Consider the following 42,796-nt stretch of genomic DNA (forward strand, 5'->3'; position numbering starts at 1 on the left):
CGGTGACCGCCGGCCGCCGCCGGTTCGGCGAGCAGAACCCATGTCTCGATCAATGAGTCAGGGCCGTTGAGCCGCGCCGCGGCGGCGCTCATGATGACCGCTGCGCGCGCTCAACCACTCCTGCGGCATGTATCGAGGTGGATACTGTGCTCGGACACAACCGGACCGGCAGTGTGGCCCCCGGATCGTCACCGGTGTCCCCGGTGGACGGGAACGCCGTGCTGCGCAAGGTCACGCGGCACTTCCTCCCGCTGATCGGTCTGTGCTACATCGTGCTGTACCTGGACCGGCTCAACATCGGCGTCGCCGCGCTGACGATGAACAGCGAGCTCGGCATTTCCGCGACCGCGTACGGGTTCGCGGCCGGGGTCTACTTCTGGAGCTACACGCTCCTGGAACCGCCCAGCAACTGGGTGCTGTCCAAGGTGGGCGCTCGCAAGTGGATCTCCCGCATCATGGTCACCTGGGGACTGGTCACCATCGGCACCGGGTTCGTGCAGGGCGAGACCAGCCTGACGATCATGCGCGTGCTGCTCGGCGTCGCCGAGGCGGGCTTCTCCCCGGGCATGCTGTACTTCGTCTCCCGCTGGTACCCCAACGCCCGTCGCGGTGCGGCGATGTCGTGGATCGTCACGTTCATCTGCATCTCCGGACTGGGCACCCCGCTGATGACCCACCTGCTGGGCCTGCACGGCTTCCTCGGCCTGTCCGGCTGGCGGTGGATCTTCATCCTGACCGGGATCCCCGCCGTGGCACTGGCGTTCGTGTGCCTGAAGCGGCTGCGGGACACCCCCGCCGAGGCCGGGTTCCTGTCCGCCCCGGAGCGCGACTGGCTGACGAAGGTGCTCGCGGACGAGGCGAAGGGCGCGGTCGGGCACGGGCCGGGCGCGTTCCGCCGTGGCCTCGCCGAGCCGCGCGTGCTGTTGCTGGTGGTGGTGTTCGTGTGCGTGACGTTCAGCCTCAACGGCTACCAGCTGTGGATCGCGCAGATGCTCAAGAGCTTCGGCCTCGGCACGCACGCCGTGGGCTGGGTCGCCGCGCTGCCGCCGCTGCTGGCGATCGGCCCGATGCTGTGGTGGATGCGGCACTCCGACCGGACGCGGGACCGGGGACTGCACTTCTGCGCCGCCGCGCTCGTGGCCGCCGCCGGGTTCACCATCGCCGCGCTGTCGCTCGGCACGCCCGCCGTCGCCATCGCCGGGTTCTGCGTCGCCGGCATCGGCCTCTACACGGCGATGGGCGTCTTCATCACCATCCCGGCGAGCTTCCTCACCGGCGCCGCGCTCGCGGCCGGCTTCGGCGTGATCAACGGCCTCGGCAACCTCGGCGGTTACTTCGGACCGCAGGTCGCCGGGCTGCTCAAGGACGCCACCGGCGGCTACGGCCTCGCGATCGGCTCGTTCGGCGCGGCGATGGCGGTGGCCGCGCTGGTCATCCTCGGCCTCAAGCGGCTGAACAACCGGGCGGTTTCCCGGTGAGCGGCGCGTTCGGCCCGATCCGCCAGAACGGCTACGTCGTGCGGGACCTGCGGCGGGCGGTGCGGCACTGGACCGAGGTGATCGGCGTCGGCCCGTTCTTCGTCATCGACGACCAGCCGCTCAACGGGTTCCGCTTCCGCGGCGAGCCCAGCGAAGCCCGGATCCGCGTCGCGCTCGCCCAGAGCGGCGGCATCCAGATCGAGCTGATCGAGCCGCTGAACGACGCGCCGTCGGCCTTCGGCGAGTTCCTGTGCGCGGGACGGGAAGGCTTGCAGCACGTCGCGTTCTGGACCGACGAGTTCGATGCGGCGATGCGGGAGGCGGCCGGTCGTGGCCTCACCGTCCTGCAGGAGGGCTGTTCCGGCAGCGGGGCGCCGGACGAGCGGTTCGTGTACTTCACCGCCGAGCATCACCCGGGCACGATGATCGAGCTGTCCGAGACCCGCGGCGCCAAGGGCCGGTTGTTCCGCGCGATCGCGGCGGCGGCCGAGGGCTGGGACGGCGCCGAACCGGTGCGCGACATGCGCTCGCTGCTGGACGGGGCGTCGTGAGCCGGTCCGCTGTGGTCACCGGCGGAGCCTCGGGCATCGGCCTGGCGACGGTTCACCGGCTGCACCGCGACGGCTGGCACGTCGTGGCCGCCGACCGCGATGCCGAGGCGCTCGCGGAACTGCCCGCGGACGACCGGATCGTGCCGGTCACCGCGGACGTCACCGACGAGGAGCAGGCCGGCCGGGTCGTCGCCGTCGCCGACGAACTCGGTGACGGTCTCGGCGCCGTCGTCACCTGCGCCGGTGTCGTCCGCAACGCCGCCGCGACCGAGACGTCCGTGGCCGATTTCCGGCTGTCGCTGGAGGTCAACCTGACCGGCACGTTCCTCGTCTGCCGCGCCGCGGCCCGGCGGATGCTGCGCCGCGGCGACGGCGGTTCCCTGGTCACCATCTCCTCGGTGTCGGGCCTGCGCGGCGGCGAACAGCGAGCCGCCTACGCCGCGTCGAAGGCCGGGGTGACCGCGCTGACCCAGGTGCTGGCCGCCGAACTCGGCCCCGCAGGCATCCGCGTGAACTGCGTGGCGCCGGGCGCGACTGACACCCCGCTGGTGAAGGTGGCGCAACCCCCGGCCGTCCGCGACGCGGTGCTGGCCGCGATCCCGCTCGGCCGCTACGCGCGGGCCGAGGAGATCGCGGCGGTGATCGCGTTCCTCGCCGGCGGCGAATCGGCGTTCGTCACCGGCCAGACCTGGTGCGTGGACGGCGGGCAGACGGCCGGCCCCGGTTGGCGAACGAGAGAGGATTCATGACACCGCTGGTGATCGGGGTCAACCCGAACGAGAACATGATGCGGGAGGACAACCCGCACGTCCCGTGGACACCCGGGGAGATCGCTCGTGACGTCGCGGCCTGCGCCTCGGCCGGGGCGACGGTCGTGCACTACCACGCGCGGACCGGCGACGGGGCGCCCGACCACAGCGCTGGGCGCTACGCCGAGACGAACCGGCTGATCCGTCAGCGGTGCGACATCCTGCTCGCCCCGTCGCTGGCCAACGGCCCGGGTTTCCCGCTGGAGAGCAGGCTGGCGCCGGTCACGGCCGTGGACCCGTTGGCGCGCCCGGACTTCCTGACCATGGACATGGGCTGCGCGATCATGGACCTGTGGGACCCGGCGCACGTCCGGTTCCGCACCGAGGACAAGGTCTTCGTCAACGACACCGCGACCCACCGCGCATTGTTCGCCTGCGCCCGCCGGTACGGCCTGACGCCGTGGCTGGCATCGTTCACCGTCGGCTGGACCCGGACAATCGCCGCGCACCTGGCCGCCGGCGAAGTGCCCGGGCCCGCGGTGGTGCAGTTCGTGCTCGGCGGGCCGGAGTTCCTCCCCGCGCACCCCGCGACTCTCGCCGGCCTGCGCGCGCACCTGGAGTTCCTGCCGCGGCACGACGACCTGGCCTGGATCGTGTCCGCGCACCGTGCCGACGTCCTCGAACTGGCCGAGGAGATCGTGCGGCTCGGCGGGCACATCGCGGTTGGCGTCGGGGACCACCCGCACACCGCCCGCGGCTGTCCGACCAACGCCGAGCTCGTCGAACACGTCGCCGCCGTCGCCCGCAAGGCCGGACGCGCGATCGCGACTCCCGACAACGCCCGGCGGATCCTCGGCGTCCGAACCCCGGAAAGGAGCTGGTTCCATGCGCGTGGTCGATGACCACAGTGGACTGGTGAGCACTGTCCTGCGGCACGGCGGGCTGTCGGTGGCGGTGATGGACTCCATCGCCTTCGCCACCGGCGAGCATGCCGGGCAGGCCATCGTTACCGGATCCCACGGCGGCGCCAGCGCGGGCGAGTACGCGCGCCGGTGCGGCGTGGCCGCCGTGGCCTGCAACGACGCCGGGATCGGCAAGGACCAGGCCGGGGTGGCGGGCCTGGCGGCGCTGGACGGCGTCGTCGGCGTCGCCGTCGGCCACGACACCGCCCGGATCGGGGACGGGCACGACACCTGGGCCAACGGGATCATCAGCTACGTCAACGAGTCCGCGCGCGAGGCGGGCATCCGGGTCGGGGAACCGCTGTCCGCGGCGTTCACCAGGCTGGCGGCGGGGGGTGTGCCGTGCTGAGGACGACGGTGGCCGAGCGCGGGGACCGCCGCGTGGTCCTGCTCGACAGCATGTCCCAGGCCGAGCACGCCGACCGCGGCCAGATCATCGTGGCGGCGTCCAACGGCGGGGCCGAGTCGGGGCGGATCGCCGTGCTGAGCGGGTGCGCGTGCGCGGTGTTCAACGACGCCGGGCGCGGCAAGGACGACGCCGGCATCGCGGGTCTCGCGGTCATGGACGAGGCGGGCGTGCCGGGCGCGGCGGTCGGCCACCTGACCGCGCGCATCAGCGACGGCAAGGACATGTGGGACAACGGGGTGCTGACGCACGTCAACGAAGCCGGGCGCCGGGCGGGTCTCCGCGTCGGCGAGCCGGTGCGGACCGCGATCACCCGCCTGCTCGAGGAGGTGGCGGCGTGCCCGGACGTCCGGTGATCGTCACCGTCGCCCCGACGGGCGGGATGCTGACGCCCGCGCAGCACCCGCACGTGCCGACCCAGCCCGGGCAGATCGCCGAGGACGTGGCGCGGTGTGCCGCGGCAGGTGCGAGCGTGGCGGCGCTGCACGCGCGCCGCCCCGACCACGCGGCCACCTGCGACCCCGCCGTCTATCGGGAGATCAACGAGCTGGTGCGGCGCCGCTGCGACGTCGTCGTCAACAACTCGACCGGCGGCGGGCTCAACGGCGACATGGTGCGCGACACCGGCTACGGCCCCGTCGTCGACCACGCGCAGCGGCTCGCCGGTGCCGGCGCCGGGGCGGACACGTGCACGCTCGACACCATCACCGCGTACGTGAGCGGCCCGGACGGCGAGACCCTGATGAGCACGCCGCGCTGGTTCGCCCGCCGGCTGGCGGCGGCGTTCCGGGAGGCCGGGGCCAAACCCGAGTGGGAGGTGTTCAACCCCGCGCACCTGCTGGTGGACATGCCCGAGCTGATCGAGTTCGACCGGCCACCGTACGTGGTGAACTTCGTGCTCAACCAGCACGGGACGTTCCAGAACGCGCTGCCGTACACGCCCGCGGTCCTGCGTGGCCTTGTCGACCTGCTGCCGGCGGGCGCGGTGTTCACCGCGACCGTGTGCGGGCCGGATCCGCTGCCCGGCCTGGTGCAGGCGCTCGAACTCGGCGGGCACGTGCGCGTCGGCATCGAGGACAGCCCGTTCGACGCCGACGGCAGGCCGATGACCAACCTGGAGCAGGTGGAGCGCGTGGTCGAGGTCATCCGGGACCACGGGTGCGAGCCCGCCACGCCGGAGCAGGCCCGCGCGCTCCTCGGGCTGAAGGAGGCGGCATGAGTGCGCCGGTCGCGGTGGTCACGGGGGCGGGCAGCGGCCTGGGGCGGGTGATCGCCAGGGCGCTGATCGCCGACGGTTACCGGGTCGCGCTGGCCGGACGGCGGGCTCGCGCGCTGGCGGAAACCGCCCCGGAGGGTCTCGCCGTGCCCACCGACGTGTCCGACCCGGACTCCGTCGCGGAGTTGTTCGACCGGGTCACGGCCGCGTGGGGGAGGGTCGACCTGCTGGTCAACAACGCGGGCGTGTTCGGCCCGGCGGGCGCGCCCGACGAGATCCCCGTCGGCGAGTGGCGTTCGTGCGTGGACACCAACCTCACCGGCGCGTTCCTCTGCGCCAGGGCGGCCTTCGGCGTCATGCGCCGCCAGGAGCCGCGCGGCGGCCGGATCATCAACAACGGTTCGGTCTCCGCGCACAGCCCCCGTCCCGGCAGCATCGCCTACACGGCGACGAAGCACGCCATGACGGGGCTGACGAAGTCGCTGTCGCTGGACGGCAGGCCGTACCGGATCGCGTGCGGACAGATCGACATCGGCAACGCGGCGACCGAGATGACCGCGGGCATCGCGGCCGGCACCTGCCAGGCGGACGGAACGCTGCGCCCGGAACCGACGTTCGACGCCGCCCACGTCGCTGACGCCGTCCGCTACATGGCCGGGCTCCCGCTCGAGGCGAACGTCCAGTTCCTCACACTGACGGCGACGACGATGCCCTTCCTCGGCCGCGGTTAGCTGGGGAGGTCGTTGCCGGTGCGCGCTGGGTTCGTCAAGGCGAGCCTCCGTCAATGGCGACCCTCGCGGCCGTGGTCAGCGGCGCGGAGCCAGCACGGGGCGCACCACCGATTCGGCCATCTCGAGTTCTCATGTGATGGCCAGCGCGGTGGTGCGCACCGCGGCGTCCATGCGGGAGAGGTTGATTCGCCCGGCGAGCGCGGAGGTCGACCGTGCGGGTTGTGGTCAGTGGCGCGGGGCCAGCACGGGCGCACCACGGACTCGGCCATCTCGAGTTCTCGTGTGATGGCCAGTGGGTGGTGCGCACGGCGGCGTCCACGCGGGAGGGTTGGTGCGTCCGGCCATCCCGGAGATCGACAGCGCGGCCAGCACCGTGCAGTCAGGGCCGTGGTCAGCGGCGTTGCGCCAGCACGGGAGAGGTTGACCCGCCCGGCGAGCGCGGAGATCGACCGCGCGGCGAGTGGCGGTGCCGTGTGGGCCGCGGTTAGCGGCGTGGCGCCAGCACGGGGCGCACCACCGATTCGGCCATCTCGAGCTCCCGCGTGACGGCCAGCGCGGTGGTGCGCACCGCGGCGTCCACGCGGGACAGGTTGATCCGCCCGGCCATCCCGGAGATCGACAGCGCGGCCAGCACCGTGCCGTCCGGGCCGAACACCGGCGACGCCACGCCCGTCACGTCGCGGAAGGACTCCTGCCGGTCGAAGGCCACCCGCGCGCGGCGGACCCGCTCCAGCTCTGCGCGTAGGGCGTCCGGGTCGGTGATCGTTCGCGGGGTCAGCCGTTTCAGTGGCTTGGCCAGCGTGCGATCGACGTGGGCGGACGGCCCGAACGCGAGCATCACCTTGCCCGAACAGCTCGCGTGCGCGGGCCAGCGGCCGCCCGTGCGCAGCGGGAGCCGGGGCGCGCGTTCGCCCCGCAGGATCTCCACGTGCACGACCTCGCCGTCCTGCTCGACCGCCAGGCCGACGTTGTGTCCGGTCGCTTCGTGCAGGACGGCCATGTGCTTGCGCGCCGCCTCGTGCAGGCTGCGCGGCTGCGGCACCAGTTGCCCCAGCTCGAACAGCAGCAGCCCCGGACGGAAGGCCGTGCCCACCCGCTCCAGCAGCCCGACCCGCACCAGCTCGCGCAGCATCCGGTGCGCCGTGGCCCTGGGCAACCCGGTCGACCGCGCGACCGCCGCCGCGCTCACCGGCAGCTCCGCGCCACGGAACTGCTTGAGGATCAGCGAGGCCCGCCCGAGAGCGGTGATCTCGCCGTCGTCCCGATGCGCCGGACACATGGGGTCATGGTGCCCCATCGGTGGCGCCACCCGGGAGCACCTGTCCCGTTGACCGAGACACGGCGATCAGCCGGGCAGGCGGCCGCCGCACTCGCGGACCAGCGTCGCCATGATCTCGCGGTCCGCGGGGGAGACGTGGTCGGCGTAGTAGGCGTACAGGGTCTCCCGCGCGAGGCGGGACGCCAGCAGGCCGTCGCGGTCGGAAATGGCCGCGAACACCGCCCGGTGGTGGCGGATGGACTGCAGCATGAGCGCCGTCTGGTCGTCGGCGTCCAGGATCGACTGCTGGATCAGCTTGAGGATCGCCTCGCGGGTCACATCGCCGTAGACCTGCACCAGCCGGTTGCCGCCGGCTTCGGCGATGAGCTCGTGGAACTCCAGGTCGGCCTGGCTGAACTCGGCGTAACCACGGCTCATGCAGGCCCGCATCCGCGCCATGTTCCGCTCCAGCGCGAGCAGTTGCTCGTCGGTGCGGCGGGCGGCCGCGAGCAGGTTCGCGGAGGCGTCGGCGATCATCCGGAACTGGACGAGCTCGGCGAGCCCCAGCGCGCCGCCCGAGGTGAGCATCGCGATCGACCGGCGCACCGGTTCGACCGACAGCGGCAGGATCAACGGCCCGCGCGGATCCCGCGGCTGGGACTTGACCAGGTCCATGTTCTCCAGCACGCGCAGCGCTTCCCGCACCGAGGCGCGGCCGATCCCGAACTGCTCGACCAGCTCCCGCTCGCTCGGCAGGCGATCACCCGGCTTGAGCTCGCCGGAGGCGATCGCGTTCTGCACGTAGTCGACGACGCGCTGGAAGAGCCGCCCGTTGGTCGCGCTGGTCTGGCTGGTCACCCTCACCCCTCCCGGCCGGTGCGCTGCGGATTCCCCGAGGATACCGGCCGGGAGGTGGGACCGTGCCCGGTCAGCGGGGCAGCAGGCCGGCCGTCACCGGGGGGCGAGCCGGGCCAGGCCGGTCATCAGGGAGCGCTCCGGGTCGCCGATCTTCGCCGGGTCCACGTCGGTGACCCGGTCGGCGATGCGGCGCCCGATCTTGGCGGTGTCGCCGCCCATGCCGGGCCCGGCCAGCGCGGGCAGTTCGGCCAGCACGGACGCCGCGGCGGCCTCCAGCGCCAGCGCGCCGTCGCGCTCGCCGAGACCGGCCAGGCACAGCGCCGCCGACAACGCGGCCGCGGCCGGGTTGGCCCAGCCCTTGCCCGCGATGTCCGGCGCCGAGCCGTGCACCGGCTCGTACATGCTCGGCGCGGTGCCACGCGGGTTGTGGTTGGCGCTGGCGGCGAGCCCGAGCCCGCCCTGGACGGTGGCGCCGAGGTCGCTGAGGATGTCGCCGAACAGGTTGTCGGTGACCACGACGTCGAACCGGCCGGGATCCAGCGGCAGGTGCAGGCACATCGCGTCGGCGTGGACGTAGTCGTGCTCGACGTCCGGGTACCGGGTGGCGACCTCGTCGACGACGTCCTGCCACAGTTGCCCGGCGTGCACCAGGATGTTCTTCTTGTGGCACAACGTCAGCCGCTTGCGCCGCGCGGAGGCGAGCCGGAACGCGAACTCCACCGTCTCGGTCGTGGCCGGGACCGTGGTGATCGAGTTCTGGATCGCCACCGCGTTCGGCGTCCCCGGGTGGGAGATCGAGCCGCCGCCGGTGTAGAGGCCCTCGGTGTTCTCCCGGATGATCACCAGATCGCAGTTGTCCGGCGAGACACCGGCGACCGGGCTCTCGACGCCCGGGTAGAGGCGCACCGGCCGGATGTTGACCGACTGGGCGAACGCGACCCGCAACCCGACGATCAGTCCGCGTTCGAGGACGCCCGGTGTGACGCGGGGGTCGCCGACCGCGCCGAGCAGGACGGCGTCGTGGCGGCGCAGCGCCTCGATCGACGCCTCGTCGAGCGCGACGCCGGAGCGCAGGTAGGCCTCGGCGCCGAGGTCGAACTCGGTGGTCTCGATCGCGAAGCCGTACCGGTCGGCGGCGGCCCGGACACCGGCGAGCGCGGCCGCGGTCACGTCGGGGCCGATGCCGTCGCCGCCGATGACGGCCAGGTGGTGGGTGCGCATGTGCTGCGGTTTCTCCTTGACTTGGGGGATCAGTCGTGCAGGGCGAAGTCGCGCCAGGTCTTGCCGCCGGCCGGCTCCACGTCCACCCACAGCGCCGTCACGCAGTGCGGGCAGACGTAGGCGACGGCGGCGAGGTCGCCGTGGACCTCGACCCGGGCGCCCAGGTCGTCGGCGCCGAGCCCGACCCGGCCCGCGATGGACTCCCAGCCGCCGGTGAGGTCGCCGAGCACCTGTCCGCAGTGGCGGCACGACCCGATGAGCCCGTCGACGGTCCGGTGCGTCACGAGCGCCGCGCCCCAGATCCCGGTCGGCTCGCCCGGTTCGGCCACCGGTTCGGTGCGCGGTGCGGCCATCCGGCTGCGACGGGATTCCCGGATGCGGTCCCGCAGCGCGTCGGTGGCCGCCTGGTCGACCTGGCCGTCCCGCAGCTCCACCCCGTAGAGGCGGGCGGCGGATTCGAGGGTCACCGCGCCGGATTCCACGTCGGCCGCCACCTTGGCCGGGTCGCGCAGCAACGGATCGCCGTAGCCGCCGCCGTTCTGCACGGTGCACTCGAAGACGTCGCCGAACGCGATCCGGGCGGCCGGCGCGACCCCGGGCAGCACCTGGTGGTCGCCGTCGAGGTCGGTCAGCGCCACCACCGGCGCACCGGTGCCGAGGCGGTCCAGCGCGCCCGCGCCGGTCACCCGCTCGAAGCGCGCGCAGGACCCGGGCAGCCCGCCGAAGAGGCCGGTCCGGTTCGGCAGCGCGACGCCGTGCGTGCCGAGCACGCCGGTGACCTCCTGCGTGTCGATCGGGGTCAGCGCGAACTGGATCCCGTTGCCGCCGCGGAAGGTCCCGGCGCCACCGGAGTCGGGCACCATGCGGCGCCACAGGTACAGCAGCGGGTGGCGCATCTCCTGCTGCTCCACGTCGGTGGCGCCGCCGGAGAGGATGACCATCGCGCCACCGGCGTCCACCCCGTCGCGGAACGAGAACGCCGGGCCGCCCCACAGCAGCGAGTCCATGTACATCGAGGCGAACGGCTCGCCGTGCTGGTCGACGCCGCCGAACTGGTTGAGCTGCCACGACCCGTCGGACGGGCCGAACGCGTAGCCCTCGTACTTGTCCGAGAACGACAGCATCTTCGCGATCGCGCCACCGGCGGAGCAGGTCGCGGTCCAGTTCGCGCCCGCCGCGCCGCCGGAGACCGGCATCGGTTCGACCGCGGTGACGCACAACCCGTCCGGCGCGGTGACCTCGACCGGCCGCATCAGGCCGTGGTTCCACGGGATGTCGGACCCGAAGGTGATCAGCATCAGGGTCGCGACCGCGCCGAGCAGGCCGCCCCGGGTCGTCATGCCGTAGGCGGGCGACTGCGGGCTCGCGGCGGAGAAGTCGAACACCAGCCGGTCGCCGGTCTTCTCCAGGCGGCACGGCACCTGCAGCAACTCGATGCCGTCGTCGCCGTCTGGCCGGTCCAAATAGGACGTATGCTCGTACACGCCGTCCGGCAGCTCACGGAGCAGGGCCCGCAGGTCGGCTTCGGAGTTGTCGAGGGTCTTCTCCATGGTCGCGCGGACGGCGTCCGCGCCGTAGCGGTCGCACAGCTCGTGAAAGCGCTGCTCGGCCACGCGCAACCCGGCCAGGAAGGCGCGGAAGTCGTTGGCGACGGTGTCGTGCATGCGGGAGTTGAGGACGATGGTGTCCCACAGCTCCTGGTTCAGCACGTCCTTGCGCACGATCCGGCCCGGCGGAATGCGGATGCCCTCCTGGAACACGTCGGTGGCGGTGGTGCACCAGCTGCCGGGGTCCATGCCGCCGAGGTCGACCTGGTGGGCCATGCAGCCCAGCCACGCCACGATCTCGCCGTCGCGGAACACCGGCTTGCAGAACTGCACGTCGTTCTGGTGCATCGCGGCCAGGTAGGGGTCGTTGATGATGAAGACGTCCCCGGGCTCGATGTCGTCGTAGCGGTCCAGGAACACCTCGATCGCCATCGCCCCGGTGTAGATGGGGGTGAGCAGGTAGGTGCCGATGATCGCCATCTCACCCGCGGCGGTGTAGATGCCGAAGTTGTAGTCGGTGGCGTGCACGACGGGGGAGCCGGACACGTGCTCGACGGTGGTCCCGCCCTCGGAGTTGATGGACCAGAGCTTGTGCCGGATGACCTCGTAGGTGACCGGGTCGACGGTGGTGGTCATGCGTTGTTCTCCTTCCCGGTCAGCGGTTCTGGATGATGATGTCGCCGAAGCGGTCGACCTCGGCGTCCTGCCCTGGCCCGATCACCACGGTGGTGTCGCGGAGTTCGACGATGGAGAGGCCCTCGATCCGCAGCCCGTCGCGCAGGTGCTCGGCGCGGTAGACCGCGGCCTCGCGCCACTGGCCACCGGAGAACACGCGGCGCGTCCCCGGTTCGGTGCTCGCCGCCTTGCCGAGGGCACCGGTGTCGAACTCGGCGCGCGGGACGGGACTGGTGGCGACCACCCGGAACGTGGTGATCTCCACCCCGCCTTCCAGGAACGCGGCGCCCTTGCCGAAGCGGCCCTCGTAGATCTCGACGAACCGCTCCACCATCGCGTTGACGTCGGACGGGGTGATCCGGTCGGCCTCGACCGGCACGGTGAGCACGTGGATCTGCGCGCGGAATCGGATCTCCACGAACTTCGCGAACGTGATCGAGTCGTCGGCCGCGCCCGCGGCGACCAGGTCGCGCCGGGCGCGGGCGGCCAGCTCGTCGAACGTGGCGTTGAGCTCGTCCGGCGCCAGCGCGGTGGCGTGGTCGGTGGTGCCCGGCGGGGTCTGCAGCGGCTTGGACAGCTCCTCGACCATGGTCAGGTCGGAGCAGCCGATGCCGAAGGCGGAGTGCACGGACGCGGTGAGGGGCACGACGATCTGCGGGCAGCCGAGCTCGGCGCCGTAGGAGAAGGCGTGCAGGGGACCGGCGCCGCCGTAGGCGAAGACGGCGAAGTCGGCCGGGTCGTAACCCTGCTCGACGGTGACCTGGCGGACCAGGTCGGCCATCCGGGCGTCCACAATGGTCTTGATGCCCTCCGCGGCCTGCTCGATGGTCAGTCCCGCCGGCTTGGCCACGTGCTCGTCGATCGCGGCGCGGGCCTTGTCCACGTCCAGGGTGAGCCGCCCGCCGAGGAAGTTGTCCGGGTTCAGGTAGCCCAGCACGAGGTCGGCGTCGGCCACCGTGGGGCGGGTGCCGCCCCGGCCGTAACACGCCGGGCCAGGGCGGGCGCCTGCCGACTCGGGGCCGACCTGCAGGACGCCGTTGCGGACCGAGGCGATCGAGCCCGCCCCTGCGCCGATCGCGCGGACAGCAACCGACGGGAGGGCGAGTTCGTCGCGGCCGATGAGCGTCGTGTTCGACATGACCGGCCGCCCGTCGAGGACCAGCCCGACGTCGAAGCTCGTGCCGCCCATGTCGGTGGTGACGATGTTGCGGTACCCGTTGCGCGCGCCCGCGAACTGCGACGCGACGACCCCGCCGACCGGGCCGGACATGACCGTGGCCGCGGCCCGCTTCTCGACCTCGGCGAAGGTCGCCAGCCCGCCGTTGGACTGCATGAGCAGCGGCCCCGTCTTCAGGCCCGCCTTGGCCAGGGTGTGCTCGAACGAGTCCAGCGAGGTCTTCAGCACCGGGCGCAGGCTCGCGTTGACAGCGGTGGTCAGCGTGCGCTCGTACTCGCCGATGCGGGGCAGGAACTCCGAGGACAGCGTGACCGACGCGCCCGGCGCCACCTCGGCGATGATCTCCGCGACGCGCTTCTCGTGCACGTCGTTGGCGAACGACCACAGCAGCGACACTGCGAAGACCTCGGCGCCCGCCTCCTGGAGGCGCCGCACCGCGCGGCGGACATCGTCCTCGTCCAGCGGGCAGACGACGCGGCCCGCGTAGTCGATGCGCTCGGTGACCTCGGCGATGAGGCGGTGCGGCACCGCGGCAGGCTGCTTGACCAGCGTGCGGAAGCGCTTGATGTCGTCTTCCTCCAGGCCGGTGGCCTTGAAGCCGCGCATGATGGTCAGCGTGTCGCCGAACCCGCGGGTCTGGATGAGCCCGACCCTGCGGCTGCGGCCCTCCAGCATGGCGTTGGTGGCGACCGTGGTGCCGTGGGCGAACACCTCGACGTCGGCCAGCAGCCGTTCCAGCGGGACACCGCGCTCGTCGGCCGCGAGCACGAGGGTGTCGAGCACGCCCTGCGCCGGGTTGTCGGGCACCGTCGAGGACTTGTAGCGGCCCACGGCGCCGGACGAGTCGATCACGACGGTGTCGGTGAAGGTGCCTCCGATGTCGGAGGCCACGTAGTAGCTGGGCATCCCGGCGTTTCACTCCTTTGTGCGCTGACGGGGACCGTCGGGGTCAGGACGCGTCCTCGGCCGCCGATGTCTTCTTCTGCTTGAGTTCGCTGATCGTGGCTTCGATGTGGGCCCGCGCGAGCCGCTCGGCCGCCTGGCCGTCGCCTGCCTCGATGGCGTCGGCGATGGCGGTGTGCTCGGCGATCGCGCGGATCGCGCTCTCCGGCCGCACCAGCGCGACCGGCGCGAACACCTGTGCGGTCATCCGCAGGATCGGCAGCTGCCCGATCACGAAGTCGTTGCCGGACAGGTGGATGACGTGCTCGTGAAAGTCCACATTGGAGTCGGTGTAGTCGCGCGGCGTCCACGGGTCCACGGCCGCCCGCTGTACCTCGATGGCCCGGCGGAGCTGGCGGATCAGGCCACCGCCCCGGTTGTTCTCCGCGGCCAGCCGGGCGGCGAGACCGTCCACCACCGCGCGCAGCTGGTAGGCGTCCAGCAGCGTGTCCAGATCGCCGGTGATGACCTGGGCGCCTTGCCCGGCGGTGACCTTGACCAGGCCCTCCTGCTCCAGGACCCGCAGCGCCTCGCGCAGCGGGGTGCGGCTGACACCCAGTTCGGCGGACAGGTGTTCCTGCCGCAGCCACGACCCGGTCGGGTAGCGGTGGGTGTAGATCCGCTCCCGGATGATCGCGGCCGTTTCGTCCACGAGCGGGATGCGCGACGGCGCTCCCGCCCGGTCCTCTCGTCTGGCCAACGCTCGCCGACCTTCCTTGCTCGACGGCTGGATACAGCGTCGCCAGACTGGCCCACGCACACCGGCTCGTCAACCCCGAGTCCCGCACATTCACCCGATCCACCTGAAAGGCAGCAGCTCAGAGCCCCTTTTTCCGCAGCAACTTGACTCGCCGACCGGCGCTGGTTCATGCTCGTTGGCATCACGAGCTGGTCCGACCAGCAGTCGATCGCCGGTGTTGCCGACCTGGCTGGCAAGACCTGGGACGACGACGTCCAGAGGAGAATTTCCGATGAGTTCGCATGCGGGCTTCGCGCTGCCCGAGTTCCCGTCCGGACTGCCGGTCGGCCCCGGGTGGGTCACCGGCGCCGGATCCGCGCCGGTGGTGTTCCCCTACGACGGATCGGTGGTCGCGCACGCGCCGGTCGGATCGGTCGGCGACGCGCGCGCCGCCCTCGACGCGGGGGCGGCCGTGGTGAAACCGGCCGGCAGGCTCACCTCGGCGGTCCGCCGCGCGATCCTGCTCGACGTGGAGGCCGCGCTCCGGGCGCGCGAGGCGGAGCTCGTCGACCTGCTCATCGCCGAGACCGGCAAGACCCGCGGCGACTGCGAGGTGGAGTTCGCCCGCACGGTGTTCACCTGGTCGGCCGCGGCCGAAGAAGTCGCCCGCATCCACGGCGAAACCGTGCCGCTGGACCTGCAGCCCTCCGGCGCGGGGATGATCGGGTTCTGGACCCGCCGCCCGATCGGGCTCGTCGTCGGGATCGCCGGGTTCAACGGCCCGCTCCTGCTGGCCAGCCACAAGATCGCGCCGGCCATCGCCGCGGGCTGCCCGGTGATCTGCAAGCCCGCCCCCGCCACACCGCTGACCGCGCTGTGGCTGGCGGACCAGGTCCGGCAGGCCGCCGCCCGGCACGGCGCGCCACCGGAGATCGTGCAGGTCATCACCGGCGACGCCGAAGTCGGGCACACACTGGTGACCGACCCGCGCGTGGCGGCGGTGTCGTTCACCGGTTCCGCCGCCGTCGGGCACCGGATCGCACGCGACGCCGCGCCGCGGAAGGTCCTGCTGGAACTGGGCTCCAACGCGGCACTGGTCGTCGACACCGACGCCGACCTGGACAAGGCCGCCGACGCCGTGCTGCGCGGCGGCTACTACTTCAACGGCCAGGCCTGCATCGCCGTGCAACGCGTGATCGTGTGCGAACCGGTGCGCGAGGAGTTCGTCGGCAAGCTCACCGCCCGCATGGGCGAGCTGACGGTCGGCGACCCGCGCGACCCGCGGACCCGGGTGGCGCCGTTGATCAACGAAGCGGCGACGCGGCGCACCCTCGACTGGATCGAGCAGGCCGAGCAGGCCGGGGCGAAGATCCTGCACGGCGGCCGGGTGATCGACCGCGCCATCGAGCCGACCCTCCTGCTCGACGTGCCGGAAACCGCCGACGCCTGGTGCGAGGAGATCTTTGCCCCCGTCGTGGCGATCCGGTCCGTGCCCGACCTCGCGGCGGCGCTGGACCTGGTCAACCGGTCCCGCTACGGCCTGCACGCCAGCGTGTTCACCCGTTCGCTCGCCACCGCGTTCGCCGCCGTCGAGGAACTCGAGGTCGGGGGAGTGGTGATCAACGAGGTGCCCGGGTTCCGGAGCGACATCATGCCCTACGGCGGTGTGAAGGACTCCGGCATCGGCCGGGAGGGACCACGCTTCGCGATCGAAGAACTGACCGTCACCCGCATGGCCGTGATCCGGCCGGAATGAGCGAGACCATGACCGACTACACCACGCTGTTCCGGCTCGACGGCAAGCGCGCGCTGCTGATCGGCGCCGGCGGGATCGGCCGCGAGGCGGCGCTCGCGCTCGCCGCGCACGGCGCCGAGGTGATCTGCGCCGACAAGGACCCGCTCACCGCGAAGGCGACCGCGGCCGACACCGGCGGCGAAGCCCTCGAACTCGACATCACCGACGCGGCGGCCGTGCACCGCGCCGCCCGCGAACTCGGGGCCCTCGACGTCGTGGTCCTCACCGCGGCGACGAACGTGCGCAAGCGCATCCTCGACTACGCGCCCGAGGAGTTCGACCGCGTGGTCGCGCTCAACCTGAAAGCGACCTTCACCGTGCTGCAGGCGTTCGGCCGCGGGATGGTGGAGCGCGGCACCGGCAGCATCGTGGTCTTCTCCTCGGTGCGCGGGTTCGTCGTCGAACCCGGCCAGTCGGTTTACGCCGCCACCAAGGCCGGCGCGATCCAGCTCGTCAAGACGGCGGCCGCCGAGTTCGGCGAAGCCGGCGTCCGCGTCAACGCGATCGCCCCCGGCGTGGTGGAAACCCCGCTGACCGACCAGATCAAGAACGACCCCGGCTGGTACCGGGCCTACGCCACCAAAAGTGCGCTGGGCCGCTGGTCGAAGCCCACCGAACTGGCCGGAGCCGTCGTGTTCCTGGCCTCCGACGCGGCAGGCTACGTCACCGGATCGACCGTCATGGTCGACGGTGGCTGGACGGCCGTCGACGGACGTTTCACCCCACCGGCCTGATCCCCAACCCCCCCGGGAGAACCCATGTCCGGCAACACCGGCGTTGCCGACCACGACGAGCTCGCGCGGACCACCCTGCGCAAGGTCACGTGGCGGCTCGGCGTTCTGCTGTTCTTCGTCTACGTCCTCAACTACCTCGACCGCACCAACATCTCCATCGCGAAGCTGAAGATGCAGCCGGACATCGCCTTGAGCGAAACAGCTTTCGGCCTCGGTGCGGGGTTGTTCTTCGTCGGCTACGTGCTGTTCGAAGTGCCCAGCAACATGATCCTCTACCGCGTCGGCGCCCGGTACTGGATCGCGCGCATCATGTTCACCTGGGGCCTGGTGTCGATGGCGATGTTCCTGGTCCGCGACGAGTGGAGCTTCTACGCGCTGCGGTTCCTCCTCGGCGTCGCCGAAGCCGGCCTGGTGCCGGGCGTGATCCTCTACCTCAGCCAGTGGGTGCCCGCGGTGCGGCGGGCGCGGCTGATCAGCGTCTTCTACATCGCCGTGCCGGTGTCGACGGTCATCGGCGCCCCGCTGTCCAGCTGGCTCATGGGGTTCACGCCGTGGGGCCTGACCGGCTGGCAGTTCATGTTCCTGGTCGAAGGTTTCCCGTGCCTGGTCATGGCGTTCGTGGTGGTGCGCTTCCTGACGGACAAGCCCGCGCAGGCGACGTGGCTCAGCGAGCGGCAGCGCGCGTGGCTGATCGCCCAGCTGGACCGGGAGGAGGAGGCCAACTCCGCGGGCGGGCACCGCGCCGGCTCGCTGCGCGCCGCGGTGCGCGACCGGGGCGTGCTCGGCATGTCGTTCGCGTTCTTCGCGATGATCATCCCGCTGTACGCGATGGCGTTCTTCCTTCCGACCATAGTCCGGCAGATGGGATCGTTCAGCACCGCGCAGATCGGCTGGCTCACGGCGATCCCGTACGTGTTCGCCGCGCTCGCGATGTGGCTGCTGGCGCGCAATTCCGACCGCACCGGGGAACGCACCCGCCACTACGTGGTGCCCGCGCTGGCCGGTGTCGCCGGGCTCGTGCTCGGCGCGCTGAGCCTCACCGGGTCCCCGCTGCTGGCGCTGACCGGGTTCACGCTCGCCGCGGTCGGCTGCATCTCCACCCTGCCAGTGTTCTGGGCGCACGCGCCGTACCTGCTCAGCGGCCCGGCGACGGCCACCGGCATCGCGTTCATCACCGCGGTCGGCAACCTCGCGGGGTTCGTCTCGCCGTACATGGTGGCCCTGATCAAGGGTGACGGACCGGGGCAGGGCAACAGCAGCGCGGCGGTGCTGGTGACGGCGGTGTTCCTGACCGGCGCCGCTGTGACGATGGCCGGTGTCGGGCGCCGGATCCGCAGGCGTTCCCGTGCGGCCGCGGGCACCCCCGCCCAAACCCGACCCTGATCCTCGCCACCCCGACCGGTTGACGGAGAGCCCAGTGACCACCCAGACCACCACCGTGTCCCTCGACGACAAGTACACCGCCGACCGCGGGCGGGTCCTGCTGTCCGGGATCCAGGCCCTGGTGCGCCTGACGCTCGAACAGCGCCGCCTGGACAGCTCCCGCGGGCTGCCCACCCGCGTGTTCGTCTCCGGCTACCAGGGCTCGCCGCTGGGCGGGGTGGACCTGGAGATGAGCCGGGCCGCGCGGTTCCTCGACCCGGCGGGGGTGGTGTTCCGGCCGGGCGTCAACGAAGAGCTCGCCGCGACCGCCGTCGCCGGCACGCAGCTGCTCGACCAGCTGCCCGGGCGGCGGCACGAGGGCGTCACCGGGTTCTGGTACGGCAAGAACCCCGGCCTGGACCGGGCCGCGGACGCGATCCGGCACGGCAACATCTCGGGCACCGCGCCGCTCGGCGGGGCGGTCGCCTGGATCGGCGACGACCCGGCGAGCAAGTCCTCGACGGTGCCGAGTTCGTGCGAGCCGATGATGCAGAGCCTGTCGATGCCGCTGCTGGCACCCGGCTCGGTCGCCGAGATCGTCGAGTTCGGGCTGCACGCGGTCGCGTTGTCTCGCGCGAGCGGGCTGTGGACCGGGCTGAAGATCGTGGCCGACATCGCCGACGCCTCCGCGACCGTGGACGTGGGCGACCTGCGGGCCGGCATCCCCGAACCGGCCCGCCGCGAGCGCGGCCCGCTGCCGACGCTCCTCGGCCCGGCGGCGCTGGACGCCGAATTCGACCTGCTCACGCGACGCCTGGACCTCGCCCGCGCCTATGCCCGCGACGCCCGGCTCAACCGGGTGGTGTTCTCCGCCGCTTCCGCCCGCCTGGGCATTCTCGCCTCCGGCACCGGGTTCGCCGTCCTGCAGCGCGCCCTCGACGACCTCGGCCTCGACGAAACGGCGATGGACGCGCTCGGGCTCCGGCTGATCCGGCTCGCCATGCCCTTCCCCCTCGACGACCAGGAGCTGGTCCGGCTGACCGACGGGCTGGATGAGGTGCTCGTCGTGGAGGACAAGGTGCCTTTCCTGGAAGGCCACCTGAAGGAGGCGCTGTACCGGCGGCCGGGCGCGCCGAACGTCGTGGGCCGGCGCGACGAGACCGGGCGGCCGTTGCTGACCGCGCGGGGACAGCTCGGCGCGGAGGACGTCGCCCAGGCCGTGGCCGCCCGCATCACCGCGGTGATCGGCCCGGACCGCCTGCCGCCCGCCGCGGTCGCCCACCTCGCCGCGATCGCGCCCCGGCGGCCCGCGCGCATCGGCGTGCCACTGGCCGCCGGCAAACGCACGCCGTACTTCTGCTCGGGCTGCCCGCACAACACCTCCACCCGCGCCGCCGACGACACGCTCGTGGGCGCGGGCATCGGGTGCCACGTCATGATCGCCCTCGACGGCGCGGGCCGCGGCAGGCAGATCGGCCTGACCCAGATGGGCGGGGAGGGCGCCCAGTGGATCGGGCTCGCGCCGTTCACCGGCGACCGGCACTTCGTGCAGAACCTGGGCGACGGCACCTTCCACCACTCGGGTTCGCTGGCGATCCGCGCCGCGGTCGCCGGTGAGGTCACCATGACCTACAAGCTGCTCTACAACGACGCCGTCGCGATGACCGGCGGCCAGCAGGTGATCGGGCGGCTGTCGGTTCCCGAGATCACCCGGCTGCTGGCCACCGAGGGCGTGCGGCGCATCGTGATCACCACCGACGATCCCGGCAAGTACCGGGGCGTGGCGCTGGACCCGATCGCGTCCGTCCGCCACCGGGACGACTTCGCCGAGGCCGAAGCCGAACTGGCCGCGGTCGACGGCGTCACCGTGCTGATCCACGACGACCAGTGCGCGGCCGAAGAGCGGCGGCTGCGCAAGCGCGGCCAACTGCCCACCCCCGCCGAAAAAGTCGTGATCAACGAGCGGGTGTGCGAGGGCTGCGGTGACTGCGGCGACGTGTCCACCTGCCTGTCGGTGCAACCCGTCGACACCGAGTTCGGCCGCAAGACCCGCATCCACCAGGCCTCCTGCAACTCCGACTTCTCCTGCCTGAAGGGCGACTGCCCGTCCTTCCTGCTCGTCGAACCGGGCGCCCAGCGCGAACCGCTCCCGGGACAACCGCCCGTCGCGCTCGTCGAGCCGGAGCCGAAGGTCACCGGCACCGAGACACTGCTGCGGATGCCCGGCATCGGCGGCACCGGCGTGGTGACCGTGTCGCAGATCCTGCAGATGGCCGCGCACCTGGACGGCAGGTTCGCCGCCGGTCTCGAACAGACCGGGTTGGCGCAGAAGGGCGGGCCGGTCACCTCGGACGTCCGGATCGGCAAGCAACCGGTACGCGGCTCGCTGCGCGCGTCGCGTTCCACAGTGGACGTCCTGATCGGCTTCGACCTGCTCGGCGCGGCCGAGGAGTCCACGTTGGCCACGGCCCGCGGCGGCCGCACCATCGCGGTCCTGAACACCTCCGTGGTGCCGACCGCGGCGATGGTGACCAACCGCGTCGCCGTGCCGGGGAGCGTCGACGACCTGCTCGCGCGCGTCGCCGAGGCCACCACGCCGGAGGCGAACCTGCACCTGGACGCGCAGCGCCTGTCCGAATCGCTGTTCGCCGACCACATGCCCGCCAACATGCTGCTCGTCGGCGCCGCCTACCAGCACGGCTGCATCCCCGTCGCGGCGGCGGCGATCGAGCAGGCCATCCGGCTCAACGGCGCGGCGGTGGAGAAGACGCTGGCCGCGTTCCGCTGGGGACGCGCGGCGGTCATCGACCCGGAGGCGGTGTTCGCCGCGGCGGGCGCCGGCCCGGAGCCGGCGGAGGCCGGGTTCGAAGCGGCGCTCGCCACCCGGATCGCCGACCTCACCGGCTACCAGAACGAGGCGTTCGCCCGCGCCTACGCCGAGGAGGTGCACCGCGTCGTGGGCATCGTGGAAGCCCGCGCCGGCGACGTCGCCGCGGAGCGAGTCGGGCTCGCCTACGCCCGTGGCCTGCACAAGCTCCTGGCGTACAAGGACGAGTACGAGGTCGCCCGCCTCCACCTCGACCCGGTGGAGAAAGCGCGGCGGGAGGCCGAGTTCGGGCCGGATGCCAAGGTGTCGGTGATGCTGCATCCGCCGGTGCTGCGGGCGCTGGGGATGAAGCGGAAGATCCGCCTGCGCGGGCGCACCGCCGAGGTGGCCTTCCGTGGCCTCCGCGCGGCCAGGAAGCTGCGGCACACGCCGTTCGACGTGTTCGGCTACGCCGCGGTGCGCAGGACCGAACGGCAGCTCGTCGGCGAGTACCAGGCCCTGGTGCGGGACGCGCTGACCCACCTGACCCCGGCGACGCTGGACGCGGTCTGTGAGATCGTCGCGCTGCCCGACCTGGTGCGCGGCTACGAGGACATCAAGCTCGCCAACGTGGCGAAGTTCCGGGCCCGCGCGCGTGACCTCCTGGCCGGCCTGTCGGAGGGAGCGGTGTGCCACCAGTAGCCCCGTGCTCGGCGGTGCTGCGGCTCGACGTCATCGAGACGCCCTACGCGATCGCCCGTGTCACCTCGATCCTGACCGCCCGGCGGTTCGACGTGCTCACCCTGGACGTCGGCGCCCCGGCCGGCGGCCGCCGCCGCATGACGGTCGAGCTGGCCGCCGGGGACGACCTCGAGGTGCGCCGGGCGGTCAAGTACCTGCACCGCTCGCCGGACGTCCTCAAGGTCGTCCATCTGCCCGACGAGGAGTCGCACGCCCGGCGCGCCGCGTTCGTGGTGATCGACGCGCCTGCCCACCGGCTGCCCGAGGTCGTCACCGTCGCCCAGGCGATGTCGGCCGAGATCGTCGAGGTGGGCCACGGCCGCTGCACGCTGTTCCTGGCCGCCGAGCCGCACCGGGTCGCCGAACTCGTGACCGCCCTCGGCGACTTTCCCGTCCGCGACGTCGTGCTCTCGGCGCCCGTGCGCACCCGGACGCTGCGCCGCGCGGGGGAGCACCGGCACGCCGGTCAGGGCACGATGCTGAACGCCCGGATCTTGCGGTAGATCGTCGCCCGGGACATGCCCAGGTCCGCGGCCGCGCGTTCCTTGTTGCCGTCGTTGGCCGCGAGGCTGCGCACGATCGCGTCGCGCTCCATGATCTCCAGGCGCGTCAGCTGGCGCCGGGTCACGGTGCGGCATTCCGCGGGCAGGTCGTCCACCTCGATCAGGCCGGTCCGGCGCCGCCGCGAGACCTGGGCCAGGACGTCGTCGAGCTGGCGGACGTTGCCGGTCCAGGGCAGCCGCATCAGCTGCCGCAGGCACGCGTCCGACACCTCGAGGTCGCGGTTGCCCGCGTGGCGGGCCAGCAGGGCGGGCACCAGGCGGCGCACGTCTTCGATCCGGTGCCGCAGCGGCGGCACCTCGACCGTGTGCGCGAAGAACGGCATGAGCCAGTTGTGGATCTCCGTCCCGCGCGGGTCCTCGCCCACGGTGACCGCCACCCAGGCCGGCGCGTCGTCCGGGGGAGCACTCTGCCAGGTGGTGAACAGCTCGGTGAGCCGCCGCATCCCGTCGTCGGTCAGCGTGTCGGCGTGGCGCAGGATCACCGCGGGTGAGTTCCCGCCGCTCACCTCGTCGGCGAGGCCGTGCGCCCATGCCTCGTGGTTGCCCACCGGCGTGCAGTCCAGCACGATCTGGCGGCCGGGCGCGTGCCGGCGGGCCACGGCCTGCGCGAGGGCCGTCTTGCCCGTCCCGCTCTCGCCGGTCAGCACCAGCCAGTTCCCGCCGGTGATGCTCGCCTCCGCCGCGGCACACGCCTGCCGCCACACCGGGCTGCTCCCGGCCAGCCCGGGCAGCCGCACATCGGCGCGACCGGCGGCGCGCCGGGGCACGGCCTGGTTCTTCACCCGGAACAACCCGCCGACCAGGGTCGAACCGTGGTGTACCGGGCGGTACTCCAGACGGGCGACCACACCGGACGGCAGGTCGGCCAGGACCGTCGCCGGGGTGGGGGATCCGGCGACATCGGCCGTGTGGGTGATCAGCGCCGCCCGGTCCGCCGCGTCGTACAGGTCCTGGGCGTGGTTGTTGACCATCACCACGTCCTCGTTGACGGCCAGGATGGCGCCCGACCCGCGCCGGCACGACGCCAGGTATTCGCGGAACAGCGCCAGCTCACGGGCCCCGGCGCCGGCGAGCATCGCCTCCTCGATCCGCTTCGCGGTCGTGCGGGCGAGGGTCAGCAGCAGCGGGCCGGGCGTGCCGGTCCACGAGGTGAGATCGAGTACTCCGACCAGGTGACCTCGGATGGGGTGGTGGATCGGCGCGCCGGCGCATTCGAAGGCCGCCAGGCGGCTGTTGAAGTGTTCGAAGCCGGACACGAGCACGGGTTGCTGGCATTCGAGTGTCGTGCCGATCCCGTTCGTCCCGATCGACTCCTCCGCGTAACTGAACCCGGGGGCGAGGCAGATCCGGTCCAAACCGGAGTGCAGCGCGCGGTCCGGGCTGGAGCGGCTCACCACGAGCCCGTCGGCGTCGGTGAGCAGGATGGCGACCGGGTGATCGGACAGTTCGGACGTCAGGTTGTCCAGGATCGGTTTGGCGCTGCGCAGCAGAAGGCTGTCCTCGTCACGGTCGGCGACGAAGATCGGATCGGGTTCGTCGGCGTCGATCCGGTGCTCCAGCGCGCGCCGCCACGACGCGGAAATGATCTCCCGTACGCCCGCCAGCTCGGGCACTGGACGCGACAGAAACTTCTCCCGCAGAGCGCTGACCTGCGATTCCGACCGGTGTCCTGGCCTCGTCACCACCGTCTCCCTTGACGTCGAGTGCTGTGGTCACTGGGCTGATCCACCCACGAAAACCCATCGTGGCGGAGATCGTGCCGTATCCCGGTCTCACATTGAGACAGAACTCACCTGCGATGCGCAACACACTCTCCCCCGTCAGTGACGACTGCCGGGCGGCGAGACCCGGCCCGAGGAGGCTGAATTGAGCAGGCAGAGTCTCACCAAGGCGCACAACAAGATCACCGAGCTGTCCTGGGAGCCCACCTTCGCCACGCCGGCGACGCGGTTCGGCACGGACTACACGTTCGAGAAGGCCCCCAAGAAGGACCCGCTCAAGCAGATCATGCGCTCCTACTTCCCGATGGAGGAGGAGAAGGACAACCGCGTCTTCGGCGCGATGGACGGCGCGATCCGCGGCAACATGTTCCGGCAGGTGCAGCAGCGCTGGCTCGAGTGGCAGAAGCTGTTCCTGTCCATCATCCCGTTCCCGGAGATCTCCGCGGCGCGAGCGATGCCGATGGCCATCGACGCCGTGCCGAACCCGGAAATCCACAACGGACTCGCGGTGCAGATGATCGACGAGGTTCGCCACTCCACGATCCAGATGAACCTCAAGAAGCTGTACATGAACAACTACATCGACCCGGCGGGGTTCGACATCACCGAGAAGGCGTTCGCGAACAACTACGCGGGCACCATCGGCCGCCAGTTCGGCGAGGGGTTCATCACCGGTGACGCGATCACCGCCGCCAACATCTACCTCACGGTGGTGGCCGAGACCGCGTTCACCAACACGCTGTTCGTCGCCATGCCCGACGAGGCCGCCGCCAACGGCGACTACCTGCTGCCGACCGTCTTCCACTCGGTGCAGTCCGACGAGTCGCGGCACATCAGCAACGGCTACTCCATCCTGCTGATGGCCCTGGCCGACGAGCGCAACCGGCCGCTGCTGGAGCGCGACCTGCGCTACGCCTGGTGGAACAACCACTGCGTGGTGGACGCCGCGATCGGCACGTTCATCGAGTACGGCACCAAGGACCGCCGCAAGGACCGCGAGTCCTACGCCGAGATGTGGCGCCGCTGGATCTACGACGACTACTACCGCAGCTACCTGCTCCCGCTGGAGAAGTACGGCCTGGTCATCCCGCACGACCTGGTCGAGGAGGCGTGGAACCGGATCACGAACAAGTTCTACGTGCACCGGGTCGCGCAGTTCTTCGCCACCGGCTGGCCGGTGAACTACTGGCGCATCGACGGCATGACCGACGCCGACTTCGAATGGTTCGAGGACAAGTACCCGGGCTGGTACAGCCAGTTCGGCAAGTGGTGGGAGGCCTACAACCGGCTGCGCTACCCGGGCCGGAACAAGCCGATCGCGTTCGAAGAGGTCGGCTACGAGTACCCGCACCGCTGCTGGACCTGCATGGTGCCCTGCCTGGTCCGCGAGGACCTGGTGGTCGACAAGGTCGACGACCAGTGGCGCACCTACTGCTCGGAAACCTGCGCCTGGACCGACAAGGTCGCCTTCCGCCCCGAGTACGAGGGCCGCGAGACCCCGAACATGGGCCGGCTCACCGGCAAGCGCGAGTGGGAGACGTTGCACCACGACCGCGACCTCGCCGACATCGTCAAGGACCTGGGCTACGTCCGCGACGACGGCAAGACGCTCATCCCGCAGCCGCACCTGGACCTGGACGACCCGAAGAAGCTGTGGACGCTCGACGACCTCCGCGGCATCCGGTTCGCCAGCCCGAACGTCACGCTCAACCAGATGACCGATCAGGAGCGCGAGGAGTGGGCCGCGGCCTACCGCGCCAACCCGAACGTCACGGTCGCCTGACGGCCTGAGGACCCGCGGACGGCGGTGTGCCCCCACCGCCGTCCGCTCCCCGGAGAATCGAGAGACCAATGGCCGACAAGCACCGCATCTCCTTCGAACCGGTCGACATCGAGATGGAGGTCGGCGAGGACGAGAAGATCCTCGACGCCGCGTTCCGCCAGGGCATCCACCTCATGCACGGGTGCCGCGAGGGCCAGTGCTCGGCGTGCAAGTCGTATGTGCTGGACGGCGAGATCCAGATGGAGCGCTACTCGACGTTCGCCTGCAACGACGCCGAGGTCGAAGAGGGCTACGTGCTGCTGTGCCGGGCGCACGCCTTCAGCGACTGCACCATCGAGCTGCTCAACTTCGACGAGGAGGAGCTGCTCAACTCCGCCCCGCTGCAGCGGATCCGGACCGAGGTCGTCGAGATCGTGGAGCACACGCACGACATCGTCGGGCTCAAGCTCAAGCCGGTCGACCCGCCGGCGTACGAGTTCAAACCCGGCCAGTACGCCGACCTGACCATCCCGGGCACCGACGAGCACCGGTCGTTCTCGATGGCGACGATCCCATCCACCGCCGACCACATCGAGTTCGTCATCAAGAAGTACCCGGGCGGCCGGTTCTCCGCGTTGCTCGACGACGGGATCGCGGCCGGCGACACGATCGAGCTGACCGGGCCGTACGGCAACTTCACGCTCAAGAACGGGCACGTGCTGCCCCTGGTGCTGATGGCGGGCGGCGCCGGCATGGCTCCGGTGCTCAGCCTGCTGCGCCACCTCAGCGAAACCGGGGACACCCGGCGGATCCGCTTCTACTACGGCGCCCGCACCGCCGCGGACCTGTTCTACCTGGACGAGATCCGCGCCCTGGGCGAACGGCTGCCCGACTTCGGGTTCGTCGTCGCGCTCTCGGAGTCCACCGAGGGCGCCGGTGAGCTCGGGGTCACGGCCGAACCGGGGATGGTCACCGACGTGGTGGCGGCCAGGGAGCCCGAGCTGCACCGCAGCGAGGTGTACCTGTGCGGCCCGCCGCCCATGGTGGACGCCGCGCTGGCGCTGGCGGCGAGCCAGGGCGTGCCGGACGACCAGGTGTTCTACGACAAATTCACCACGTCGGTTCGCGACGAGTAGACATCGCAAGGAGACATCACATGACGAGCAGTGCGAAGACGCGCAGCTTCCCGAAGGTGGAGTTCACCGACTCCGAGGCGGGTGCCCTGGAGTTCCCGAGCTCGAAGAGCCGCAGCTACAACTACTTCAAGCCGGCGAAGCTGCGCGCCACGGTGTACGAGGACGTTACCGTCGACGTGCAGCCGGACCCCGAGCGGCACCTGTCCCAGGGCTGGATCTACGGCTTCGGCGACGGGCCCGGCGGCTACCCGCAGGAGTGGACGGCGGCGAAGTCGTCGAACTGGCACGCCTTCCTCGACCCGAACGAGGAGTGGGAGCAGACGATCTACCGCAACAACTCCGCGGTGGTCCGCCAGGTCTCCCTGTGCCTGGAGAACGCCAAGCGCGCCGGCGCCTACGGCAACTGGAACACCGCCTGGCAGAAGTTCATCGCCCGCAACCTCGGCGCCTGGATGCACGCCGAGAACGGGATGGCGCTGCACGTGTTCACCTCGATCCAGCGCTCCGGACCGACGAACATGATCAACACTGCGGTGGCGGTCAACGCGGCGCACAAGATGCGGTTCGCCCAGGACCTCGCGCTGTTCAACCTGGACTTGTCGGAGTCGCTGGACACCTTCGACGGGTCGGTGCACAAGGAGGTGTGGGCCTCGGCGGAGGAGTGGCAGCCCACCCGCAAGGCCGTCGAGGAGCTGACCGCGGTCGGCGACTGGGCGGAACTGCTGTTCGGCGCCAACGTCGTGTTCGAGCAGCTCGTCGGCCAGCTCTTCCGGTCGGAGCTGGTCATGCAGATCTCCGCCACCAACGGCGACTACATCACCCCGACCATCGTCGGCACCGGCGAGCACGACTACAACCGCGACCTCGGCTACACGCGGGCCCTGTTCCGGATGCTCACCCGCGACGAGCAGCACGGCGCGAGCAACAAGGAACTGTTCGGCCAGTGGCTCGCGAAGTGGGTGCCGCCGTGCCTGGACGCCGCGTACGCGCTCCAGCCGATCTGGTCCCAGCCGGCGGAGAAGGCCCGCACCTTCGCCGACTCGCTCGGCGCGACCAAGGAGAAGTTCACCCAGCTGCTCGAGGAGATCGGGCTGGACACCCCGAAGGAGTTGGACAAGTGAGCAGCACCATGCAGTTCGGTTCGCAGGCCGGGTCCTCGAACATGTGCGGCGTCACGTTGATGAACACCCCGGTCGGGCGCGTGGTCGCCGACGTGATGGGGGCCAAGGACGGCGTTTCGCTCGTGGAGTACCCGTCGATGATCCGCGTGGACGGCACCCGGCTCCTGGAGTTCGACTACGACGAGCTGACCGAGGCTCTCGGCGAGCCGTTCGACGGGTCGATCTTCGAGGAGATCAGCTCCACCCACTACGGCCGCATGGTGCACCTGGACGACCGCACCCTGCTGTTCGCCAACCCGGAGGACGCCGCCGAGTACATCGGTTTCGACCTGTCCGCGCACGGCTGACGAAACCCCGCACTCGTGGTGGCGGGCCGGCCGGCCCGCCACCACGGTTCCACCGAGCACCAGCACCGCGAAGGGCGAGCGATGTACGAAAAGGACGGCGAAAAGTACTACGTGGTCGACGGGCACGTCCACATCTGGGACGGGCGGGCGTCGAACCACAAGAACGTGCACGGCAAGCAGTTCATCGACTGCTTCTACGACTACCACAAGAACCTGAGCCCGGAAGAGGTCGTCTGGGACTACGACACCTACACCTACTACGGCGCCGAACGGTTCATGAAGGACCTCTTCGGCGAGGGCTACGTCGACCACGCCATCTTCCAGGCCACGCTGCTCAGCGACTTCTACCACAACGGGTTCGGGCAGACCGAGGAGGCGTTCGGGCTCACCCGGCAGCACCCGGACAAGCTGACCTACAACCACGCCTACGACCCGCGCCACGGCGAGGCGGGGCTGGAGCAGCTGCGCCGGGACGCGGAACGCTTCGGGCTCAAGGGCGTCAAGCTCTACACCGCCGAATGGCACGGCGACTCGCGCGGCTACAAGCTCGACGAGCCGTGGTCGCGCCGGTACCTCGAGGAGTGCCTCGAACTCGGCATCCGCAACATCCACGTCCACAAGGGACCGACGATCCGGCCGCTGGACCGGGACGCCTTCGACGTGGCCGACATCGACAAGGTCGCCACCGACTACCTCGACCTGAACTTCGTCGTCGAGCACGTCGGTCTTCCCCGGCTGGAGGACTTCTGCTGGATCGCCACGCAGGAGTCCAACGTCTACGGCGGGCTGGCAGTGGCGATGCCGTTCATCCACACCCGGCCGCGCTACTTCGCCCAGATCATCGGCGAGCTGCTGTACTGGATCGGCGAGGACAAGATCCTCTTCGGCAGCGACTACGCGTTGTGGACGCCGAAGTGGCTCGTGGAGAAGTTCGTCGACTTCCAGATCCCGGAGGACATGACCGAGTACGCGCCGATCACGACCGACCAGAAGAAGAAGATCCTCGGCCTCAACGCGGCCGCGCTGTACGACCTGGACGTGCCGCGGCAGCTGCGCCTGCCGACACAGGCCGGTGACGCGGACGCCGAGGTCGCCGCGGGAGCTGGTGCCCCATGACCCGGATGGCCGTGTCCGTCGAGGCGGAGGTGCTCGCGGCGCTGTCCACCGTGCTCGACCCCGAACTGGACGAACCGGTGACCGAGCTGGGTTTCGTCCGGTCCGTCGCGATCGACGACGAGGGGGTGGAGGTGCACCTGCGGCTGCCCACCTCGTTCTGCGCCCCCAACTTCGCCTACCTCATGGTGGCCGACGCCTACGACGCCCTGGCCGCGGTGCCCGGGGCCGGCCGGGTGCGGGTGCTGCTCGACGACCACCACGACTCCGGCAAGATCAACGCCGGCACCGCCGCGGGGCTCGGTTACGTCGGGACCTTCGGCGTGGAGGCCGAGGACAGCCTCGACGAGCTGCGCCGGACCTTCCAGCGCAAGGCCCACCTGGCGGCGATGGAACGGTGCTGCCGGTCGGTGCTGGCCAGCGGCGCCTGGACGGTCGAGGAACTGCCGCTGCTGGAACTGTTCGACCTGCCGGAGGGCCGTCTGAAGTCGGCCCTGATGCGGCGGCGGGAGGCCATCGGCCTGCCCAACCACTCCCACGCCCGCGTGATGGTCGACCACGACGGGACGCCGGTCGCCCGGTCCGACGTGGCGCTGCGGTTGCGGCTGGCCACCACCACCCGTGTGTCCATCGAGGGCAACGCCCACTTCTGCCGGGGCCTGCTGGCCACCCGCTACGCCGGCGTCGATCCCGCCGGCTCCGCCCCGGTCGTCACCAACACCAGGAGCCACCCATGAAAGCCGCACAGGTCACCGGCTACCACTCGAACCTGGAACTGCGCGACGTCGAGGAGCCCAAGATCACCGGGCCGCTGGACGTCGTGGTCCGGGTGGGCGCGGCGGGCGTGTGCCGGACCGATCTGCACATCCTCGAAGGGCAGTGGGCGGAGAAGTCCGGCGTCGTCCTGCCCTACACGATCGGGCACGAGAACGCGGGCTGGGTGCACGCCGTCGGCGACGCGGTGACGAACGTGGCGGTGGGGGACAAGGTGATCCTCCACCCGCTGATCACGTGCGGTCTGTGCCGGGCCTGCCGGCTCGGCGACGACGTGCACTGCGAGAACTCGCGCTTCCCCGGCATCGACACCCACGGCGGGTACGCCGAGTACCTGCTCACCTCGGCGCGGTCGTGCGTCAAGCTCGACGACAGCCTCGAACCGGCCGACGTGGCCGCGCTCGCGGACGCCGGGCTCACCGCGCAGCACGCGGCCGCCAAGGCCGCGAAGGTGCTGCGGCCGGGGGACGTGTGCGTGATCATCGGGGCCGGTGGCCTCGGGCACATCGGCATCCAGTGCCTGAAGGCGATGAGCGCGGCCACGCTCGTCGTCGTGGACCGCAACCCCGCGGCGCTGCGGCTGGCCGAGGAGGTCGGCGCCGACGTCACCGTCGTGGCGGACGGCGACCACGTGCAGGAGGTGCTCGACCTGACCGGCGGGCACGGGGCCGAGGCGGTGCTCGACTTCGTCGGCGAGGGCGGCTCGACCGCGGAGGGCGTGCGCATGCTGCGCCGCGCGGGCAACTACTACGTCGTCGGGTACGGCGAGAACCTCGACGTGCCGACGATCGACATCATCTCCACCGAGATCAACTTCATCGGCAACCTCGTCGGCTCCTACACCGACCTGCAGGACCTGATGGTGCTCGCCGCCCAGGGCAAGGTGAAACTGCACACCGCCCGCTACCGGCTGGACGAGTTCCAGCAGGCCATCGACGACCTGAACGCGGGCAAGGTCCGCGGCCGGGCGATCCTCATCCCCTGAATCGCGGGTTCTTCCCGGCACGGAAAGGAAACGGCAATCATGGCGAAGCAGCTGCGGTTCAGCGAAGAGGCGCGGCGCCGGCTCGAACTCGGCGTCAACACGCTGGCCGACGCGGTCAAGGTCACCCTGGGCCCCAAGGGGCGCAACGCGGTGCTGGAGAAGCTGACCGGTCCGCCGACGATCACCAACGACGGCGTCACCATCGCCAGGGAGGTGCAGCTGGCGGAGCCGTTCGCCAACATGGGCGCCCAGCTGGTCAAGGAAGTCGCGATGAAGACCAACGGGGCCGTCGGCGACGGCACCACGACCGCGACGGTCCTCGCCCAGGCGATGGTGCGGGAGGGGCTGGCCGCCCTCGGCGAGGGGGCGAACCCGATGCGGGTGCGGCGCGGCATCGAGGAGACCGTCGAGGCGGTCGTGGAGTACCTGCGCAAGTCGGCGGCCCAGGTGTCGGGTGAGGCCGAGCTGGAGCGGATCGCCACGCTGGCGGCGAGCGACGACGAACGCATCGGCGGCGTGATCGCCCAGGCGCTGGCGGCGGTGGGCCGGGAAGGCGTCGTCGAGGTGGAGGAGTCCGACGAGCCCGGCCTGGGGGTCGAGCTGGTGGACGGGATCGAGTTCGACCACGGCTACACCTCCCCGTACATGGTCACCGACCGGGACCGGATGGAGGCCGCCTACGATGATCCCGCGATCCTGCTGACCAACAAGAAGATCAGCCAGGTGCAGGACCTGATGCCGACCGTGGAGGCCGCCCGGCGGCTCGGGCGGCCGCTGGTGATCCTCGCGGAGAACGTCGACGGCCCGGCGCTGCAGATGATCCTCAGCGGGAACGTGCACGGCACCTACTCCGCGGTCGTGGTGCGCGCGCCCGGCTTCGGGCACCGGCGGGTGGCGGAGCTGGAGGACCTCGCCGCCGCGCTCGGCGGCCGGGTGATCAGCGACGACTCCGGTCTGACGCTGGCCGAGGTCACCGAGGCCGACCTCGGCCGCTGCGAGCACATCACGATCACCGAGGACACCACGACGATCATCGGCGGGGCCGGTGACGAGCAGGCCGTGCGGGCGCGGATCGGCCAGCTGGACAAGCAGCTCAAGCGGGCCCGCATCGAGCACGACCAGGACAGCCTGCGGTTGCGCATCGCCCGGCTGTCCGGGCGCATCGCCGTCGTCCGGGTCGGTGCCGCGACCAGTGTCGAGCTGAAGGAGCGGATGCTGCGGGTCGAGGACTCGCTGGCGGCGGCCAGGGCGGCGCTGGAGGAGGGCGTGGTCGCCGGCGGCGGGGCGTCGCTGGCGCAGGCCGCGCGGTGCGTGGACCTGGTCGGCCTGGACGGTGACGCGGCGCAGGGTCGCGAGATCGTCCGCCGGGCTCTGGGTGAGCCGCTGCGGTGGATCGCGGCCAACGCGGGCTACGACGGGGAAGAGGTGCTGGCGCGGGTGTCCGCAATGGACAACGGCAGCGGGTTCGACGCCCTCACCGGCGCCTACACCGACCTGTTCGCCGCCGGGGTGGTCGACCCGCTCAAGGTGACCCGTTCGGCGCTGGAGAGCGCGGCCTCCATCGCGGCGCTGCTGATCACCACGGAGACCGCGATCGTGGAGGAGGTGCTGGTCAACCCCGGCGCGATCATCGCTCCCGGCGCCGGGGACCTCGCCGAGGGCATGGTGCGCCCGTCGAACATCTACTGAGCACGGCTACCGGGCCCCACGCGTGCTGCGTGGGGCCCGGTGCTGTGTGGGCGCCGTGCTGTGCGCGTTATCCGGCGACCGGTGCTTGCGCGCGGGCGTGCCGGAGGGCGGTGCCGATCAGGTCCTCCGGTGCACAGTGGACTTCGGCCAGCCCGGCCGCCACTGCCGCGAGCGGGCTGTAACGCATCCCGCGCGGAGGTGCGGGCTGCACGACCCCGCCCGAGATGATGCGGGTGGCGGCGGCCTCGGCGAGGCGGTACCCGGCGCCGATCGCGTCGCCGTTGAGGGCGGCCACGACGGGCAGCGGATGTGCACGCAGCGCCTCCAGCACGGGCGGCAACCGGTCCAGTGCCGCACGTCCGCCGGGCGCGACGTCCGCCGCGAAGACACCGTCCACCCCGGTCAGGACGATCGGATGCCCGGGCCCGATGTAGGTGATGGCGGCGGCGAGCGCGTCGAGCAGTTCGGCGCTGAGCGGTCGTGGCGCCCGGAGGCGGACCACCACCGCGCCCGACTCGTAGTGCAGGTCCAGCATCGTCGCCTCCGGAGCGCTCGGGGATCTCCGTAAGCTACCGGCGGCTGGCGGTTTCCCTTGTCTCACAATGAGACCGCCGCGGAGGACGGGCTCTGGTGTGCTGAGGGCGAGTCAGGAGGGAAGAGGGGATGACGCTGAACGAGCCGATCGTCGAGGAGCCACGCGGGGAGGAAACCGCTGAGCGCCCGCATGGCGAGTGCCTGGAGCGGGCGCTCAGCGCACTGACCGGCTCCGGCTGGCGGATCGACCCGGCGGGGGCCGAGCGCCCCCGCCGGTGAGGCCGGTTCCGCGCGGCTGCCGGGTCGAGCCGATGCTGAGCTGAGCGCCGCCCCACCAGCAAGGTCAGTCCCGCACGGCCAGCTCGCCGAGCTGGGACCAGTCGTCCTGGTCCACCACCGTGTTCACGATCCGGGGCGTCTCGGCGAGGTGCCGGGGCAGCGTCTCCTGCGCGGCCCGGAAGTGCGCGGACCGCACGTGCCGGGCGCCGGCGTCGGCGTCGCGGAATGCCTCCACCAGGACGTATTCGGCCGGGTCGTCGAGGCTGCGGGACCACTCGAACCACAGGCAGCCGGGCTCGGCGCGGGTCGCCGCGGTGAACTCCCGCGCGATTTCCGGCCACCGGTCGGCGTGCTCGTCCTTGACGCGGAACTTGGCCGTGATGAAGATCATCCGTTGCTCCTTCGTGCCACAGTGTCCCGGTTGGTGTAGCACCCGGAACCGGCACGAGCTGTCTCGATCTGAGACCGGAGCCGTTGCTTGGCGAACTTCCCGGTCGCCGTCTTGGGGATCTCGTCGCAGAAGAACACCTCGTCCGGCAGCCACCAGGACGCCACGCGGCCCCGCAGGTGGTCCCGGACCTCCTCCGCGGTGAGCGTGGCCCCGGCAGCCGGCACCACGCAGGCCAGCGGCCGCTCGCCCCACTTGTCGTCGGGCACGCCGATCACCGCGGCCTCGGCGACCCCGGGGTGCTCCATGATCGCGTTCTCCAGTTCCACCGAGGAGATCCACTCGCCACCCGACTTCACGAGGTCCTTGGTGCGGTCGACGATCCGCACGTAGCCGCGGCGGTCGATGGTCGCCACGTCCCCGGTGCGCAGCCACCCGTCCCCGGTGAAGGCGTCCGCCCCGTCGCGTTTCCCGAAGTAGGCCGCGGCGATCGTGGGGCCGGCGGCCTGCAGTTCGCCCGGCGTCCGCCCGTCCCACGGGGCTTCCCGCCCGTCGTCGCCGACGATGCGGACCTCGGTCAGCGGCACGGCGGGCCCCGGGGTGGCGAGCAGCGCCCGCCGTTCTTCGTCCGGGTAGTCGTCGTGCACGGTGGCGATCCGCGAGGTGGTGACCACCGGGCTGGTTTCGGTCATCCCCCACGCGTTGGTCAACGGCAGCCCGATCGCGTCCTGGTAGGCGCGGGTGAGCGCCTCGTCGACCGCGCCGCCGCCGGACACGATCTGGCGGACCGCGGAGAAGTCGTGCTCGCCGAGCAGGGGCACCAGGCCACGCCAGATCGTGGCGACCGCGGCCCCGAACGTGACCCGGTGGCGGGCGAGCATCCCCGCCAGTTCCGGCGGGGACATCGCCGGCCCGGGCAGCACCAGATTGGCCCCGCACAGCATGGCCGCGTAGGGCAGCCCCCACGCGTTGACGTGGAACATCGGCACGATCGGCATCACCACGTCGCGTTCGCAGATGCCGAACGTGTCCACCATCAGCAACAACGCGGCGTGCAGCACCACCGAGCGGTGGCTGTAGAGCACGCCCTTGGGGTCGCCGGTGGTGCCCGACGTGTAACACAACGCGGCGGCCGTGTTCTCGTCGTCCACAGTGAACTCGCGGCCGGTGTCGCCGGCCCGCGCGAGGAGTTCCTCATAGTCGAAGACGCGGTCGTCGTCAGGGATTTCCGCGTCGCTCCCGTCGTCCATGACCACCACCGCACGCACGGTGGTGAAGCTGCCCACCAGCGGCCAGACGGCGGGCAGGATGGAGCGGTCGACGAACAGCACGTCGTCGGCGGCGTCGTTGACGATGTAGGTGATCTGCTCGCCGAACAGCCGGTGGTTGATCGTGTGCAGCACCCGCCCGGTGCAGGGCACGGCCAGGTAGAGCTCCACGTGCCGGTGGCTGTTCCACGCGAACGTGCCCACCCGGGCGCCGGCCGGGACGCCGAGCTCGTCGAGGGCGGCGGCCAGGCGTCGCGCCCGCGCGCACACCTGCGCCCAGGTCGTCGTGGTCTCGCCGCCGACCCGGCCCGACACCACGGTCTTGTGCCCGAAGAGGCGTTCGACGCGCCGGAACACGTGCGGCAGGGACAGGGGACGGTCTTGCATCAAGCCGAGCATGGTGATCTTCCTGTGTCGGGGTCAGCGGGTGCAGACGAAGCTCGACGCGCGGTCCGGGTCGCCGGCGCGGTACCGGGGCCATTCCGGGTACTCGCACAGGGGACGGGTGCGCTGGTGGCGCGTGTCGGTGACGACCGGGTCCACGGGCGACTGTCCTTTTTCGACCCAGCGCTCCAGCGCGGACAGCGAGTCCCAGCCCGCGGCGAACGCCGGTGTGCCCGCGTTCGCGTGATTGGCTCCGGGCACGACGTAGTACCGCAGGAACCCGTCCGTGGTCCGCGGGCCGAGTTCCGCGCGCACCCGCCGGTAGTAGTCGCTGGTCGACCGGTCGGAGACCAGCTCGTCCGCGGCGCCGTGCAGCAGGATCAGCTTGCCGCCGCGGGCGGCGAACGGGCGCAGGTCCACGTCGTTGCGGTCCTGGATCGTGGACAGCCTGCTGATCCGGTCCAGCCACGGCCCGGGGTCGCCGGGTTCGACGGCGAGGGGGTCGTGGCCGGGGTCGCGGGTCAGGAAGTACTTGACCCACTGGTCCCAGTACTGCATGCCGTAGCCGCTGGTCAGCGGCATCGGGTTGGCCGGCGCGGTGGTGCCGAACCCGAGGAACGGGGTGCGCATGTCCGCGCCGGAGAGGAACGGGAAACCGGGGTAGCCGGTCTCGCCGCTGGCGATCCGGTACGGCCACTCGAACCGGGTGGACATGGCGGTCACGGCGGCGATCTGCGGATCCGACAGGCACCCCGGCCCGGTGTCGGCGCCGTCCGGGCAGCGCAGCGTGCGCGGGTCGAAGTGACAGCCGCCCGGGTTGGACACCACCCCGTCCGCGACGCCGTCCAGGCCGTCGCACGCGCCGATGACGCTGGTGTAGAGGAGCGTCTGCTTGTCCGGCCCGGGGAACGCGCCGGGCCGGGACAGGATCTGCGTCAGGTGCCCGAGGTACAGGACCTCGGCGAGGTTGTTCCAGGCGGGGTAGGCCGAAATCACGCCGTCGAAGGCCTCCGGCCACCGTTGCGCGACGACGAGGGCCTCGCGGCCGCCGGTGGAACCTCCGGCGAAGTAGACCTCGGCGGGCTTCGCGCGGTAGGCCTGCCGGATGAGGTACCGGCTGGCGTCGTGAGTCTTCTTGAGCGCGTCACCGGCGGCGAAGTTGCGCAGCGCCTCGTCGTTCACGCCGAACGACCCGTCCAGCGACGGCAGCGCGGCCGGCCCCTGCTGGTGGCCGGAGTCGCTGGCGAACGTGGCGTACCCCCGGGCCAGTGGCGCGGGCTGGTCGGCGGGGCCGAACGGCACGTTCGCCGTCAGGTCCGGGATCGTGCCGTTGTAGCCGCCACCGCCGAACATGATCGCCTTGTGGTTCCAGCCGGCGGGCAGGGCCACGCGCATCTTGATGGCGGGCGCGGCGGGGTCGACGGGGAAGATGTCCGCGTCGACCCGGCAGTACTCGATCGTCTTGCCGCTGACCACGCTTGTCGTGACCGTCGCGGACGTGACGCGCCCGCCGGAGGTCGGCAGGCTCATCACCGAGGCCGGGATGTCCGTTCCGGCCAGCGCCGCACACGCCGGTGCCGACGGCGGGGCGGCGGTTGCCACGGGGAATCCGGTCGCCAGCAGCAGGAGGGCCGCGGGCACGGCTGTCCAACGCGAGGTTCGCATGCCGTCCTCGTTTCAGCGGTAGAGGTGCGCGCCGGGCACGGCGTGCGGATCTTCGCGGACCTGGGCGGGGTTCGTCTCGGGCAGGAACCACGCGCTGACGAAGGTGATCAGGCCCATCAGCGCGATGTAGGCGGCGACCGGCAGGGTGCTCCCGGTCTGCGCGATGAGCGCGGTCATGAGGAACGGCGTGCCACCGCTGACGATGATCGCGGAGAGCTGGTAGGCCAGCGACGCGCCGGAGTAGCGGACGTTGGGCGCGAACAGCTCGCCGAGGAAGCTCGCGATCGGGCCGTAGGTGAGGCACTGGAACACGAAACCCACCACCACCGCGACGAAGATCAGCGGCAGCGACGCGCTGTCGACGAGCCAGAAGTACGGGAACGCCCAGACGGCGACGCCCAGACCGCCGATCAGGATCAGCGGCCGCCGTCCCACCTTGTCGGAGAGGTGACCGGACCACGGGATGGTCACCAGCATCGCCACGGAACTGCCCAGCACGACCGCGAGCAGCGGGTTGCGCTCGAGCCCGAGCGAGCCGGTGCCGTAGCTCAGCAGGCCGGAGATGCTGACGTAGAACAGGCTGTTGGTGGCCGAGAGGATCCCGCAGCCGAGCAGGATGGTTCCCCACTTGGTGCGCACCACCTGCGCCAGCGGCGCCCGGACCACCGCCTTCTCCGGCCGCGACGCGCGCCGCTGCAGCTCGCGGAACTCCGGCGTGTCCTCCACTTTGGTCTGGATGTAGAGGACGACCACGAACATCACGACGCTCACCAGGAACGGGATGCGCCAGCCCCAGCTGAGGAAAGCGCTGTCCGGCATCAGGCTGCTGGCCGCCACGAAGATCAGGTTGGAGATGATCACGGCGACGGGCACGCTCGTCTGCCCGAAGGTCCCGGCGAAGCCGCGCCGTTTCGCGCCGGCGGATTCGGTGAGCAGCAGCACGATGCCGCCCCACTGCCCGCCTGCCGCGAGACCCTGCACGAACCGCAGCACGACCAGCAGCGTCGGGGCCAGTGCGCCGATGCTCGCCGCGCTGGGCAGGCAGCCGATCAGGAAGGTCGCCGCCCCCATCAGCGCCAGGCAGGTGACCACCACCGGCTTGCGCCCGTACTTGTCGCCGAGGTGCCCGGCGAGCACCCCGCCGATCGGGCGGGCCACGAAGCCGGCCCAGAACGTGCTGAAGGCGAGGAGCGTTCCGGTCAGCGCCGAGGAGTGCGGGAAGAACACCTTGGGGAACACCAGCGCCGCCGCGGTGCCGTAGAGGAAGAAGTCGTACCACTCGATCGAGCTGCCGATCAGCCCCACCGCCAGCAATTTGCGGAAGGACCGGCGCGGGACCGCGGGCCCGCCGGTGCTCAGCCGGCCGGACTGTCCGTCGGGTTGCGCGAGCGGAGTTGCCATACATGCCGCCTTCGTTGGGAGCACGGGTGATGGCGGTCAGGTTAGGGGCGCCGCTGCCGGGTGGTTGAGGTGTGTATCATCCACACCTCACGCCGTTCTGGTGGTTCTTTCTTCCATCTGGTGCGGAGGAGGGATGGCACTGTGGCCAGCGACCCCGGGGGCGAGTCGCACCCGCTCCTGCGCCGTCAGCGCGAACTGACGTCCCTGTACGCGACCGCCAAGTCCCTCACCGCGCTGGGCGAGCTCGACGAGGTGCTGCGCTCGATCGTCCGGCACGCCCACGACCTGATCGGCACGGACTTCACGTACCTGTCGCTGGTCGGCGCGGACGGGCGGCTGTCGGCCAAGGCGTCGGAGGGCACGATCTCCGCGTCCTTCCTGGCCGCGTCCATCCCCGCCGACGTGGGGCTCGGCGGCAAGGTCCTGGCGTCCCGGAGCCCGCACTGGGTGCGCGACTACGCCGCCGCCACCAGCATCGCCCACGATCCGGACTTCGACCGCGTGGTCGGCCTCGAGGGGCTGGTCGCGCTGCTCGGCGTGCCGCTGGTCATCCGGGGCGAGGCGGTGGGCGCCCTGTTCGCCGCGGACCGGTCCGTGCGGTCGTTCCAGGCCGAGGAGATCGCCCTGCTGAGCGCGTTCGCCGATCACGCCGCAGTCGCGCTGGACAACGCCCGGCTCTACGACGCCAGCCGGACCGCCCTGCAGGAGCTGCGGGTCGCGTACCGGAAGATCGAGGAGCACGTGGCCGTCATGGAGCGGGCGCAGGCGAGCCACGAAGCGCTCACCGGGGTGGTGCTGGAGGGCGGGACGCCCGGCGACGTCGTGCAGCTCCTCGCCGATCAGCTGGGCGGCTGCGTCACGCTCCTGGACCGGGCCGGCGTCGCGGTCGTCCGCGGGGACTCGGCGGCGGACCCGTGCCGGGCTCCGGCCGTGGACGACCTCGCCGCGGCTTTCCGGAACGCGCAGCGATCGGGCCGGTGCACCACGTCGGTCGACGGGGCGGGGGTCGCCCACAGCGTGGCGTCGATCCAGGCCGGCGACAGTTTCCTCGGCGCGCTCGCGTGGAGCCGGGCGGCGGGCGGCGAACGCGGTGTCCGGGACGACATGGACGTGCGGACCCTGGAGCGGGCCACCCACATCCTGGGGCTGCTCATCCTCAAGGAACGGGCCGTCGCCGAGGCGAGCGAGCGGCTGAGCGGGGAGCTGCTGACCGAGCTGATGGTCGGCAGTCCCGGGGCCAGCGCGGCCCAGCGCACCCGAGCCAGGGCCCGCAACATCGACGTCGACCGGCTGGAGCTGGTTCTCGTCGCCGACTCCGCCACACTGTCGTCCACCGAGCTGTCGCGGCACCTGCACGACATCGCCAGGGACCGCGCCGGACTGGCAGGCGAGCACCTCGGCCGGGCCACGATGATCCTGCCCAGCACCGACGACGACCGGACCGTCGAGGAGGTCCACCGGCGCCTGCGCCGCGCGGCGGGCGTGCCGGTGACGGTCGTGGGGGAGCGGGCGGTCCACCAGGATTGGGCCAGGGCCTTCTCACTGGCCGGCCGCTGCAGCGCCGTGGTGCGCGCGCTGGGGCACACGGACCTGGGCGCCACCACGGCGCGCTACGCCCTCTACGCCATGGTTTTCGACACCGAACGGGTCCGCGACCTCGACCGGTTCATCGCGGGCACGATCGGCCCGCTGCTGGACTACGACCACCGGCGCGGCACCGACCTCGTCGGCACGCTCGACGCCTACTACGCGAACCGCGCCAACGTCGCGGCGACCGCGCGGGCGTTGCACCTGCACGTCAACACCCTGCTGAAGCGGCTGGACCGGGCCGGCGAGCTGCTGGGCGTCGACTGGCGCCAGGAGGACAACCTGGAACTGCGGCTCGGGTTGCGACTGCACCGGCTACGGGCGGTCGCGCCCGGCCCGGCGTGAGATGCCCGCGCGACGGGGTTCAGTGCTCGCCCCGCGTCCGCCGGTTCTTCCCGGAGTGCCACACGACGCGGATCTCCGAGAGCAGTTCCAGCGGTTTGGCCGGCACGGTCTTCGGCAGTGAGCTCGCGAACCGCAGCGGGTCCTTGCGCAGGCGGCGCAGCATGCGCTTCGGTTTGGTGACCAGCCGCTGGCGGAGGTCGGCCAGGTAGTCGGCGCGCACGTCGCGGCCGTAGGTCCGCCCGCAGGCAGTGCAGGTGACCTCGGCGAGGAGGCGCCCGGCGTAGACGACCTCGTGCACGGTGTCCGTGCCGCACCGGGAGCAGGTCAGTTCCGCGTGCCGGACAGTGCTCATCGCTGCCTCATCTCCGGTAGTTCGCCGAGGCCAGGACCTGCTCGGCGATCACCAGGTCGTGTGCGTAGGTGACCTTGATGTTCTCCTGTTCCCCGGCCACCCAGTGGATGGGCAGCCCGGAGAAGCGCTCCATCACCGACGAGGTGTCGGTGCCCTCGAACCGCTGCCGCGCGGCCTCTTCGTAGGCGTCCAGCAGCGGGCGGGCGTGGAACGCCTGCGGGGTCTGCGCGCGGATCGTCGTGCCACGCGGCAGGTTCGCCAGCCCGCCGTCCGCGACGGCCATGATGTCGTCGGCCGCGAGACCGGGCACCGCGCCGCCGTGCCGCCGCGCCGCCTGCAGCACTCCCGCGATCAGCGCAGGGCTGGCCAGCGGGCGGGCGCCGTCGTGCAGGAGCACCGTGTCGACCGCGCCGCTGTCGATGCGTTCGGCGAGGTGCCGCAACGCGCGCAGCTCGGACTCCTGCCTGCTGCGGCCGCCGTGCACCACCTCGACCTCGGCGCCGTCGACCTCGCGTTCCAGCACCCACTCGACGAGCTCGTGGTCCTGCGGCCGGGTGACCAGGACGAGCACACCGATCCCGGGCACCCGCGCGAACGCGCCGAGCGACCAGGACACCAGCCGCCGTCCGGCCAGGGGCAGGTAGACCTTGTTGACGTCGGCCCCGACCCGGGTCCCGGACCCGCTGGCCAGCACGACCGCGGCGGCGTGAGCACGTCGATCCATCCCGCCGATCATAACGTCAGCAGCTCCTGCACCGAGGCCAGCAACCGGGCGGCGTCCGCGCCGTCGCCGACCCGGTGGTCGACCGTGAGACCGACCGTGCACCGCAGGGACAGCCCGATGCCGCCGGGCACCGGGACCACTTTCTCCTGCACCCGCCCGACGGCCAGCGCCGTCGCCTGCGGCGGGCTGAGCAGCGCGTGGAAGGCGTCCACCCCGAACCCGCCGAGGTTGGACAACGTGGTGGTGCCGCCGGACATCTCGGCGAGCGTGAGCTTCCCGGCGCGGGCCCGCCGGACCAGGTCGCGGACGCGCTCGGCCAGCCCGTCGTCCAGATCGGGGTCGCGCAGCACCGGGGCGAGCAGCCCGCGCCCGGTGTCCACGGCGAGCGCGACCCCGACGTGGTCGTGCCGTCGCACGTCGCCGTCGGCCCATTCGGCGTTCAGCTCGGGGTGCCGTCGCAACGCTCCCGCGAGGGCGCGCAGGAACACCGTGGTCCAGTCGCCGGCCGCAGGCACTTCGAGGTCGCGGTAGACGACGAACTGGGGGACCTGCGCGCTGGCGGACATCCGCCGGGCGATCACGGCGCGCGGGCTTCGCCGCGGTTTCACCTCCAGCGGTGGCAGGTCGGCGAGCCGGATGGTGGCGGCGGGACCGGTGGGCGTGATCGTGGCCAGGTCGATGCCGCGTTCGGCCGCGGCCCGCCGGGCGGCGGGCACGGCCGCGACCCTTGCTGGTGCCGCGGGCACGGACTCGGGCTCGGCCGCAGCCGG

General features: G+C 71.6%; 38 protein-coding genes. 23 read left to right on the forward strand and 15 right to left on the reverse strand.

Going from position 1 to position 42,796, the window contains the following annotated elements:
- The first annotated feature begins 203 nt into the window (after window positions 1–203).
- The 8 genes from ACCP09_RS21285 to ACCP09_RS21320 are packed head-to-tail and all read left to right on the forward strand — an operon-like array spanning window position 204 to window position 6,093.
- Window positions 204–1,478 carry an MFS transporter gene (locus ACCP09_RS21285; RefSeq protein WP_433749378.1) on the forward strand — a complete coding sequence of 425 codons (1,275 nt, stop codon included), beginning with the start codon at window positions 204–206 and terminating at the stop codon, window positions 1,476–1,478.
- Complete coding sequence (locus ACCP09_RS21290) at window positions 1,475–2,029, forward strand: VOC family protein (protein ID WP_378365868.1); 555 nt, start codon at window positions 1,475–1,477, stop codon at window positions 2,027–2,029. The genes ACCP09_RS21285 and ACCP09_RS21290 overlap by 4 nt, the downstream gene beginning before the upstream one ends.
- Window positions 2,026–2,778 (forward strand): SDR family NAD(P)-dependent oxidoreductase, encoded by a 753-nt coding sequence (locus ACCP09_RS21295; RefSeq protein WP_433749382.1) that lies wholly within the window; start codon window positions 2,026–2,028, stop codon window positions 2,776–2,778. Before ACCP09_RS21290 ends, ACCP09_RS21295 begins: the two co-directional genes overlap by 4 nt.
- Complete coding sequence (locus ACCP09_RS21300) at window positions 2,775–3,680, forward strand: 3-keto-5-aminohexanoate cleavage protein (RefSeq protein WP_378365870.1); 906 nt, start codon at window positions 2,775–2,777, stop codon at window positions 3,678–3,680. Before ACCP09_RS21295 ends, ACCP09_RS21300 begins: the two co-directional genes overlap by 4 nt.
- The gene (locus ACCP09_RS21305) at window positions 3,664–4,089 is read left to right on the forward strand and encodes a hypothetical protein (RefSeq protein WP_378365871.1); all 426 of its coding nucleotides are present in this window, start codon (window positions 3,664–3,666) and stop codon (window positions 4,087–4,089) included. Before ACCP09_RS21300 ends, ACCP09_RS21305 begins: the two co-directional genes overlap by 17 nt.
- Window positions 4,083–4,502, forward strand: coding sequence for a hypothetical protein (locus ACCP09_RS21310; RefSeq protein WP_228684786.1), 420 nt, complete (start codon window positions 4,083–4,085; stop codon window positions 4,500–4,502). The genes ACCP09_RS21305 and ACCP09_RS21310 overlap by 7 nt, the downstream gene beginning before the upstream one ends.
- On the forward strand, window positions 4,484–5,365 hold the full coding sequence (locus ACCP09_RS21315; protein ID WP_378365872.1) for a 3-keto-5-aminohexanoate cleavage protein: 882 nt from the start codon (window positions 4,484–4,486) through the stop codon (window positions 5,363–5,365). Before ACCP09_RS21310 ends, ACCP09_RS21315 begins: the two co-directional genes overlap by 19 nt.
- Window positions 5,362–6,093, forward strand: coding sequence for an SDR family oxidoreductase (locus ACCP09_RS21320; protein WP_433749386.1), 732 nt, complete (start codon window positions 5,362–5,364; stop codon window positions 6,091–6,093). The genes ACCP09_RS21315 and ACCP09_RS21320 overlap by 4 nt, the downstream gene beginning before the upstream one ends.
- A gap of 484 nt (window positions 6,094–6,577) precedes the next feature.
- Here the strand turns inward: ACCP09_RS21320 and ACCP09_RS21325 are convergent, their stop codons facing one another.
- The 6 genes from ACCP09_RS21325 to ACCP09_RS21350 form a co-directional block, all read right to left on the reverse strand.
- Entirely contained in the window at window positions 6,578–7,372 is a 795-nt protein-coding gene (locus tag ACCP09_RS21325; RefSeq protein WP_433749389.1) for an IclR family transcriptional regulator, read from the reverse strand.
- Between the two features lie 66 nt (window positions 7,373–7,438).
- Window positions 7,439–8,209 (reverse strand): FadR/GntR family transcriptional regulator, encoded by a 771-nt coding sequence (locus ACCP09_RS21330; RefSeq protein WP_017981664.1) that lies wholly within the window; start codon window positions 8,207–8,209, stop codon window positions 7,439–7,441.
- Window positions 8,210–8,302: 93 nt separating this feature from the next.
- Entirely contained in the window at window positions 8,303–9,430 is a 1,128-nt protein-coding gene (locus tag ACCP09_RS21335; RefSeq protein WP_433749392.1) for a 3-isopropylmalate dehydrogenase, read from the reverse strand.
- A 29-nt stretch (window positions 9,431–9,459) separates the two neighbouring features.
- Window positions 9,460–11,613 carry a hydantoinase B/oxoprolinase family protein gene (locus tag ACCP09_RS21340; RefSeq protein WP_433749395.1) on the reverse strand — a complete coding sequence of 718 codons (2,154 nt, stop codon included), beginning with the start codon at window positions 11,611–11,613 and terminating at the stop codon, window positions 9,460–9,462.
- 19 nt (window positions 11,614–11,632) lie between these two features.
- Window positions 11,633–13,735, reverse strand: coding sequence for a hydantoinase/oxoprolinase family protein (locus ACCP09_RS21345; protein WP_433749398.1), 2,103 nt, complete (start codon window positions 13,733–13,735; stop codon window positions 11,633–11,635).
- A gap of 43 nt (window positions 13,736–13,778) precedes the next feature.
- Window positions 13,779–14,471: a GntR family transcriptional regulator gene (locus ACCP09_RS21350; RefSeq protein WP_027931052.1), complete on the reverse strand. Its 693-nt coding sequence runs from the start codon at window positions 14,469–14,471 to the stop codon at window positions 13,779–13,781.
- A gap of 271 nt (window positions 14,472–14,742) precedes the next feature.
- Here ACCP09_RS21350 and ACCP09_RS21355 point away from each other — a divergent pair, with 271 nt between their 5' ends.
- Genes ACCP09_RS21355 through ACCP09_RS21375 form a run of 5 tightly spaced genes read left to right on the forward strand, consistent with a single transcriptional unit; the run spans window position 14,743 to window position 22,391 of the window.
- The gene (locus ACCP09_RS21355) at window positions 14,743–16,206 is read left to right on the forward strand and encodes an aldehyde dehydrogenase family protein (RefSeq protein WP_433749401.1); all 1,464 of its coding nucleotides are present in this window, start codon (window positions 14,743–14,745) and stop codon (window positions 16,204–16,206) included.
- Window positions 16,203–16,979 carry an SDR family NAD(P)-dependent oxidoreductase gene (locus ACCP09_RS21360; RefSeq protein ID WP_027931050.1) on the forward strand — a complete coding sequence of 259 codons (777 nt, stop codon included), beginning with the start codon at window positions 16,203–16,205 and terminating at the stop codon, window positions 16,977–16,979. The genes ACCP09_RS21355 and ACCP09_RS21360 overlap by 4 nt, the downstream gene beginning before the upstream one ends.
- Before the next feature lie 24 nt (window positions 16,980–17,003).
- On the forward strand, window positions 17,004–18,362 hold the full coding sequence (locus ACCP09_RS21365) for an MFS transporter (protein WP_027931049.1): 1,359 nt from the start codon (window positions 17,004–17,006) through the stop codon (window positions 18,360–18,362).
- 34 nt (window positions 18,363–18,396) lie between these two features.
- On the forward strand, window positions 18,397–21,849 hold the full coding sequence (locus ACCP09_RS21370; protein WP_433749405.1) for an indolepyruvate ferredoxin oxidoreductase family protein: 3,453 nt from the start codon (window positions 18,397–18,399) through the stop codon (window positions 21,847–21,849).
- Window positions 21,837–22,391 (forward strand): hypothetical protein, encoded by a 555-nt coding sequence (locus tag ACCP09_RS21375; RefSeq protein WP_433749408.1) that lies wholly within the window; start codon window positions 21,837–21,839, stop codon window positions 22,389–22,391. Before ACCP09_RS21370 ends, ACCP09_RS21375 begins: the two co-directional genes overlap by 13 nt.
- Here ACCP09_RS21375 and ACCP09_RS21380 read toward each other — a convergent pair.
- Window positions 22,355–24,133 (reverse strand): sigma-54-dependent Fis family transcriptional regulator, encoded by a 1,779-nt coding sequence (locus ACCP09_RS21380; RefSeq protein WP_037322552.1) that lies wholly within the window; start codon window positions 24,131–24,133, stop codon window positions 22,355–22,357. The genes ACCP09_RS21375 and ACCP09_RS21380 overlap by 37 nt on opposite strands.
- 184 nt (window positions 24,134–24,317) lie before the next feature.
- On the opposite strand from ACCP09_RS21380, the gene ACCP09_RS21385 reads away from it, so the two are divergent.
- The 8 genes from ACCP09_RS21385 to groL all read left to right on the forward strand — a co-directional run bounded on the left by ACCP09_RS21385 (window position 24,318) and on the right by groL (window position 33,099).
- The gene (locus ACCP09_RS21385) at window positions 24,318–25,955 is read left to right on the forward strand and encodes a methane monooxygenase (RefSeq protein WP_017981674.1); all 1,638 of its coding nucleotides are present in this window, start codon (window positions 24,318–24,320) and stop codon (window positions 25,953–25,955) included.
- Between the two features lie 68 nt (window positions 25,956–26,023).
- Entirely contained in the window at window positions 26,024–27,070 is a 1,047-nt protein-coding gene (locus tag ACCP09_RS21390) for a 2Fe-2S iron-sulfur cluster-binding protein (RefSeq protein ID WP_020419346.1), read from the forward strand.
- A 20-nt stretch (window positions 27,071–27,090) separates the two neighbouring features.
- Complete coding sequence (locus ACCP09_RS21395; protein ID WP_027931045.1) at window positions 27,091–28,191, forward strand: aromatic/alkene monooxygenase hydroxylase subunit beta; 1,101 nt, start codon at window positions 27,091–27,093, stop codon at window positions 28,189–28,191.
- Window positions 28,188–28,538, forward strand: a complete 351-nt coding sequence (mimD, locus tag ACCP09_RS21400) for a propane 2-monooxygenase effector subunit MimD (RefSeq protein ID WP_017981677.1) — start codon at window positions 28,188–28,190, stop codon at window positions 28,536–28,538. Before ACCP09_RS21395 ends, mimD begins: the two co-directional genes overlap by 4 nt.
- Window positions 28,539–28,619: 81 nt before the next feature.
- On the forward strand, window positions 28,620–29,654 hold the full coding sequence (locus ACCP09_RS21405; RefSeq protein ID WP_378364242.1) for an amidohydrolase family protein: 1,035 nt from the start codon (window positions 28,620–28,622) through the stop codon (window positions 29,652–29,654).
- Window positions 29,651–30,388 (forward strand): iron-sulfur cluster assembly protein, encoded by a 738-nt coding sequence (locus ACCP09_RS21410; protein WP_123682902.1) that lies wholly within the window; start codon window positions 29,651–29,653, stop codon window positions 30,386–30,388. The genes ACCP09_RS21405 and ACCP09_RS21410 overlap by 4 nt, the downstream gene beginning before the upstream one ends.
- Window positions 30,385–31,410: an NAD(P)-dependent alcohol dehydrogenase gene (locus tag ACCP09_RS21415; protein WP_027931042.1), complete on the forward strand. Its 1,026-nt coding sequence runs from the start codon at window positions 30,385–30,387 to the stop codon at window positions 31,408–31,410. Before ACCP09_RS21410 ends, ACCP09_RS21415 begins: the two co-directional genes overlap by 4 nt.
- A gap of 39 nt (window positions 31,411–31,449) precedes the next feature.
- Window positions 31,450–33,099, forward strand: a complete 1,650-nt coding sequence (gene groL, locus ACCP09_RS21420) for a chaperonin GroEL (RefSeq protein ID WP_017981681.1) — start codon at window positions 31,450–31,452, stop codon at window positions 33,097–33,099.
- 67 nt (window positions 33,100–33,166) lie between these two features.
- Here the strand turns inward: groL and ACCP09_RS21425 are convergent, their stop codons facing one another.
- Window positions 33,167–33,634: an enoyl-CoA hydratase-related protein gene (locus ACCP09_RS21425; RefSeq protein ID WP_433749418.1), complete on the reverse strand. Its 468-nt coding sequence runs from the start codon at window positions 33,632–33,634 to the stop codon at window positions 33,167–33,169.
- Between the two features lie 128 nt (window positions 33,635–33,762).
- Here ACCP09_RS21425 and ACCP09_RS21430 point away from each other — a divergent pair, with 128 nt between their 5' ends.
- On the forward strand, window positions 33,763–33,912 hold the full coding sequence (locus tag ACCP09_RS21430) for a hypothetical protein (protein ID WP_020419353.1): 150 nt from the start codon (window positions 33,763–33,765) through the stop codon (window positions 33,910–33,912).
- 64 nt (window positions 33,913–33,976) lie between these two features.
- On the opposite strand, the gene ACCP09_RS21435 is transcribed toward ACCP09_RS21430, so the two are convergent.
- The 4 genes from ACCP09_RS21435 to ACCP09_RS21450 are packed head-to-tail and all read right to left on the reverse strand — an operon-like array spanning window position 33,977 to window position 39,018.
- Entirely contained in the window at window positions 33,977–34,303 is a 327-nt protein-coding gene (locus tag ACCP09_RS21435) for a putative quinol monooxygenase (protein ID WP_027931040.1), read from the reverse strand.
- Window positions 34,300–35,967, reverse strand: coding sequence for a long-chain fatty acid--CoA ligase (locus tag ACCP09_RS21440; RefSeq protein WP_433749421.1), 1,668 nt, complete (start codon window positions 35,965–35,967; stop codon window positions 34,300–34,302). Before ACCP09_RS21440 ends, ACCP09_RS21435 begins: the two co-directional genes overlap by 4 nt.
- Window positions 35,968–35,988: 21 nt before the next feature.
- Entirely contained in the window at window positions 35,989–37,617 is a 1,629-nt protein-coding gene (locus tag ACCP09_RS21445; RefSeq protein ID WP_433749424.1) for a tannase/feruloyl esterase family alpha/beta hydrolase, read from the reverse strand.
- Window positions 37,618–37,629: 12 nt separating this feature from the next.
- Complete coding sequence (locus ACCP09_RS21450) at window positions 37,630–39,018, reverse strand: MFS transporter (protein WP_017981687.1); 1,389 nt, start codon at window positions 39,016–39,018, stop codon at window positions 37,630–37,632.
- 141 nt (window positions 39,019–39,159) lie between these two features.
- On the opposite strand from ACCP09_RS21450, the gene ACCP09_RS21455 reads away from it, so the two are divergent.
- The gene (locus tag ACCP09_RS21455; RefSeq protein WP_378333235.1) at window positions 39,160–40,950 is read left to right on the forward strand and encodes a helix-turn-helix domain-containing protein; all 1,791 of its coding nucleotides are present in this window, start codon (window positions 39,160–39,162) and stop codon (window positions 40,948–40,950) included.
- Between the two features lie 19 nt (window positions 40,951–40,969).
- Here the strand turns inward: ACCP09_RS21455 and ACCP09_RS21460 are convergent, their stop codons facing one another.
- From ACCP09_RS21460 to ACCP09_RS21470, 3 genes are all read right to left on the reverse strand, one after another.
- Complete coding sequence (locus ACCP09_RS21460; RefSeq protein WP_027931036.1) at window positions 40,970–41,302, reverse strand: hypothetical protein; 333 nt, start codon at window positions 41,300–41,302, stop codon at window positions 40,970–40,972.
- Window positions 41,303–41,309: 7 nt separating this feature from the next.
- Window positions 41,310–42,038, reverse strand: a complete 729-nt coding sequence (locus tag ACCP09_RS21465; RefSeq protein ID WP_433749430.1) for an IspD/TarI family cytidylyltransferase — start codon at window positions 42,036–42,038, stop codon at window positions 41,310–41,312.
- On the reverse strand, window positions 42,035–42,796 hold a 762-nt coding region (locus tag ACCP09_RS21470; RefSeq protein WP_433749433.1), incomplete at its 5' end, for a 2-oxo acid dehydrogenase subunit E2. The genes ACCP09_RS21470 and ACCP09_RS21465, both read right to left, overlap by 4 nt.

It is taken from the genome of Amycolatopsis sp. 3B14, from assembly GCF_050958625.1.
In the GTDB taxonomy this organism is placed as follows: Bacteria; Actinomycetota; Actinomycetes; order Mycobacteriales; family Pseudonocardiaceae; genus Amycolatopsis_E; species Amycolatopsis_E thermoflava.

Bases quoted from the DNA above. Each gene is read 5' to 3' on its own strand.
- ACCP09_RS21300 (WP_378365870.1), top strand. From the start codon at position 2,775: ATGACACCGCTGGTGATCGGGGTCAACCCGAACGAGAACATGATGCGG.
- ACCP09_RS21305 (WP_378365871.1), top strand. From the start codon at position 3,664: ATGCGCGTGGTCGATGACCACAGTGGACTGGTGAGCACTGTCCTGCGG.
- ACCP09_RS21320 (WP_433749386.1), top strand. From the start codon at position 5,362: ATGAGTGCGCCGGTCGCGGTGGTCACGGGGGCGGGCAGCGGCCTGGGG.
- ACCP09_RS21325 (WP_433749389.1), bottom strand. From the start codon at position 7,372: ATGTGTCCGGCGCATCGGGACGACGGCGAGATCACCGCTCTCGGGCGG.
- ACCP09_RS21335 (WP_433749392.1), bottom strand. From the start codon at position 9,430: ATGCGCACCCACCACCTGGCCGTCATCGGCGGCGACGGCATCGGCCCC.
- ACCP09_RS21340 (WP_433749395.1), bottom strand. From the start codon at position 11,613: ATGACCACCACCGTCGACCCGGTCACCTACGAGGTCATCCGGCACAAG.
- ACCP09_RS21345 (WP_433749398.1), bottom strand. From the start codon at position 13,735: ATGCCCAGCTACTACGTGGCCTCCGACATCGGAGGCACCTTCACCGAC.
- ACCP09_RS21355 (WP_433749401.1), top strand. From the start codon at position 14,743: ATGAGTTCGCATGCGGGCTTCGCGCTGCCCGAGTTCCCGTCCGGACTG.
- ACCP09_RS21360 (WP_027931050.1), top strand. From the start codon at position 16,203: ATGAGCGAGACCATGACCGACTACACCACGCTGTTCCGGCTCGACGGC.
- ACCP09_RS21365 (WP_027931049.1), top strand. From the start codon at position 17,004: ATGTCCGGCAACACCGGCGTTGCCGACCACGACGAGCTCGCGCGGACC.
- ACCP09_RS21390 (WP_020419346.1), top strand. From the start codon at position 26,024: ATGGCCGACAAGCACCGCATCTCCTTCGAACCGGTCGACATCGAGATG.
- ACCP09_RS21395 (WP_027931045.1), top strand. From the start codon at position 27,091: ATGACGAGCAGTGCGAAGACGCGCAGCTTCCCGAAGGTGGAGTTCACC.
- ACCP09_RS21405 (WP_378364242.1), top strand. From the start codon at position 28,620: ATGTACGAAAAGGACGGCGAAAAGTACTACGTGGTCGACGGGCACGTC.
- ACCP09_RS21410 (WP_123682902.1), top strand. From the start codon at position 29,651: ATGACCCGGATGGCCGTGTCCGTCGAGGCGGAGGTGCTCGCGGCGCTG.
- ACCP09_RS21415 (WP_027931042.1), top strand. From the start codon at position 30,385: ATGAAAGCCGCACAGGTCACCGGCTACCACTCGAACCTGGAACTGCGC.
- groL (WP_017981681.1), top strand. From the start codon at position 31,450: ATGGCGAAGCAGCTGCGGTTCAGCGAAGAGGCGCGGCGCCGGCTCGAA.
- ACCP09_RS21425 (WP_433749418.1), bottom strand. From the start codon at position 33,634: ATGCTGGACCTGCACTACGAGTCGGGCGCGGTGGTGGTCCGCCTCCGG.
- ACCP09_RS21430 (WP_020419353.1), top strand. From the start codon at position 33,763: ATGACGCTGAACGAGCCGATCGTCGAGGAGCCACGCGGGGAGGAAACC.
- ACCP09_RS21435 (WP_027931040.1), bottom strand. From the start codon at position 34,303: ATGATCTTCATCACGGCCAAGTTCCGCGTCAAGGACGAGCACGCCGAC.
- ACCP09_RS21440 (WP_433749421.1), bottom strand. From the start codon at position 35,967: ATGCTCGGCTTGATGCAAGACCGTCCCCTGTCCCTGCCGCACGTGTTC.
- ACCP09_RS21445 (WP_433749424.1), bottom strand. From the start codon at position 37,617: ATGCGAACCTCGCGTTGGACAGCCGTGCCCGCGGCCCTCCTGCTGCTG.
- ACCP09_RS21450 (WP_017981687.1), bottom strand. From the start codon at position 39,018: ATGGCAACTCCGCTCGCGCAACCCGACGGACAGTCCGGCCGGCTGAGC.
- ACCP09_RS21460 (WP_027931036.1), bottom strand. From the start codon at position 41,302: ATGAGCACTGTCCGGCACGCGGAACTGACCTGCTCCCGGTGCGGCACG.
- ACCP09_RS21465 (WP_433749430.1), bottom strand. From the start codon at position 42,038: ATGATCGGCGGGATGGATCGACGTGCTCACGCCGCCGCGGTCGTGCTG.